The organism is Pseudomonas sp. PHC1, from assembly GCF_046487845.1.
In the GTDB taxonomy this organism is placed as follows: Bacteria; Pseudomonadota; Gammaproteobacteria; order Pseudomonadales; family Pseudomonadaceae; genus Aquipseudomonas; species Aquipseudomonas sputi.
The window spans coordinates 57,672-112,587 of the sequence record NZ_JBJXHJ010000022.1; the positions used below are offsets into that span (position 1 = coordinate 57,672).

Consider the following 54,916-nt stretch of genomic DNA (forward strand, 5'->3'; position numbering starts at 1 on the left):
TCTTCGTAGAAGATCTCGTAGAAGTCGCCCATGCGGTAGAACATCAGCTGGTCCGGGTGCTGATTTTTCAGGCGCCAGTACTGCTGCATCATCGGAGTGTGGGAGGACAGGTCGGAGACGGCTTTATTCATCGGATTGTCAGGCAACTCGTTCAAAGGTGTGGGGCAAAAGCGCGGCAGTGGCCGGGCTTTTCCGCGATGGGCGCAAGGTTACCATGGGCGCTCTGTGGTCCGCAGGCATCGCGGCCGGGTGACACCTATCTGGCGCAAAAACGTCGACTATGCACGATTTATGCAAATCAGCATTTGTCTTCGCGAAAAACTTCAAGCACTATGCGCGTTATGCAAAAACGCAACGTATCTACCGTCTTAAGAGCACTGCTCGACCAGCACGGGATCTCCCCCACGGAGCTCCACCGTCGCACCGGCGTGCCTCAATCCACGCTCTCGCGGATTCTCAGCGGGAAGATCGTCGATCCTTCGGATAAACACATCTCGAAGATCGCCGAGTACTTTGCCGTGAGCACCGATCAGTTGCGCGGGCGCGCGGATGTTGCGCCGGGCGCCAACGCCGGACGCGACGAGTTGCATTCCGAACTCAAGGACATAAGCCTGTGGGACGACGATACCCCCGTCGATGACGACGAGGTGTCGGTGCCCTTTCTTCGCGAGGTTGAATTGGCTGCTGGATCAGGAAGATTCGTCATCGAAGAGAGCGAGCGCTCGAGCCTGCGCTTCGGCAAGCGCAGTCTGCGCCATAACGGTGTGCAGTTCGATCAGGCCAAATGCGTGACAGTACGGGGCAACAGCATGTTGCCGGTGCTGCGCGACGGCGCCACGGTCGGCGTCAATGCCGGCAAATGCGGGATCGGCGACATCATTGATGGCGACCTTTATGCGATCAACCACAACGGTCAATTGCGGGTGAAACAGCTCTATCGCCTGCCTACCGGTATCCGTCTGCGCAGCTTCAACCGCGATGAGCATCCGGACGAGGACTACAGCTTCCAGGATATGCAGGAAGAGCAGATCGTCATCCTCGGTCACGTCTTCTGGTGGGGCATGTACGCCCGCTAAGCCAATCCTTTCAGACAAAACCCGCTTCGGCGGGTTTTTTTTCGCCTCTGGAAAACCGGCCAGCCCTTGAACGGCGGGGCTTCCATGCATCTGCGCAAATTTAACGCATAAATAAATGCATTTACGCATTGACTGTATATGCATCCATGCATATTCTTGCCACCAAGCCGCTCGACAAGGCGGCTGGCAACAACAGCTCTTTAGTTCCTCAAGAACAGGCAGCGATGAACCGGCCTCAACGGTTCAGAGGGTTGGCAACTGACCCGGGTGTGCAGCGTAAAGCACCAGAAGCAGTTATCCGGCGGGCAGGGACCGCGGTCGGAAAAACAATATGAATGGACTCGTACCGCGCCAGTAGCGCCGAAAAGTCAGCTTCCTTCACGCACACAGGATTGAAGGAAGGCGAAGGAGCGCATTACTGAAAAGCCCGGCGGATTGCCGGGCTTTTTGGAATGCCTGCCTCAAGAGAAAACGATTGAACCCCACACACACCACTCATCCATCACACCAGGAGGCGTGACATGACAAACGAGCAACAAGCGTTGGCGGACATGCCGATCTGGCTGGTCATCCTGCTCGCCCTGGTGGGCGGCGTATCCGGCGAAATGTGGCGCGCTGACAAGGAGGGCGCCCGCGGCTGGGCGTTGATCCGACGTCTGGCGTTGCGCTCAGGGGCCTGCGTCATCTGCGGAGTGTCGGCGATCATGCTGTTGTATGCCGCCGGTATGTCCATCTGGGCCGCGTGCGCGATCGGTTGCCTGACGGCCATGGCCGGTGCCGACGTGGCCATCGGTCTTTATGAACGCTGGGCCGCCAAGCGCATCGGTGTCTGCGAAGTTCCTCCGCGCGACCCGCAGTAACCCCTTCACTTTCCTGTCTCGCTGCACGCCGTGCGGCGGGACTTTGCGTGGACATCAGAAAAGGAGGTCAAGCATGCCCACACCGATCGAGCAGCCCTCACAGCTGTTCACGGCATTGGCCACAGCCTTGCGCAACAGCTCCGAGCTGAACGTGCAGGTCGGCACTCACGATGAGTTCACAACCCCCGGCGACAAGGCCTGGGTGCTGATCGACATCGAGCGAAATGCACCGGGAGAGCGCGCCGCCAATGGGCGCATTGCCCATGTGCTGACCCTGTCGCTGCAAGTCATTCCGGCGCTGTCCGCCACGGCGTTTGCTGCCTGCGACCTGATCGCCGCCTTGAAGAATCTGGTCACCGACAACCGCTGGGGCTTGCCCGGCGATCAATGCGATCTGCCGATGAACATCGATGGAATGCCGTCATTGCTCATCCGCGCCGATCAGCCGAACAAAGCCTGGACGTTGTCCTTCAACCAGACCCTCTATCTGGGCCCGACCTTGCTGGACGACCCGCTCGGCACGCCGAAATTCGCCCGCACCTGGGAAGTCAGCGACATCGACGACCCCGACCAATACACCACGCTGGAGGCCTGACCGATGTTCGACGCATTACTGCGTATGCAACTGGGCCCGATCATCGAGCGCCTGGCGGAAATGGAAGCGGAGATTGAAGACCTGCACCGTCGCGCCGAGAGTTATTGCCGCATAGGAATCTGTCAGGACGTCGATGCCGCGAGCAACACCTGCAGGGTCAGCCACGGTGGACTGCTCACCCCCGCCATCAAATTCTTCAACCCCAGCGCCGGCGCGCAGAGCGAGTCGCGGATCCCGACGGTGGGTGAGCAGTGTCTGCTGTTCAACTACGGCAGCGGTGAAAGCGGCGCCCAGAGCGTGGCGTTGTTCGGCCTGAACAGTGACCGTTTTCCACCGGCCTCCACCGTACCAACGCTGACGCGTCGTGTTCATCAGGACGGCAGCGAAAGCGGCTACGACGACGCCACGCACACCCTGCACTGGCAAAACGGTCCGGCAGCCTTCAGCGGCTCTCGCGAATCGCTTGAACTGAGCATCGGCCCGGCACGGCTGGCGATGACACCGCAAGCGATCAACCTGCAACTGGGCGCCGTCGGCCTGACCATCGACGCCTCGGGCGTGCACTTCAGCGGCCCGCTGGTGGATCACCAGGGCCGCGTCATCAGCCCCTGAATCAAGAGCTTCCCATGATCGGAATCGATAGAGACAGCGGGGCCACGGTCGACGACTGGCTGCAGTTTGTGCAGCGCGCGACCCGGGCCCTGACCACGCCGCTGGGCACCCGGCAAAAAAGGCCCCTTTATGGTTCGTTGATCCCCACATTGCTGGGGCAAAACCTGGGCGACGACATCCTGTTGCTCGCCCAGAGCCACGCAGCCCAGGCGTTCTACAACCCGCAAAACGGCATCAGCGATTTCCAGCCCGGCGTGATCGTGGCGAGCCGAAAGGGCGCGGGGTTGCTGCTGCGATTTGCCGGCACCTGGAAAAACCGCCAACAGACTTTCGAGGTCGTGACATGAGCATGTTGATCCCCGGCCAGAATCAGTTGGCCGAACCCTCCTTGATCAAGGTCGATGCCTTCGAGGATCTGCTCGCCGAGTTCAAGGCCTTCGTGGTCGAGTACGTCGGCGCCCGCTCGCCGCAGAGCGCGGAAAAACTCAAGACCAGCCTGGACAACGAAAGCGAACTGCTGACCCTGGCCCTCGAGGCTTTCTGTGTTCGACTGCAAACCCACGAACGCAAATACAACGCCCGGATCAAGCAGATGCTGGCGTGGTGGGCCACCGGCAGCAACCTCGATGCACGGCTGGCGGACATGGGCCTGGAGCGACAGTTGCTCGATCCGGGCGACCCGGCGGCATTCCCGCCGGTGCCGGCGATTTACGAGAGCGACGACGACGCCCGGCTGCGTTATTACCTGGCGCCCCATGCGCCGGCGGCGGGTTCGCGGATGCAGTATCGCCGCGAGGTGTTCACCCTTGGCGAACGGCCGACGGTGAAAGTCGAATCCACCGATGCGGGGGTTGTGAACGTCACTTACACCTTCGACCCGGACGGCCTCGCCGCGCAGGTCAAGGACGGTAACGGCCGCCGCACCGCGCCGGGTGAAGTGCAAGTCACCGTGCTTGCCCGAGAGGGCGACGGTACGCCATCCGTGACGTTGCTCGACGGCGTGCGCCGACACTTTGCCCGGCCCGATGTCTGTCCGGAAACGGACAAGGTCACGGTGCAGGCTGCCGAGATTCAGCGCTACAAGATCCGCGTCGTGGCCAAGATCAATTCCGGCCCGGATTCGGGCCTGACCAAGGTTGCCGCGCAGCAACACTTGCAGGCCTACGCCGACAGCTGCCATCGCCTGGAAGGCCGGGTCGATCCGAGCTGGATCGACTACACGCTGCACAGCGCCGGCGCCGTGCAATTGCAGATTCTTGAACCGCTGGAGCCTGTCGTGTGCTCGGCGTTTCAAGCGCCGTACTGCACGGCGGTCGAGGTCGAGGTGCAGACGCTATGACCGATCAGACACCGCGTCCGACCCTGCTGCCGGCCAACAGCTCGGCGCTGGAACGGGCACTCGATATCGGCTTCGGCGCATTGCTTGATCGCATCGCGCCGCCGTTTCCCGAATTGATGAACCCGGCCTCAACCCCCGTCGCCTTCCTGCCGTATCTCGCAGCGGATCGCGGCGTCGCCGAATGGAGCACCGACGCACCGGAAGCGGAAAAGCGCCTGACCGTTGAACTGGCCTGGCCCACCGCGCGCCAGGCCGGCACTCGCAAGGCGTTGGAGAACGCCGCCAAGGGTTTGCAGCTCAGGCCGGAAATCCGCGCCTGGTACGAGCAGACACCGCCCGGCGAGCCTTACAGCTTTTCCGTGCGGGCCTTCAGCGAACAACCCTACAGCGAAGAAATCGACGCCCGTCTCGACCGACGCCTGGCGGATGCCAAGAGCGAGCGGGACGTGCTGTCGGTGTCGGTCGGCCTCAGCGCCTTCGGCAATCACGTCATCGGCGCCGCGACCTTCTGCGGTGAGTTGACCACGGTTTATCCGGTGTTCATCGAAGGGCTCGAAACCTCGGGAGAGGCGTTCATGGGCGCAGGCATGTACACCGTCGAAACATCCACTATTTATCCTCAGGGGGCCTGAATGGCTGACTATTACACCCTGCTCACCAACGCAGGGATTGCCTACGAAACGGCGTGCAAGGCCGCGGGCTTGCCGATCAAGCTGACGCAGATTTCCGTCGGCGACGGCGGCGGCGCGGTCTACAACCCGGCCGCGACCGCCACCGCGCTCAAACGCGAAGTCTGGCGCGGTCCGCTCAACGCACTGTTCCAGGACGAGAAAAACCCGAGCTGGCTGCTCGCCGAAGTCACCATCCCGCCGGACGTCGGTGGCTGGTACGTGCGTGAAGCCGGGCTGTGGACCGACACCGGGATTCTCTACGCCATCGTCAAATACCCGGAGTCGTTCAAACCGGTATTGGCCACGTCGGGCTCGGGCAAAGAGTTCTACATCCGCTCGATTTTCGAGACCAGCAATGCCTCGCTGGTGACGCTGCTGATCGACGACACCGTGGTCAAGGCCACTCGCGCCTGGGTCATGAGCTACCTCGCCGAAGAACTCGGCAAACTCGATGGCAAACAATCGGTACGGGTTGCCGCCACCGCCAACGTGGTGTTGAACGGTGCGCAGCAGATCGACGGCGTGGCAGTGATCGCCGGCGACCGCGTGCTGCTGTCGAATCAGACCCTGGCCAAGGACAACGGCCTGTGGATCGTCGCCAACGGCGACTGGGTTCGGGCCAACGATGCCAACGTCAGCGCCAAGGTCACACCGGGCCTGACGGTGATGGTGGAAGAGGGCACGCTCAACGGCGATTCGCTGTGGCACCTGACCACCAACGCGCCGATCACCCTCGGCACGACTGCGCTGACGTTCAAGATGCTGGCAGGTCGTACCGGGATTGCCGCCGGGACTTACAAGAGTCTGAGCGTCGACGAATACGGCCGCGCGACGGCCGGCTCGAATCCCGACACGCTGGCCGGTTTTGGCATCAAGGACTCCTACACCAAAGCTGAAGTCGAAGCGTTGATTGCCAAGGCGTCGGCGTTGCCGGTGGGATCGATTGTTGCCTTCCCCGTTGACACACCGCCACCGGGTTTTCTGGAGCTGGACAACAGCGTCAAGAGCAGCGCGACTTACCCGGACTTGAGCGCCTATCTGGGCGGCAAGTTCAACAAGGGGGATGAGGGCGTCGGGAATTTCCGGTTGCCTGAGGCGCGTGGGGAGTTCTTGCGGGGTTGGGATCATGGGCGTGGCATCGATGGCGGTCGGGCAATCGGCAGTTCTCAGACTGACACGCTGCAGAACATCTACGGCACCTTTGATGGCTATCTCGATATCACCACCGTAAGTGGCGCGTTCACAATGGGCAACATGAGCCGGTCCTCATCGCCGCTCAACCAGAAAGACGCTTACCACAGTGTGATCCTTGATGCTTCAAAGGTGGCTCGTACTTCCACGGAAACCCGCCCCCGCAACATTGCCGTCATGTGGTGCATCAAGGCCTGGAACGCTCCGATCAATCAGGGAAACATTGACGTAGCGGCACTGGTCAAGGAAGTCTCCCGGCTCGGATCTGCCGTTCCGGTGGGTGCTGTCATGGCGTTCCCGACGGGTATCGTTCCGCCGGGCTTTCTGGAGCTGGATGGCAGTGTGCAGAGCATTGCAACCTATCCGGATCTGGCGGCGTACCTGAGTACAAAATTCAACAAGGGCGATGAAGGCACCGGCAGTTTCCGGTTGCCGGAGTCTCGCGGAGAATTCCTGCGGGGCTGGGATCATGGTCGCGGGATCGATATAGGCCGTGGGATTGGTAGCTGGCAGGCGGACGACAACAAGGCTCACGCCCACACCTACACCCGGGTTCCGGTTTTCGGCAATACCGGTGGCTCCAACGCCGCGGGTATCGCTGCCGACAATGGAACGCAAGCGGGCAATTCCAACTTTTCCAGCTACATGAACACGTCGGGAGGGAGCGAGGCTCGACCGCGTAACTTGGCGGTCATGTGGTGCATCAAGGCCTGGAACGCGCCGATCAATCAGGGAAACATCGACGTCGCCGCACTGGCCGATGAAGTCGCGCAGCTCAAATCCTCTGTACCGGTCGGAGCTGTCCTGTCGTTCCCAACGGGTGTCGTTCCTGCCGGTTATCTCGAACTGGATGGCAGCGTGCAGAGCATTGCGACCTATCCGGATCTGGCGGCTTATCTCGGTACAAAGTTCAACAAGGGGGACGAAGGTGCGGGCAACTTCCGCTTGCCGGAATCTCGCGGTGAGTTCCTGCGTGGCTGGGATCATGGACGTGGAATAGACGCCGGTCGTAATGTCGGCAGCTACCAGGCCGGTACGAAGATCCAGGGTGACAATGCCGAGGCGCCAGCCGTTCAGGGCATTGGCAACTCCGACGCGATCGATGCCGATCCGGCGCCTGATTTCAAAGGTGACATCTACTACACGTCCACCGGTGTCACTGCCCTCAATACCGGTTCGTACTGGAAAACCGTGCGCCCACGCAACCTCGCCGTGATGTGGTGCATCAAGGCCTGGAACGCACCGGTCAATCAGGGAAATATTGATGTCGCCGCGTTGGCAGCTGAAACCAGACTGGCTCGACTCAGCGGCGCAGAAGTTGGCGCCGCGCGTAATCTGAGAATGTCGCTGCCTGTCGCCGCTTCGGTTGCAACGCTGACCGCTGACCAACTGATTGTCGAGCAGCCGGGTGTTGGCCAGTACAGGTTGTCGAACGTCAACCTGTCCATCGACCTGACAACGGTTGGCGCTGGCGGAATGGACATTGGTTCTGCTCCTGCCAGTGGCAGCGTCGGCATCTATGTCATCTACAACCCTGACTCCAAAGTGGCGAAGATGCTGGCCGTCAACGCCACTTCGATTTCAATCCCTGAAGTCTACGGCGGTTCCAATATGCCAGTCGGTTACACAGCGAGTGCACTGGTCAGTATTTGGCAGACCTATGCGAGTCGACTGATGTCAGTCGGTACCCAACATCAGCGGTTGGTATCCATCGGTAAAACGTCAATTCTGTCCAACGGCGTGTCACAGACATGGACACCCCTTTCCCTGGCAGCTGTGGTTCCGAAGAACGCCAAGACCGTTGGTGGATATGTTCACTACATTGCGAATGCTGAAACGGGTGGAGGTGGTTATCTCGGGATCGCGTCGGATGCAACGGGTAGTGGAATGAAGACTATAGGAATTGGTGGGGTAGCCAGGCTGGGGGTTCTCAGCGCATTTTCCGATATGGCAATGACAACATCCCAGACGATTTACTACACCGTGGATACATCCGTACCGAGTGCAAACAGCATCTTCATCTCGCAATACAGTTTTTAAGGAGTTACCTATGTTGAGAGCTTACTCAAATGTGGGGACGGCCTTTCGTTGTGTCGCCCCGGACTGGCCGCTGGCTGACGGCGAGGTTCTTTTTGACCATGAACCTACCGAAAACGAACTGGAAGAGGCGTTTGGTCATGCCTACGGCACGTTGGTAAAAAGCCGTCGGTTGACCTGTATTGCCGAAGAGCGATTCCGTCGTGAAGGCTCGGGCATCTTGGTCGATGGCGTCGCTATCGATACTTCCCGAGACAGCCAATCGCTGATCGCCGGCATGGCAGTCTCAGCGATGCTGGATCCTGCCTATCACTGCAGTTACAAGGCTGTAACTGGTTTTGTCCAGCTGACCTCGGCGCAGATTCTCGGTATTGCAAAGGCTGTTCGCTTTCATGTTCAGGCTTGTTTTGACCGAGAGAAGGTGCTGACAGAAGCGGTGATTGCCGAAACCTATACCGATGAATTACTCAAGGATGGCTGGCCGGATTCCTCGCCAGGCACATCAGACACAACCCTTCAATAAAGCCCCGCATATCGGGGCTTCTTCTTGTCTGCCCTACAACATTCAACACCCGCCAAGCCCCTCCCTTTGAGGGGCTTTCCCGTTTATGGAGAAACGAAAAATGGCAACCCGCCAAACCTACACCGTGCTCGTTCCATTCCCCACCGGCGGTGGGCACTGGTCGAGCGTCGGCCAGGAACTCGATCTGCTCGATGTCGAGGCCAGTGCGCTGCACAGCGCCGGTCGACTGGAGCTGAAAACACCTACCACCAAGGCCGTGAAGGCCGCTGCCAAGAAGGCTGACTGACTATGGCTGAGGTTCTGAACTTCGAGCACAACGGCATTACCGTCAATGCCACCGAATCCCCGGAGGCCATGGGTGGCCTGGGTGACAACGTTATCGGTCTGGTCGGCACTGCGCCGAACGCCGATCCGCTGATTCCGCGTAACGCGCCGTTTCGCATCAACAGCTTCACCACTCATGCGTTGCTCGATCCGACCGGTTCGGAAGAGGGCACCCTGTACCACGCGGTTTACCAGATCCTCAAAGTGGTCAAGGTGCCGGTGTACGTAGTGATCGTCGAAGCGGGCGCGACCCCGGCCGATACCGTCAACGCCGTTATCGGCGGTGTTGAACCGGCCACCGGCCGCAAGCTCGGTCTGGCGGCACTGGGCAGCGTCCCGGAAGACCTGACCATCATCGGCGCGCCAGGCTTCACTGGCACCAAGGCGGTGGCCAGCGAGTTCGCCGCGTTCGGCAAGCGCATCAAGGCCCGTGTGGTGCTGGACGGCAAGGACGCCTCGGTCGCCGATCAGGTGTTGTACAGCCAGGAACTGGGTGGTGCGGATCTGGGTTTCGACCGTTGCCTGGTGGTGCACAACATGCCCGCCGTGTACTCGAAAGCAGCGAAGAAAAACGTCTTCCTCGCGCCCTCCAGTCTGGCGATTGCCGCGCTGGCCAAGGTCAAGCAATGGGAAAGCCCGGGCAACCAGGTGACCTACGCCGAAGACGTGTCGCGGGTCGTCGAGTACAACATCCTCGACACCTCCACCGAAGGCGATCTGCTCAACCGCTACGGCGTCAGCTACTACGCCCGCACCATCCTTGGCGGCTTCTCGCTGCTGGGCAACCGCTCGATCACCGGCAAGTTCATCAGCTACGTCGGTCTGGAAGACGCCATCAGCCGCAAGCTGGTGAAGGCCGGCCAGAAAGCCATGGCCAAGAACCTGACCAAGTCGTTCATGGATCAGGAAGTCAAACGCATCAACGACTGGCTGCAAACCCTGGTCGCCGACGAAACCATTCCCGGCGGCAGCGTATATCTGCACCCGGAACTCAACAGCGTCGAGAAGTACAAGAACGGCACCTGGTACGTGGTCATCGACTACGGCCGCTACGCGCCGAACGAACACATGGTTTATCAACTCAACGCCCGCGATGAAATCATCGAGCAGTTCCTGGAGGACGTTCTCTAATGTTTACCAACCGCGTAAGACAGGCCATCGCGGCCACCCTGCAAGGCCTGCCGTTGTCGGCGACCGTTGAGGAATTCACTCCGCCGAAGATCGACTTCGACATGGAAAACATGACGGGCGGGCGCTTCATCGTTGAGGAAATGGCCAAGAGCGCCAAGCCGCTGAATGCCACGCTCAAGCTGCAAGGCACCGGCGCTGAAGTGCTGCTGGCGATGGGCGTGAAACTGGGCGACGACATTCTGCTGAACGTGCGTGAAGCCGGTCAGGACCAGGACGGCAACACCTGGTTCACCTATCACACCATTGGCGGCAAGCTCAAAACCATGGGGGAGGAAGCAATCAAAATGGGTGGCAAAGCCCTGACGACTCTTGAGTTCTCCTGCCGCACCTACAACCGCCTGGAAAACGGCGTGCCGGTGATCGACATCGACGTGCGTACCCAGAAGTTCGTGCTCAACGGCGTCGACATCCTCGGTGATGCCCGTCGTGCGGTGCTGATGCCGTAAGCCTCGGCCAAAGGCAATCACAAAACCCTGTGGGAGCGGCGGTGCGACTTGCCCGCTCCCACAAGGGACTGCAACACCCCTCAAGAATCACCAAGGAATTCATACATGTCGTGGATGCCACCCAAGCATGACCTGCTGTCGCCGATCACCGGTGACGACGGCTCGCAGATTGAATCGATCCAGCTCAAGCCGCTGTTCTACGCCGCCCAGAAAGAAGCGCTGGAACGCGCCGGCGATGACGAAGACGACCAGTTCTTCGAGCTGGCGCTGCTGGCCACCGGCCTGTCGGTCAAGGAGCTCGACCAGCTCAAGCGTCCGGATTACGTGACCATCGCGCAGTACGTGCACGAGTTCTCGACCCGTCCGTCTTCGTACTTTCTCGATCAGGTCGAAGACGCGGAAAAATCCGACGATCCCGATCAGGTGCAACTGCTGCAACCGCTCGCCGTCACCGGCCGCACCGTGACCTCGCTGAGCCTGGAAATGCCGGCGCTGCGGGCCACCAAAGTGATGAAAAAACTGAAAACGGCCAAGGAACGCGCCGAGTTCATCACCGCCCATTGCACCGGCCTGATGATCCCCGATCTGGCCCTGATGACCGTGCCGGACTGGACGCAATTGCAGGTGCGCATCGACGATTTTTTAAACCAGCCGGCGGCCTTCTTTCAGAACGCGACATCGAAGTAATCCTCGATATCGTGCCGCTCATTTACCCGGTAAGTGAGGCGGAGATTCTGGAGTGGGACGCCGAAAAGGCGTTGCGCCGCTACGACATAGCGATCACTCGCCTTGGCGTGAAACAGGAGTAGAGCGGCATGGCAGATACAAAGTATGCGCCGATGCTCGCCAGCGAGATTGGAAGCATGGCGTTCGGCAACGCCAGACTGACCGGGGCATCGATAGCGCCCGACAGCCTCGGCACACCGCTGGTGGATTTGAGTCTGGCACTGGCTATGGCCAGTGCGGATATTCGTTTACTGACCCAGGAACAGATCAAGCTTCGGGAAGTGCTGGCCGCCCAACAGTCGTTATTCAAGGCTGGCACCGCAGCAGCTGCGACGAACGAGCCGAAGTCCAAACTCAAGGCAGAGGTGGAGCAGCGTTCACCGCTCAAGTTCATGCAGGCCTCAATGGCCAACCAAATGGCTCTGCTTGAACTCAATCAGATCGTGAAGCTGGACAAGGATCAACTTCGGGCGCTGTCACAAGACACCCAGAAGATGACCAGTGACAAGCAGGTCGCTCCGAGTGGGGCGACCGCTGTGGATCTGCTGAAAGTTCAACTGGCAGCGGCCAGGTCCGGTGTTGGCGAAGGTCTTGAAGGCAAGGCGAAAGCCGACGCTCTGACCGGATTTGCTCGCGACGCCGCCATCAACGCCGCGGCATTCGGTATTGATGTAAAAACGGCTGGCGAAATGATGCTGGCGTGGCAGTCGGCGATGAAACTTGATCGCACGCAAAGCCAGCGTCTGGCTGATGCCAGCAACTACCTGGGTCACAGCGGGCTGGACGCCAAAGCCGCTGACATCGGCTCCGTTGTTCAGAGCTCCGGCGAAAAAGCGATAGCCACGGGGCTCAAGCCTGAACAGATTGCTGCATTGGCCGCCGCTTTTCTCAACAGTGGTGCAGACAAGGCCAGTGCCGGCGCCGGGTTGAATGCGTTCACCACGGTACTGACCAAGGGCGAGGCTGCGACACAAGAGCAGCGCGCTGCCTGGGCAAAGTTAGGCGTGGAAGGCCTGACACCAGAGACCGTGGCCAGTGGAATGCGCACGGACGCCCCGGCGGTTATCAATAAGTTGCTGGATGCGCTCAAGGGCACATCGGACGAGAAAGAGCGGGAGTCGCTGACGAAGTCCCTCTTCGGCAACGATGATGCGATCGTTAAATTGCTGAAAAAACCAGAAGACGTGCAAAAGGCGTTTTCGTTGGTTCCCGGCCAGGATCCGAAGTCAGACTCGAAACCCGAATACATCGATTCTGTGGCCAGGACGTCTACGCAACTGGGTGAAACCTCGCAAGGACGATGGAATGCGCTCGATGCCAGTGCGACCCGATTGTCCACGGCCCTGGGTAGTTCACTGACCAATCTGGTTGATGGTCTGGTCGTCACGCTGGACGGTGTGGTCGGCGGGATAAGCAGCTTTGCCGAGGAGCAGCCAAAGGCCACAGCAGCCCTGCTCGCACTGGTAGGAGTGATCGCTGTTTCCAGGGGGGCGCAAATCAAGGTTGCGATGGCTTCGGCCTTGCGTAATGCAGCGACAAAACTTCTGATGACGGCGGGAGCGGGGCCCCTCATCGAAATCGTGGATCGCGCCGCCGGCGTTGGACCCGACGGCAAACCTGTTGCTGCCGGATCTACCGATAGCGCCTCCGCCAATTCGCCTGAGCAAAAGCCGAAAAAGCCGAAGAAGGGAGGGAAGGCAAAGGCCGGGGCGAAGGCGGAAATGAAGTTGGCTGCGAATGTGGATGCGTCGCCCCAGACATGGGGCAGTCGCTTTAAGGACGCGAACAGTGCAGCCAAAGGATTCACCAAGTCCAACGTGCTTTTGACACTGGTCACCGCGGTTCCCGACGTATTCAAAGGCATACAGGATGGCGACAACAAAGCGGTCGGCGGAGCAATAGGCTCGGCGGGCGGAAGCCTGGCGGGCGGCTATGCCGGCGCCGTGGCGGGCGCGATGATCGGTAGCTTCGTTCCCGTTATCGGCACCGCGATCGGTGGTTTGGTGGGCGGCATCATCGGCAGCACCGCGGGCAGCGTAGGTGGTTCGTGGCTGGGCGAAAAACTCGCCCCCGAATCAGAAAAGGACAAGCTCGCTCCGCCAGCTGAAGTCGCCAAGGACCTGTCCGCGGCGCAAATGCAAACACCAACGCCAACTCCGCAATTCACCTACGCACCTTCAGTGCAAGTCAGCGGCAGCGAACTGCTCAACTCCGAGAAGCTCGGCACGATGCTTTCGCAGGTGCTGGAGTCGCACTTCACGTCCCAATTTGTCCCAGGTGTGGCCGGCAATGCCCTCGCCACACGACGTGACGCAGCCCTGACCGATGGAGTCGCCACATGAAACAACAAATGGCACTGGGCAGTTTCATCTTCGGCCTGTCCCGCGGCTTTGCCTACAGCACATTGCTGCGCAAATCCGATGGCGGCTGGACGGAACTGCCGATTCTCACCAGCAAACCCAAGTCCAGTCAGATCGGACAGAAACCGGAAACCCTGAACATCACCGGCAAGTCGATGTACGCGGTGGCCATGGATCGGCTCGATGAGCTGCGGGCCCTGCAATCGCTTCGAGTCCCCCTGCCGCTGATCGATGGCGTCGGCCGCAACTGGGGTCTCTGGCGAATCAACAATGTTCAGGAAACCCAAAGCTGCGTCATCGATGACGGCACGGCGATGGTGGTCGACTGGGTTATCGAACTGGCGGAGTTCAACAATGCGTAAGGTACGAAGCCTGGCCGGTGACTCGGTGAATCTGTTGCTGTACCGCGAAACCGGTCGCAGTGATGACAGCGCCGAAGAAGCCCTGTGGACACTCAACCCGACCCTGGCCGAGCACGGCCCGATCCTGCCGGCAGGTGTCTGGGTGACGCTGCCGGAGCTCGACAGCAGACCGGCCGCAATCAAACCGGTTCTGGCCTGGGATTAAGGAGGCTGCATGGCACAGGGATTTACGCCGGCGATTGAAATCTACGGCGCCCACAAGGACCTGCTGAACCAGCGCCTGATCAGTTGGGAACACATCGATGCCGCTGGCATGGAGTCCGATCAACTGACGCTGGTGCTCGACCTGGAAGGCCTTGAAGGCTTGCCGACCCTGGGCGGAACCATCGGCTTGCGGGTCGGCTATCTGGAGACCGGGCTGGTCGAAAAGGGCCAGTTCAAAGTGACCCGACTGACACCCACGCTGTTCCCGCTGCGCCTGACGCTGGTCGCGACCGCCGCGCCTTTCAGCGGCAAGGACGACACCGGATTCAAGGAACGGCGCACGGCCAGTCATGGCCCTACAACCCTTGGCGGACTGTTTCGCGAGCTGGTCTCGAGACACGGATTCTCGCCGCGCGTGGATCCCGAACTGGCGCTGATCCGGATCGCCCATGTCGACCAGTCGAACGAAACCGACATGGGCTTCATCACACGCCTGGCGAAAAAGTACGACGCGGTGGCCAAGCCGTTCAACGACCTCTATGTATTGGCGAAACCGGCGCAACTGAAAAACCTGTCGGGCCAGGTGATACCGGACGTCAGGCTGTCGGTGACCCACAACAATCGGCCGGGTGATCACGCCTTCATCAGCGCCACGCTGGAAGAGACGGCCCGCACCCAGAACCAGGGTTGCAAAACCTCCTTTTGGGACAGTGCGCTCGGCAAGCTGCAGGAGGTGATCACCGGGTCCGAACCCTACAAGGTCATTCGCCAGAAACTGGCCAGCGAAGAAGAAGCCAAAGCCATCGGCGAGGCCGAAGTGCGCAAGATGCTGCGCGAGAAATACAAGCTGAAGGTCACCTGTCCGGGCGATCCGCTGCTGGCAGCCGAAGGTCTGCTGGTACTCGACGATACCTGGCCGGACTTCATGCGCGGTCGCTGGTCGATTGAAAAGGTCACGGCCAGCGGCAAGCGCGAGGAAAGCTATCGCTGCCTGATCGAAGCGACCGGCCGCGATCCCGAGGCAAAAGCCAAGGACTGATCCCCCGGTCTCATCGCCACACCTCGCTGTGGTCATTCATAAAACCTGGAACGCTCCCCATGAAGGTCTCCCCGATCCTCACGCAGCTGCGTGCGCAATGCCCAAGCCTTGCCGGCCATATCGCGACAGGTGTTGACCTGGCGCTACTGCAAGGCGACCCGAATCTGCCGATGCCCTCGGCCCATGTTTCACCGCTGGCCGACCTGGCCAGCACCAGCACCGCCCAGAACGCCGCCAGCCAACCGATTCGCGACCGCTTCGAAATCATCCTGGCACTGGATACCACGGACGCCACAAAAGCGCTGGATCTGTTGCACGACCTGCGCGCCGAACTGTGGCGGGCGCTGGTGGGGTTCAAACCCGATTCCAACTACAGCGCCATCGTTTACGACGGCGGCGAAACGGTCTCGATCACCAGCAGCCGCGCGTTCTATCGGCTGCGCTTTTTTGCCGAGTTCCAGCTGGGCCGCAATCTGCCAAGTCAGCCTGCGGAGAGTTGGCACGAGCGCGAACTGGACGGTTTGTCGTCCTTTACCGGGGCCACCGTGCGGGTCGATGCGATCGACCCGGCCGACCCCAACCTGAAACGCCCGGGCCCTGACGGGCGCGTGGAACTGACTTTCTCTGGAGACGTAACCCCATGAGCAACCGCATCACCGTAGTGCCGGCCCCTGGCCGTGCCGTGCCGGACCCGGAAGCCGGCGACCTGCTGCCACTGGAAGGCCGTGAAGTGCTGGACAGCGCCTGGTGGCGCCGGCGTCTGACCGACGGCGATATCACCCTCAAAACCGCAACAGCCAAACAAAAGGGAGCCAAATAATGGCGATCGGATTCAGCAACATTCCTGCGGACATTCGTGTACCGCTGTTCTATGCCGAAATGGACAACTCGGCCGCCAATAGCGCGTCCTCGTCCATGCGTCGCCTGATCGTGGCGCAGGTCAACGACAACATCGCCCCGAGCGAAGTCGGCAAACTGGTGCTGGTTTCCAGCGTGGCACTGGCCAAGAGCATTGGCGGCCAGGGTTCGATGCTCGCCTCGATGTACGAAACCTTCCGCAAGGCCGACCCGATCGGTGAGATCTGGTGCCTGCCGCTGCACAACGCCACCGGCGCCATCGCCAAAGGCGTGTTGACCCTGACCGGCACCGCGACTCAGGCCGGCGTGCTCAACCTGTATGTCGGCGGCGTTCGCGTCCAGGCCACTGTGGTCAACGGTGCCACTGCTGCTCAAGCGGCGATGGCTCTGGCTCAGAAAATCAACGCCACCGCCGATCTGCCGGTGAGCGCTGCGGCGGCCGAAGGCGTGGTCACGCTGAACGCCAAATGGACTGGCGAGAGCGGCAACGACATCAGCCTGCAATTCAATCGCCTGGGCAAGAGCAACGGCGAAGAAACCCCGGCCGGCCTGACCACCGCCATCACCGCCATGACCGGCGGCGTCGGTGTGCCTGATCAGGTAGAAGCGGTTGCCGCACTGGGTGACGAGCCGTTCGAATTCATCGCGCTGCCATGGTCTGATCTGGCCACCCTCAACACCTGGCAAGCGGTGATGGACGACAGCACCGGTCGCTGGTCGTGGGCCAAGCAACTGTTCGGTCACGTCTACAGCGCCAAGCGCGGCACCGTCGGCACGCTGGTGGCGGCCGGTCAGGCACGCAACGACCAGCACATGACCATTCAGGCACTGGAACCGGGCGTTCCACAACCGGTGTGGGTACAAGCTGCGGCACTGGCTGCGCGCACTGCGGTGTTCATCTCCGCCGACGCCAGCCGTCCGACTCAGAGCGGCAGCCTGCCGGGTGTCGATCCGGCTCCGGCCAGCGAGCGTTTCACCCTGACCGAGCGTCAGTCGCTGCTCAACTACGGCATCGCCACCGCGTACTACGAAGGCGGTTACGTGCGCATCCAGCGCTCGATCACCACCTACCAGAAGAACGCCTACGGCCAGGCTGACAACTCGTATCTGGACAGCGAAACCATGCACCAGTCGGCGTTCATCGTGCGTCGTCTGCAAAGCGTGATCACCAGCAAGTACGGTCGCCACAAACTGGCTTCCGACGGCACCCGTTTCGGCGCCGGCCAGCCGATCGTCACCCCGGCGACCATTCGCGGTGAGCTGATCGCCCAGTACGCCAAGCTCGAACTCGAAGGCCACGTGGAGAACGCCGAGCTGTTCGCCGAGCACCTGATCGTCGAGCGCGACGTGCAGGACCCGAGCCGCGTGAACGTGCTGTTCCCGCCGGATTACATCAACGGTCTGCGCGTGTTCGCACTGCTCAACCAGTTCCGCCTGCAGTACGACGACGCGGCCTGATCGCCCGTTTGAATCTGTGAATCCAGCCCACTTCGCGTGGGCTTTTTATTTGAAGGGAGTAACACCATGGGTCAACTGATTGCAGGCACCTGCTACGTCAAGGTCGACGGTGCACAACTGACTATCAATGGCGGCTGCGAAGCCCCGTTGATGGCCGTCAAACGCGAAACCGTCGTGCCGGGTTTCTACAAGGAAACCGACATCGCGCCGTCGTTCAAAGTGACCGCGCTGCACACCGCTGACTTTCCGCTGAAGAAGCTGATCGAAGGCACCGACATCACCGTCACCTGCGAATTCAGCAACGGCAAAGTCTATGTGCTGGCCGGTGCCTACCTGGTCGAAGAGCCAGTCTCCAAGGGCGATGACGCCACCATCGAACTGAAATTCGAAGGCATCAAGGGGACCTGGCAATGAGCGGCGCCGTGAAGCTTCAGGTTGCGATCGAAGCTCACGGCGAGCCCCTGACCGAACTCGTCCTGCGCCGTCCGACGGTGCAGGAAGTGCGAGCGATCAAGGCGCTGCCGTACAAGATCGACAAGAGCGAAGAGGTCAGCCTCGACATGGACGTGGCGGCCAAATACATCGCCGTGTGCGCCGGCATTCCGCCGTCGTCGGTCAACCAGCTGGATCTGGCTGACCTCAACGCATTGAGCTGGGCCGTTGCGAGTTTTTTCATGAGTGCGGCGTCGGAGCCATCACCGACCTGATTTCGGTCGCCTATGACCTGGCCTGGTTCTGGAAGGTTGACCCCGAACAGATGATGGCCAGGCCACTGGATGTGCTTCGCGAATCGCTGGAGCACGCGCAACGGATCAATGCGATGCAGCAGGTGCAGTGATGGCTAATACACAATTGAGCCTGATCCCGCAGAACTTCCCCGTCACGGTCAACATGCTCGTGGTGCTCAAGGGCGCCGAGAAAATGGAGGCCGAGATGAAGGGGCTGCGCGGCAAGGTCGCAGCATTCAAGAAAAGCATGGAAGACAGCGGCCTCGAGCCGCTGGACGTCGCCGGGTTCATCGCCGAAGGTGGCTTGCTCAAGCCGTTTCAGGACGGCATCAAGAAAGCCATCGAGGCGCAGGACGCGCTGGCGAAAAAAGCCCTGGCGAACAAACACCTGAAAGTCCCCAAGGTGGTCCACGGCGAAACCTCGGCCAACCTCGAGAAGTTCAACGAGGCGCTGGACAAGATTTCGCTGAATATCGGTCAGGCATTACTGCCGGCTGTCAACGGCATCGTCACGGCGCTGACGCCGGTGATCACCTCGATTGGCGAGTTCGTCGCGAACAACCCTTACCTCGTCGAAGGACTGGCGGCAGCGGCGGTGGCGTTCACGGTGGTGACGGTTGGTGCGATGGGGCTGGTCGCGGTGTTGGGGATCCTGACGTCACCGATCGGCCTGATTGCTGCGGCTATCGCTGCGGCGGTGGCGTTGATCGTGATTGGCGCGCGCCTGATTACCGATAACTGGGCGTCGATCAGCGGATTCTTCAGCAAGACCTGGCAATCGGTCAGCGATGCGACCCATCGCGGTATAGACAAGGTTCAAAAAGGCTGGGACGAGATGGCCACGGGCGCGAAGCTGAAATTCGACTCGATGCAAGCCTCTGCCAAACAGAAGTGGGAAGAAATGAAGGCTGACGCCGTTGCCGGTGCCAGTCGTCTTGCAGAGGGCGCGACCGCGCGCCTGAATGCGTTCGGGGCGATGATGGGCGAGCTGTGGGATTCGGCTGGCGCTGTCGTCAAGGATTACTGGAACGACGCCGTCGCCGGTAGCGTCGCCGGCCTGGAAGCACTGAAGGCCAATCTGTACACCTCGCCCAAGGCGAAACTGGCCGAGGTCTGGGGTGCGACGGCAACGGTATTCGGTGAGTTCTGGGACAGCGCGGCAGCAAAAGCCGCGACCGGCATGGAAGCGCTAAGGGCCAATCTGTACACCTCGCCGAAGGCGAAACTGGCCGAAGTCTGGGATTCGACGCAAACGGTGTTCAGCGGGTTCTGGAACCGTGCAGCAACCAGCGCTACCACCGGTTGGGCCACGCTCAAGGCAACGTTCGACGGCTCGCTGGCCGACAGATTTTCCGGCGTGTGGGGTTCGGCTCTGGGGATGTTCTCCGGTGTGCTGGACAACATGAGAGCAACCGCTTCAGCCGGTTGGGAACAACTGAAGTCGACGTTCTCCTGGTCGCCGTTCAGCCTGATTCAAAGTAACTGGCAACCGCTGGGCGAGGTGTTTTCTGCGCTCTGGGATGTGCTGCGGGCGAGTGCGCTGATGCTGAAAAGCGAGTTCCAGAACCTGTTCAACTTCTCGCCGATGGAATCGGCGATGGCGCAGTGGGACGGTTTGAAAGGCTACTTTTCCGGTTTGTGGGCATCGTTGACCACAGAGGCACTATCGGTCGCGAACGCCTTCGGCACTCTGTTCAGCCAATCGCCGATGGAGTCGATCAAGCAAGCCTGGGAGCCGATCCTCGGCTGGTTCAGCGAACTGTGGGCAAAACTGCAAAGTGTCGTCGCACCCATCCGGGAATTGCTCAATGGCAATCTTTCCGGCGTTGTGGCGACGATTACCGGACAGTCCCCGGCGGCTGCTTCCGCCTCGTCGGCAATGACCAGTTCTTTGCCGCAATCCTCCGGCGCCCTGATCCAGCAAAGCGCCGCCAACAACCGCACGCAACTCGAAGGCGGCCTGACGGTGCGCTTCGAAAATGCGCCGGCGGGGCTGCGCACCGATCAACCGCAAACCAATCAACCGGGGCTGGCGCTCAGTTCGCGCATCGGCTATCGCTCGCTGTCCATGGGAGGTTCCAATGAACTGGCGTGACCGTTTGTTGCCGGCATCCTTTCGCGGTGTCGGGTTCTGGATCGACCAGGCGAAAACCCCGGTCGGTCGCAAGGGGCAGTTGCACGAGTATCCGCAACGCGACCTGCCGTTTTTCGAGGACCTTGGTCAGCAGGCCAAGACCCACGACCTGACGGCGTTCATCATCGGTGCCGATTGCCTGGCGCAGCGCGACAAGCTGCTCCAGGCGCTGGAACAGGGCAGCGGCGAACTGGTGCATCCGTGGCTGGGGCGCTTGCAGGTCAAGGTCGGCGAGTGCGACATGACCCATACCCGCCAGGACGGCGGGATGGTGACGTTCACCCTGAAGTTCTACCCCGACCGGCCGCTGCCGTTTCCGACGGCGACGGTCAGCACGCAGAAAGTGCTGCTGGCCAAGGCCGACGGTTTGCTCGGCTCGGCGGTGGCGCGCTTCGAACAGGCGATGACCCTGATCAAGGCGGCGCGGATCGGCATCGCCAATCTGCGCAACAGCCTCACCGGCGTGTACGACGTGATCAAGGAACAGCTCAAACCGCTGATCGCGCAGTACAAGCAAATCACCGAGCTGGTCAGGGCCGTGAAGGAACTGCCCAAGGAAGTGGCAGCGGAGTTCAAGGGCTTGCTCGGCGATATCAAAGAGCTGAAGGCGTTCGCGAAGGAGGGCTACCGTGGCGTGATTGCCGACGTGTCCCAACAACTCGAAGCCATCCGCAAGGCCGATGCACCGAAAATCACCACCGGCAAGGACACCACGGCTGCGGCGCAGGCTCTGGCCAATCTGGTGCAGGACACGCTGATCGTCAAAGTGGCGCAATGGGTGGCTTCGATGCCAGTGGCGTCGAAGCCGGTGAAATTGAACTCGACACCTTCGCTGGATCAGCAATCGAAGCAGCCGGTCAGTCGTCAGGAAGTGCCGGTCACGGATGATCTGCAAACGCTGCAAAAAGCGTTGAACGAAGTGCTGCAAATGGCTCAGGACAAGGCCGATCCCGCGCACTACCAGGCCATCGCCGATGTGAAGGAAGCGCTGATCGCGCACCTCAAGGCTGTGGCTTCGTCCGGTGTGCGGCTGGTCAGCAAAACCTTCCAGGAAACCTTTCCGGCGGTGGTCGTGGCCTACAAGCAGTTTGGCGATGCCACCCGTGTGACTGAGGTCATTCAGCGCAACGGGCTGTCTCATCCGGGGTATTCACCCAACGAAGTGAAAGTCTCCGGGGAGTGAGCCATGAACGAGACTGACAACCGCGTCACGCTGACCGTCAACAACATGGAATACGGCGGCTGGAAAAGCGTGCAGATCACCGCGGACCTGGAGCGTCAGTTCCGCACCTTCAAACTCGATATCACCTGGCAATGGCCGGGGCAGACCGTGGATCAGCGGATCAAGGCCGGCGACCCGTGCGAGGTGCGGATCGGCAAGGATCTGGTGCTCACCGGTTATGTGTTCAAGGCCCCGATCAGCTATGACGGGCGGCAGATCAGCCTGAGCATCGAAGGCAGTTCCAGGACCCAGGATCTGGTCGATTGTGCGGCGCGAAACATCCCCGGCCAATGGCAGGAACAGTCGCTGTTGAACATCGTCCAGGCCCTGGCCGGGGAGTACTCGCAGTTTGTGGTCAACGAGATTCCCGAGACTGCACGCTTGAGCAAACACACCATCGTCCCGGGTGAAACGGTGTTTCAGTCGATCGACCGTTTGCTCTCGCTGTACCGGGTGTTTTCCACCGATGACGCCGAGGGCCGGCTGGTGCTGGCCAAACCGGGCAGCGGCGGCCGAGCCAGCGATGCGCTGGAGCTGGGCAAGAACATTCTCTCGGCCAATGCGCCGATGGATTACAGCCAGGTGTTCTCCGAATACAAGGTGATCGGCCAGCAAAAGGGCAACGACAAGAAGAGCGGGGCGGCAGCCAGCGAAGTGGAATCGACGGCGACCGACCTGAGCTTCAAACGCCGGCGCACCACGATCATCAATGAAGGCTCGCAACTGACGTTCGAACTGGCCCAGCAACGGGCCCAGTGGGAAAGCGCCACGCGCATGGGCCGGGCGCTGACCACCACGTATCAGGTGCAGGGCTGGCGCCAGTCCAACGGCGATCTGTGGCGTCACAACACGTTGGTGCGGGTCAAGGATCCGGTGCTCGGCTTCGATGAAGACATGCTGATTTCCAAGGTGACGTACTCGCTGTCGGCGCAGGGCTCGGTGACCACCCTGCAAGTGGCGCCGCCGCATACCTTCGACGCCAACCCATCGCCGGCGAAAAAAACCTGAGCCCGACACCGCCCTCCAAGGAAACCCTATGAGCCTACTGACACGCCTGCTGGCGCGCGGCACTGTCGTGCTCGCCAGTTCGGCCTCCAAGCTGCAATCGCTGCAAATGCGCCTCACCGCCGGTGAAGTGAACGACGACATGGAGCACTTCGAACCCTACGGCTTCACCAGCCACCCGCTGGCCGGTGCCGAAGGCGTCGTCACGTTTCTCGGCGGCGACCGTTCCCACGCCATCGCCCTGGTGGTCGCCGACCGCCGTTACCGCCTGCAATCGCTGGCCGCCGGCGAGGTGGCGATCTACACCGACGAGGGCGACAAAATCCACTTCAAGCGCGGCCGGATCATCGACATCGAAACCGCCACGCTCAACATCCGCGCCAGCACCGCGGTGAACTTCGACACGCCGGTGATCAACCAGACCGGCAAGATTGTCTCCACCGGCGATCAGCTGGCCGGTGGCATCAGTCAGATCAAGCACGTGCACGTTGGCGTGCAGGCCGGCAATGGTCAGACCGGCGTGCCGGCGGGAGGTCAGTGATGCTGTTCAGTCAGAACCTCCACGCTGCGCTCACCCGTGCGGTGTTGATCAGCCTGTTCACCTGGCGCCGAGCGGCCGACGACGATGCCCTCGACGACGAGGAGCGTTTCGGTTGGTGGGGTGACACCTTTCCGACCGTGGCCGACGACCGCATCGGCTCGCGATTGTGGCTGTTGCGCCGGGTCAAGCTGACCCGCCAGACCCAGATGGACGCCGAGTTCTATGCCCGCGAAGCCTTGCAATGGCTGATCGACGACGGCCACTGCAGCGCCATCGACATCATCAGCGAACGCCTCGACGCCCAGCGCCTGAACCTGCGCACGGTCCTGACCCTGGCCGACGGCGAACGCCTGGACATCAACCCCGAAAACAGTTGGCAGGTGATCTATGCCGTTTGAAACCCCTTCGCTGCCGGTGCTGATCAAGCGCACCCAAAGCGACCTGGCCGGCGATTCGCTGCGCCAGTCTGATGCGCAAGTCCTGGCCCGCACACTCGGCGGCGCCGCTTACGGTCTGTACGGCTACCTCGACTGGATTGCCGAGCAGATCCTGCCCGACACCGCCGATGAATCGACCCTGGAACGCATCGCCGCACTGCGCCTGAATCAGCCGCGCAAACCGGCGCAGGTCGCCACCGGCACGGTCAGCTTCAACGCCACGGCGGGTGCGGTGCTCGATGCCGATACGTTGCTGCAGGCGAGTGACGGTCGCACCTTCAAAGTCACCGCCACCCGCACCACCGTCAATGGCGTCAACAGCACCAGCATCGCCGCGCTGGAGGCCGGCAGCCTGGGCAACGCCGAAGCCGGGCTGGCGTTGACGCCGGTGCAGCCGATCGCCGGCGTGGTCGGCAATAGTTTCGTGGTGCTGGCGCCGGGGCTCAATGGCGGCGTGGCGCGGGAAAGCCTGGAGTCGTTGCGCTCGCGGGTGATCCGTTCCTATCGCGTCATCCCCCACGGCGGTTCGGCCAGCGACTATGAAACCTGGGCGCTGGAAGTGCCGGGCGTGACGCGGGCCTGGTGCCGTGGCGGCTTCCTCGGGCCGGGCACCGTCGGCGTGTACATCATGCGCGACGACGATCCGCAACCGGTGCCGAATGCCGATCAACTGGCCGAAGTGCAGGCCTACATCGAGCCATTGCGCCCGGTGACCGCCGAAGTGCATGTACGCCCGCCGGTGCAGAAACCGGTGACCTATCAGCTGAAGCTGACCCCCGACACCACCGCCGTGCGCGCCGCCGTCGAAACCCAGCTGCGCGACTTGCACAATCGTGAAGCCGATCTGGGCGAGGATCTGTTGATCAGCCATATCCGCGAAGCGATCAGCAGCGCGGCGGGCGAGACCGATCACGTCCTGTCAGCCCCGGTGGCGAATGTGCCCGCGGGTGACAGCGAACTGCTCACCTTCGGGGGTTGCGTATGGCTGCCATAAGAACCGCCGCGCAATACCAGGCGCAATTGCGCGCCTTGCTGCCTTCGGGACCTGCGTGGGATCCGGAGCGCGTGCCGGAACTCGAGGAAGTGCTGCAAGGCGTCGCCGTCGAACTGGCGCGCCTCGACGCCCGCGCCGCCGACCTGCTCAACGAAATGGACCCGGCCGGCGTCAGCGAACTGGTGCCGGACTGGGAACAGGTGATGAATCTGCCCGACCCGTGCCTCGGCGCCACGCCGCTGTTCGACGACCGTCGCCTCGCTGTGCGCCGGCGCTTGCTCGCAGTTGGCAGCCAGGCCGTCGGCTACTACCTGGACATCGCCAAAAGCCAGGGTTACCCCAACGCCACCATCACCGAACTCGAAGCCCCGCGCATGGGCCGCTCGCGTTTCGGCGCGGCGCACTGGGGCACCTGGGAAGCGCAGTTCATGTGGACGCTCAACACCGGCGGGCGGCTGTTGCTCGGCCGGCGGTATGGCGCGAGCTACTGGGGCGAGCGCTTTGGCGTGAATCCGGGCTCGGCGCTCGAATGCCTGATTCATCGGGCGGCGCCGGCGCATACCAAGGTGCATATCAACTATGACTAGGGAATAACGCAATGGATTATCCGAAGAGTGTCCCCAGCGCCGGTCTGGTGAACGGGAAATTTATCGATGAAAACCCGTTGACCGGCAAACCGGGATCGCTGATTCCGGCAGATTGGGGCAATGGCGTGACCGATGAGATCGTCAACGTGATCAGCGCTGCGGGTCTTACGCCGAATGAAAGTGACAACACCCAACTGAAAGCGGCGATTTCGACGCTTGTCGAAAAGAACAGAAATGAATCTTTTGCCAGTAAGGAAGAAGCCGAGTCGGGTGCCAGCAGCAATCGGCTGATGTCGCCGCTGCGAGTGTTTCAGGCGATTGAAAAGAAACTGGTGCAAGCGACGGAAACGCTTTTTGGCTGGGCGCGCATCGCTTCCCAGGCGCAGGTCAATGCCGTCGCGGATGACGCCACGATTGTGACGCCGAAAAAGCTGGGTCTGGGCGTGGCCTACAGCTTTGGCGAAAACGGCTATGTCGTTTTACCGAGCTGGCTGGGTGGCTTCACGATCCAGTGGGTGCTCATCACGGTCAGCGTCGATAAGACCTATGTATCCAAGCCCTGGCCGCTGGCGTTCAGGAACCAATGTCGCGGGGCATGGGCAAGCTACTCGCACAGCGGAAACGCCCCCTTTTTTGATATCACCACACCTCCGCTGGTGACCTACTTCGACGCAAGCCAGGTTCAGATACTGAGTAATTCCGGCGGTTCGGGTTATGTCAGTGTCCTGAGTGTGGGGAACTGACATGAAACGTTTCTACAGCCGTACTACCGGCAATACCTACCTGGCGGGTTATCACACAAGCCTGCCTGACGATGCCGTCGAAATTGACGATGAACGCTACGAGGCGGTGATCGCCAATCCGGCAGCGGGCATGGATCGATCCCACGATAAGCATGGCTTGCCGATTCTGGTGGAGTTCGCTCCGGTTTCGGATGAACAGGCTGCCAGGGACGCCAAGGACTGGCGCGACAAAGAGTTCGAACGCGTGGTCTGGCTGCGCGACCGGCATCGGGATGAAGTGGAGTTGATGAAAGCCACGACACTTTCTGATGCCGACTATCAGACCCTGCTCGTCTATCTGCAGGCCCTGCGCAAATGGCCGCAGGCCAAGAAGTTTCCCTCCAAACGTTCTCGACCAAAGAAACCGGCATGGATGGCTCTCGAATGAACGCATACAGCGCTCTCGAAACTTGCAATCACTGCTTCAGGTAAAGGATTGAACAATGGACTATCCAAAAAGCGTCCCCAGCGTCGGCCTGGTCGATGGCTGCTTCGTCGATGAGAACCCGGTGGCGGGAACGCCCGGTTCGTTGATTCCAGCGGTGTGGGGCAACAGCGTTACACAAGAGATTCTCAACGTGATTACCGGCGCCGGGCTGGCAGCCGCCGAGGCCGATACCGGTCAGCTGCTCAAAGCCATTCAATCGATTGTCGGCAATGCCAGTCCGATGCGTTCGGTGGTAACACGGCTGACTGCATCCAAGGCGCTGACTGACCCGGAGCTGGGCCTGGTGCTGATCGATGGCGGATCCAGTGCCGTGACGGTGACGTTGCCGCCGGCAAACGCGGCGCTGGGTGTACGCGATGTGATTGTTCGGCGCATGGATAACAGCGGCAACCGATTGATCGTTCAGGCGTCGGGTTCCGACCGCATTCGTTTTCACACGCATCTTTCACCCAGCGGTTATCCGTTTCTGGTGTTGATGGGCGGCGGGGACTGGTGGCAGTTGCGCAGCGATGCCGTGGGTAACTGGTGGCCAGTCGGCCGGTTTGACAACACTCCACTCGGCCGACCGTTTTTCGAGACAACCATCTTGCTCAGTCCCGGTGGTTACGGTGCGCTCAACGGGACGGTCATGAAACGTGCCGAGTGGCCCTGGTTGTGGGACCACGCCCAGCTTTCCGGAATGTTGGGCACCGAGGCCGCGCGCGCGGGCAACGAAGGTAAATGGACGTCGGGTGACGGTGCCGCAACCTTCCGAGGCCCTGAAGGGCGCGGCGAGTTTCTGCGAGTGCTGGACGAGGGGCGGGGCGTGGATACGGCACGTGCGATGGGTTCTTTTCAGGTGGGCTCGACGCATTCGTATGCCATGGGCGCCAATGGTGCCGGAGCGGTCGGCGCGTGGTGGTCGGACAGCCTGACGAGTTTCGGTGCCGATACTCGTGAAGAACCGCAATACGTGTCCGGGCTGTACAACGGTGGCCCGGTCTTCCCTGCCGGTACGAGTTATCAGCGGGATGCCGCCAACGCCCTGCTGCTGGCGTTCAAGTCCCGTCCTCGCAACATCGCCTATCCCGGCCGTATCAAGCTCATCTGAGGTGCCTATGTTCAATTATCTGTTTGACGGCTCGGGTGTCTTGTCCGGACCTGTCGAGTTTTTTGTGACCCCGGGCATCGGTATTCAACTGCCCGGCAATGCGGTGGAGTTGTCCTTTGAGTTGCCCGCGCCAGAAGCCGGTCGTACCTGGGCCTTGATCAACGGTGTACCGCGAGAGGTGATTGACCGGCGCGGTCCGGTTTTCCGCAAGGACGGCGGCGGGCAGCAGATCTGGAGTGAGTTGGGGGAGTTGCCCGATACCCTCACAACGCAGCCCTGGCCGGGGGAATTTCATGTGTGGCGCGGCGACGCCTGGCAACTGGATGAGCAGGCCCGACTGCTCAGCATCAGCCAGCAGATGCTGGAACAGCGCGACACGCTGCTGCGCGACGCCGTCCTGCGCATCGCCCCCCTGCAATACGCCGAGGACATCGGCGACGCCAGCCACGAAGAGCAACTGCAATTGCTCGAGTGGAAGCTCTACAGCGTGGAGCTGAACCGCATCGAAAAACAGGCCGGCTTCCCCGGCGAAGTCACATGGCCGGCAGTGCCCGGCGCAACCGTAACCAACTGACTGCAGCACAGGGAACCGTGCAATGGATTATCCAAACAGTATTCCCGGCGTCGGCCTGGTCAATGGTGGTTTTGTCGATGAAAACCCGGTTGCCGGCACGCCCGGGTCGTTGATCCCCGCCGCCTGGGGCAACAGTGTCACGCAAGAAATTCTCAACGCCATCAAGGCCGCCGGACTGACGCCGGACGAGAGCAAGACCAATCAGTTGGCAACGGCCATTGGCGCTCTCGTCGACTTCACCAAATTGAAGAACACCCCGACCACGCTGGCGGGCTACGGCATCACCGATGCCGTGGGACGGTTGCTGGCGGTCAGGCAGATCGACGCGGTCGGGATCACGGTTTACAAGCCGAACCCGAGGGCGAAACGGATTCGCGTTCGACTGGTCGGGGCGGGTGGATCGGGGGGCGGGTGTGCCCCCATCCCGGCCACTTATCAAGGTATCGGCGGCGGTGGTGGGGCGGGCGCATACGGGGAAAGTCTGTATGACGTCACGCCGGAAATGCTGGCCGGTGTTCCGGTCACCCTGGGCGCCGGCGGTGCCCCGCGTAACGCGACTGGCCAAGCGGGCGGCGGCGCTTCTTTCGGATCCTACCTGAGTGTTTCGGGCGGCATGGGCGGGCAGACCATTACAGTCTTGACGTCCGCAACGGCGTCCGGATTTGTACAAGGCGGCGCGGGTGGGCAAGTCGTGACGGGCGGCAACCTCTGCAGCGCTCGCGGTATCCCCGGCACCTATGCGATGTACAACGCCAATTGGGGTGTGCTCTGCGGGGGCGGAGGCCCCAGCCTGTTTGATGGTGGTGCACCGCTGATAGGTGTGAACAGCAATGGTACGCCCGGTGTTCGCGGCTCGGGAGGCAGCGGTTCCTGCTCGACCAATGCTTCTGCATCTGTCGTGAGCGGCGTCGGCGGCAACGCCTTCTGTGAAATCTGGGAGTACGAGTAATGGCCCGTTATGCACGTATTGAAAACGGTGTCGCGGTTGAAGTGATCGACACCGGTGACTACGCGATCGAGCAACTGTTTGCGCCTGCGTTTGTCGCGGCGATGGTGCAGGTGCCCGAGGGTGTGAGCGTCGAAATCGGCGCGCCAATGGCCGAGGTGGCTCGCGCTATCGAGCCCTTGCACGAACCACAAAGTCCGGTTGTCGCCAAGGCCACTGTGGTCGAGGACAAGGACCGTCTGGCAGCAGAGCGCACTTGGCGCCAGTCCGCACTCGCAGCCACCGAATGGCAAGTCACCCGCCACCGCGACGAGCAGGAACTGGGACGCGGAACAACGCTCAAGGCCCAGCAATATCTGGAGTTGCTGGAGTATCGCCAGGCATTGCGCGACTGGCCTGGTGCCGGCGCATATCCGTCACCCGTTTCAAGGCCGTCAGCGCCGCAGTGGTTGGCCAGCGCGATTGGCTGAAGCCATCACGCTACCCATGTTTTCAGATAAGGAGATAAGCCTTGGACTATCCCAAGAGTGTACCCAGCGTCGGGCTGGTCAATGGACAGTTTGCCGATGAGGACCCGATCGCCGGAAAGCCCGGTTCGTTGATTCCGGCTGCGTGGGGCAATGGCGTCACGCAGGAAATTCTCGGTGTTGTTCAAGCGGCGGGCATGACGCCGGATGAGGCATCCAATAATCAGTTGCTCGGTGCATTGCGCAGCTCCCGATTGTTTTCGACTCCGCCGCAGTTCGATACCGGAAAAGCAGTGGCCACGCCCGAGTTCGTGCAGCGGGCGCTGGGTAACCATGCCGGTGCCCGGAGCCTGATCGACACGACACAGCTCACGGCAGCAGATGTGGGGTGTGCATTCGGATTGGGTGGAAACACGGATTACACCGTGACACTGCCGGAGGTTTCCAGTGTCCCCGATGGTGCCACTCTCAGTTTTCATAGCCTCAGCTATTCAGTCATCACTATCGCCAGCAAGACCGGAACACAAATCTGTCCGCAGGGGGCTCATTTGAGTTCGATCACGATCAATGGCGGTGAAAGCGCGCAGTTCGTGAAGGGCTATGGCATTTGGACGGTCCATGGCACTGCGAGCCTGAAATATTCAAACGGCTTTACCTTGCAGCTAGCCAGCCCCGGTTATCAAAAGCTGCCCAGCGGTTTGATTCTGCAATGGGTTGTGGGTGGATCCGACGCCAACGGCATCATGAGCCTGTCATTGCCGGTCAAATTTCAGACGGCGATCGTCAGTGGAGTGGCGTATGAGGGGAATCCATCCGGCTGGAGCGCTGGCAACACGACTGTCTGGGCGTTTGATCCGACCCTCTCAACAACGTCGGTCGCGGTGGCTCGGGTCAGGAATGTCGACGGCACAAGTGTGAGGCCGGCACCGGGCATCATGGGCCGCATTCTGGTTTGGGGGCGATAACGATGAAGATCTATTTCTATGCACAGACACTCGGATTCGATCGGGTAGAAAGCCCTTCTCCGGCGTTGCCCGAAGGCGCGGTGGAAATCACTCACGCCCAGTACGCTGAACTGTTTGCCGGGCAGGCCATTGGCAAAATCATCAGCGCCACTGCCAGTGGGCAACCCGTACTGACCGATCCGGTCATCTCCCCTGAAGCCGCAATCTCTCACGAGCGCGCTTGGCGCAATGCAGTACTTCGCGACACCCAATGGCTGGTGTTTCGTGACGCCGAAGAACTGGAAGTCGGCGAGGGTACAACCCTGCGCGCCGACGAATTCAAACAACTGCTCGCCTATCGACAGGCCCTGCGCGACTGGCCCAATGATCCGGAGTTTCCGGATGCGCTCGCCCGTCCGGTAGAGCCCGACTGGCTTGAAGGCTTGCTGCGGTCGAACGGCTGAGCCGTTGACCCGATCAAAGAGGAATTAACGTGGATTATCCGAAAAGCGTTCCCGGCATCGGGCTGGTGAACGGCAAGTTTGTTAACGAAGACGTTGTTGGTGGGTTGCCGGGATCGTTGATCCCCGCGACCTGGGGCAACGGCGTTACCGATGAGCTGCTGAATGTCGTCAAGTCTGCGGGCCTTGAGCCGAGCGAAAGCGATGCGACGCAGTTGCTGCTGGCAATCAAAAAGATAAGCCAGACCGGTGAAGATAAACACGCAGCGGATATCGGCGCTGCCAATCTCTACATGGCCAACTACGTGCCGGCCATCACGACGTTGAAGGACGGTCTGGCGCTGCGTTTCACCGCAGGCAATGCCAATACCGGGGCGAGCACATTTGCGCCGAATGGGTTTCTGCCCAAACCGCTTTTGAGTCTGGCGCAGAGTGCGTTGCGCCCAGCGGAGATTGTCGCAGGCAGTGTTTGCTCTGTGGTTTACAGCGCTTTGCTGGACAGTTGGCTGCTGGTTTACGCCAGTGGCGGCAACGCCAACAGCGGTCGATTGCTGGGGATCAAGACGTTCACCTCGTCGGGAATTTATGTACCGACGACCGGGATGAAAAATGTGCTGGTCAAGGTGCTGGGTGGCGGCGGCAGTGGTGGAATAGCCGCGACCAACGGCAGCTAGGTTTCACTTGCCGGTGGCGGTGCTTCCGGAAGCTATGCCGAAGCATGGATTTCTTCAGCCGTCATAGGTGCGAACCAAGTCATTACCGTGGGTGCAAAAGGTGCAGCCGGAGCTGTTGCAGCAAGTGCCGGCCCAGGTGGGACCAGCTCCTTCGGCTCCTTGGTGTCTGCACCGGGCGGCGGCGGATCTCCCTCTCTCGGAGTCATCAATGTCACCGATTTTGGCTTGTTCGTCGGTGGCTTTCCGAGCACGAGCGCTACCGGCGGCAATATTGTTAGCAGTTCGGGTGCGGCCGGCAGTCCGGGGATCAACGTCACTGGCTCAATTCTGGCCGGGCATGGCGGGAACTCTCCGTTGGGTGGCGGTGGTTCTGGTAGCAGCGTGGCCCTGAGTCTTGCAGCACCAGGAACCGGCTACGGGGCAGGCGCCGGCGGCATTGCCAACGCCCTCAACCAACCGGGCAGACCCGGCGGTTCTGGCGCCCCCGGCGTAGTGATCATTTACGAGTACGCCTGATGAAAACCTACGCACGCGTTGCTGAAAACACGGTGGTCGAGCTGTTCTCGACCGCTGGAAACATAGTCGAGATGTTTCATCCGGATTTGCTCTGGGTTGACATCACCGACGTCACGCCCGCGCCACAACTCTACTGGTCGGCAAACTTCGGCACCCTTGGCTGGGTGTTTTCGTCGCCGGAAGAAAGTGCTGCGCAAGGAACCCTGAAAACCCTGGCAAAGAAATGGCTGGCAGGTCTTGGCCTCCAGTCATGATTCAATCGCAGCACATCCAGGGAGGATCACGCATTATGCAAATAACTGAAAAAAACTTAATCGACATCATGCCCAACGCCCGCTCCCAAGCGGGCGTTTTTGTTTCTGCACTCAACACAGCCATGGCGCGCCATCGCATCGACACGCCTAAACGCATTGCCGCGTTTCTCGCCCAGATCGGGCACGAATCGGGACAATTGCAGTACGTGCGTGAACTGGGCAACAACCAATACCTGAGCAAGTACGACACCGGTACGCTGGCCTTGCGATTGGGTAACACGCCCGAGGCCGATGGCGACGGGCAAAAGTATCGCGGACGCGGGCTGATCCAGATCACCGGGCGCAGCAATTATCGCCAGTGCAGCCTCGGGCTGTTTGGCGATGAGCGCCTGCTGGCGTTGCCGGAGTTGCTGGAACAACCGCAATGGGCGGCCGAATCCGCCGCATGGTTCTGGGAACAGAACGGCCTGAATGATCTCGCTGACCGTGATGAGTTCAACAGCATCACCCGACGGATCAACGGCGGGTTGAACGGCTTGCAGGATCGCCTGGAACTCTGGGGGCGGGCGAGGGCGGTGCTATGCCTGCCTTCGGTCTGAGCCTCTGGCGGCTGATCGGCCTCTTGCTGTTGGCCGCAGGTTCGGCGGCGCTGGCCTGGCAGTTCCAGGACTGGCGCTACGGTCGTCAACTGGCCGAGCAGGCGCAGCTGCACGCCGAATCCCTCAATCAACTGACCCTGACGGCCGCCACCGCGCAACAGGCCGAGCAGGACAAGCGCCAGGCCCTGGAGCAACGGCTCGCGGCCAGCGAACAAACCCATTATCGAGCACTGAACGATGCCCAACGTGATCAGGATCGCTTGCGCGATCGTCTTGCCACTGCTGATCTGCGCCTGTCAGTCCTCATCGACGCCGGCGACGCTGCCCAAGGCTGCGGTGTGCCCGCCGCCTCCGGCGCCGGCGGCGTGGATCATGCAGCCGTACGCGCCCGACTTGACCCGGCGCATGCTCGACGAATTGTCGCCATCACCGGCGAAGGCGACCGCGGACTGATTGCCTTGCAAGCCTGTCAGGCCTATATCAGAGCGCTGGCGCCCGAACATTTTGAATGAGTCTGTGTATTGAAAGCGCAACCGGCTCGTGTACGGTGGTACCCATTCCATCCGATCCGGAGCGCGCCGTGAAAGAAATCACTCAACTGGCGGCCGAACTTGGCCGACGTCTGCAATTGCTCAATGCCCACGTCACCACCGCCGAGTCCTGTACCGGTGGCGGGATTGCCGAGGCGATCACGCGCATTCCGGGGAGTTCGGCGTGGTTCGAAGCGGGTTACGTGACGTACTCCAATCGCCAGAAAACCCAGCAGCTGAATGTGCCGACGGAGCTGTTCGGCACCGTTGGGGCGGTCAGTCGCGAGGTGGTCGAGGCCATGGTGCGCGGCGCCCAGGAGAAAAGCCTGGCGCGCTTCGCCGTGGCGGTCAGCGGTGTGGCCGGGCCGGACGGCGGTTCGCCGAACAAACCGGTGGGCACCGTATGGCTGGCCTGGGGCGTAGGCGACGCGGTTTCCAGTGAGGTTCAGCATTTCGCCGGTAACCGCGACGACGTTCGCCGACAAACGGTGAAGGCCGCGCTAGAGGGCTTGCTGCGACTAGCGGCACGAGAAATCGAAAATCAGGGGTAGGCGATCCGTGAACGCTGTGGAATAATACTGGCTACTTATACAGGTGTTGGCCGTCAGGCCTTATTGATTACGTGAGGACTTTAATGGACGACAACAAGAAGAAAGCCTTGGCTGCGGCCCTGGGTCAGATCGAACGTCAATTCGGCAAGGGTGCCGTAATGCGTATGGGCGATCAGGACCGTCAGGCGATCCCGGCCATTTCCACCGGCTCTCTTGGGCTGGACATCGCACTCGGCATCGGCGGCCTGCCAAAAGGCCGTATCGTTGAAATCTATGGTCCTGAATCTTCTGGTAAAACCACGCTGACGCTGTCCGTGATCGCCCAGGCTCAAAAAGCCGGCGCGACCTGCGCCTTCGTCGACGCGGAACACGCCCTCGACCCTGAGTACGCCGGCAAACTGGGCGTCAACGTCGACGACCTGCTGGTTTCCCAGCCGGACACCGGCGAACAGGCCCTGGAAATCACCGACATGCTGGTGCGCTCCAACGCCGTTGACGTGATCATCGTCGACTCCGTGGCCGCCCTGGTGCCGAAGGCTGAAATCGAAGGCGAAATGGGTGACATGCACGTGGGCCTGCAAGCCCGCCTGATGTCCCAGGCGCTGCGTAAGATCACCGGTAACATCAAGAACGCCAACTGCCTGGTCATCTTCATCAACCAGATCCGCATGAAGATCGGCGTGATGTTCGGTAGCCCTGAAACCACCACCGGTGGTAACGCGCTGAAGTTCTACGCCTCGGTTCGTCTCGACATCCGCCGTACCGGCGCGGTGAAGGAAGGCGACGAAGTGGTCGGTAGCGAAACCCGTGTCAAGGTCGTGAAAAACAAGGTCGCTTCGCCGTTCCGTCAGGCCGAGTTCCAGATTCTCTACGGCAAGGGCATCTACCTGAACGGCGAGATGATCGACTTGGGCGTGCTGCACGGTTTCGTCGAGAAGTCCGGCGCCTGGTATGCCTACGAAGGCACCAAGATCGGTCAGGGCAAGGCCAACTCGGCCAAGTTCCTGGCGGACAACCCGGAAGTGGCGGCCAAGCTCGAGAAGCAACTGCGTGACAAACTGCTGTCGCCAGCCGTGATTGCGGACTCCAAGGCTTCTGCGGTCAAAGAGACCGAAGACGACCTGGCTGACGCTGATATCTGATTGCACCGATGACAACCGCCGTACTCGATACCCTCGTCGCGGTGCGGCGAACCGCCATGGACCTGCTCGCACGCCGCGAGCATGGTCGAGTCGAGCTGACGCGCAAATTGCGTCAGCGTGGCGCTCCTCCCGAGATGATCGAAACAGCCCTCGACCGATTGACGGAAGAAGGGCTGCTTTCCGAAGCCCGTTATCTTGAAAGCTTTGTTTCCTATCGCGCCCGCTCCGGTTACGGCCCACTGCGGATTCGCGAAGAACTGAGCCAACGCGGTTTGCAACGCGCCGATATCGAACTCGCCTTGCGCGAGAGTGGAATCAACTGGCAGGAGCAGCTAACAGATACGTGGCAACGAAAGTTCTCCGGACAGCTTCCCGGCGATGCCAAGGAACGCGCCAGACAAGGTCGATTCCTGGCCTACCGGGGATTCTCGATGGAGATGATCAACCGCTTGTTCAGCGGCAGAGGGATGGACGATTAATTTGCTCAGTTTCAATTAAAAAAACGGCCCGCTATTTCGATAGCGGGCCGTTTTTTTTGGCCTTCACGTTACCTTCAACGGTTCGCGGGTGCGTTGCGCAGTCTGGGGTTTTGAGTGGGCCCAGTTTTCCGGCTGGTTGATGTAGTCCACCAGTTCCCGCAGACGCCCGTGGTTTCGGGCATTGAACGCGAATGCCAAGCGAGTGAGGTGGCTGAATTGAGCCTCGTCGTGCTCTTCGCCGCTGTAGGCGTGTTGATGGAACTGGTCGCTCAGGCACAGATCGGCAAACGCTTCCTGCATATGGTCGAGGGCGTGATCGCTCAGTTTGTGGTTCATGCGTATGACAAACTGGCGCTTGAGCCATCGACTGGAGTGGAAGTTGCCGTAGAACTGATTGATCTGCTCCACCGCCTCTTCAACGTTGTAGACCAGGCGCACCAGCTTCAGGTCGGTCGGCAGTATGTAGCGATTTTCCTCCAGTTGCTGGCGGATGAAGTCCAGCGCGCCTTGCCAGAACGTCCCGCCCGGTGCGTCCAGCAGAACCACCGGCACCAACGGACTTTTGCCGGTCTGGATCAGCGTGAGCACTTCCAGTGCTTCGTCCAGGGTGCCAAACCCGCCGGGGCACAACACCAGCGCATCGGCTTCCTTGACGAAGAACAGCTTGCGGGTGAAGAAGAAATGGAACGGCAGCAGGTTATTGGTGCCGTCCACGGTGGGATTGGCATGTTGTTCGAAGGGCAGGGTGATGTTGAACCCCAGGCTGTGATCGCGGCCGGCACCTTCATGGGCGGCGGCCATGATTCCGCCGCCGGCACCGGTGATGACCATCATGTTCGAGCGGGCCAGCGAGGCCCCGAGTTCCCGAGCCATGGCGTAAAGGGGATGTTCGACCGGTGTGCGGGCCGAACCGAACACCGTGACCTTGCGTCGTCCCTTGAACTGTTCAAGTGTACGAAAGGCCTCCTCCAGTTCTCGCAGGGCTTGCAGGGTGATCTTGGCGTTCCAGCGGTTGTGGTCTTCCTGGGCCATGCGCAGCACGGTCAGGATCATGTCGCGGTAGATGGGGGTGTTCGGGCTGTCGGGTGACACCAGGTTGAGTTGTTCTTCGACCTTGCTGATGAGGTCGTGGCCGCTTTCCTGAAAATGACGGCTGAGCAGGTCATTCGGTTGGTAAGGCATGCAACTTCTCCTTCTGCACAGAGCTTTCGGCCCTGACGTGCGGCGTCAGTGCCGCGCTGCAAGAAAACAAACAGCCGGCAGCTCCTTTCCTGCCGTTGGAAAATGAACGGGAATACCTTGAATCTAGACCCTCAAAGCATTTTTCGCTCATTGAGCATTGCGCCGCAAAGTCTTTGCTGGCAACTGTTTATTGTCGGTTTGCGAAGTGTTTTCACCGCTCGTCCGATGCGGCGTCGAGGGCTGAATGCTCTGATTTACTAAGTTAAAGGCGCCGTACGACAACTTTGCGTCAACGACCGTACGCAAGGTGCACGCTATTCAAGGATTTGCGGGTGGCAAGGAGGCAGGACACATGACCAGAGTCATTCTGGAGCTCGATACGCAGCTGTATCGATTGTTGAAAGCATCAGCCGAGGCCAATCATGTGAGTCTCGAAGAGGAGTGCTGCCGACGCCTGGCGGGAGGGGAGCGCCGCTCGCGTTACTTGCAGGCCTTGCTGGCCGAACTGCGCGCCGAGGATGAACAGCGGCGCGCCACGTCACGATGATTACTTCTTCTTCGCTGGAGCCGCTTTCGGGCAATCCGACTCCTGGTAGCTGGCGGAGCCGATCGCCTTGTTGCTTTTCACTTCGGTGAAGTCGTAGCGCATGATCGCCCCCTTGGCCATCAGCTTGCGGTACGACGGGTTGTTGCAGACCGAGGCGCCCAACTGGAAATACACGGCTTTGGGATCGGCGCGCATTTTGTCGGCGTGGCTTTTTTGCACGCTCAGGTGGTTGACCAGCGTGGTGCCTTCGACGGTGTAGCCCTGATCAAGAATGTCTTCGTTGATCGCCCGTGGCGTGCCGACGCTGCTCTGTGCGGCGACATTGCGCAGCTCTCGGTTCAGATTCTGCTCACTCAGGGATGCAGCCTGAGCGCTGAAGGACGAAGCCAGCAGAATGGCAGCGGTGGGAACGATAAGGCGCAGCATGAAACTCTCCTGGTTCAGTGACTGGTGGTTCGACCAGCCACGTGACTGTGCGTTCAGTGGCGGCGAATTATAGGGGAGCCGGTCGGGAGGGTACAGGCTTGTGCCCGTCGCTCTGGTAAACTGCCGCACCTTATTGCCCTGCCGAGTGTCGTTCGTGTCGAGTTTCCCTGTCTGCCGGTGCCGCCTGCGATGAATCATGCCCCCAACGCCGTGGCCCGCCTGCGCGATCAGCGCGAGGACGAAGGCATCAAACCGATCCAGGCCCGTGGTTTTCGCTCCCCACGTTGCCGCGATTGCCGGGTGATCATCAGCCATTGCCTGTGCGCCTGGCGGCCAACAGTCGATGCGCGCTCGGGCGTTTGCCTGATCATGACCGGCAAGGAAGTGTTCAAGCCCAGCAATACCGGCTGGTTGATCGCCGACATCGTGCGCGACAACCATGCCTTCATCTGGTCGCGGACCGAGCCCGACGAGCAACTGCTGGCGCTGTTGAACGACCCGCAATGGCAGCCCTATCTGGTGTTCCCCGGCGAGTACGTCGAACCTTCGCGGGTGACCCACACCGTGGATCTTGATAGCCGCAAGCGTCCGCTGTTCATCCTGCTGGACGCGACGTGGACCGAAGCCCGGAAGATTTTCCGCAAGAGTCCGTATTTCGACCGTTTGCCGATCCTGAGCCTGTTGCCCGACAAACTCTCGCGCTATCGCCTGCGCCGTTCGACCCGCAGCGAGCACCTGTGCACCGCCGAAGTGGCGGCGCTGTGTCTGGAACTGGCCGGCGACTCGGACGCGGCGTCGGCGCTGGATGCCTATTTCGATGTGTTCAGCCAGCATTACCTGGGGGCCAAGCAGCAACTGGACGTCAACGTGTCGACGCCGGCTCATGCCGAATTGCTGCCCTATATCCGAAACGCGGCGCCAGTATCGGCCTGATCCTGGCCCATACTGCTAAAGCAGTGGCCGTGCGGCTTGACCACCCCGGCCGGGCTGGTCATGCTTGGCGCCGATTGGGGTGCGGCCAAGGTTTGAAACGCCGTTTTTGTTTGTGATTGGCGTTGAACGTGCCCCTGTGGATGCCGCTGCCGGGCGGTATCTGGATTTGCTTTGGCAAGGCCCGAATGCGCGGGCCTGCCATCAAAAACAGGATCATTTGAAAAATGGCCACATACGACATCCTGATTGCCGATGACCACCCTCTTTTTCGTAGTGCTCTGCATCAAGCGGTGACGATGGGCCTTGGCCCGGATGTACGCATGGTAGAGGTGGCGAGCATCGCCGAACTGGAAGCCCGCCTGACCGAAAAGGCTGACTGGGATCTGGTGCTGCTGGACCTGAACATGCCGGGCGCTTTCGGGTTTTCCGGGCTGGTGATGCTGCGCGGCCAATACCCGCAGATTCCGGTGGTGATGGTTTCGGCCCAGGAAGAAGCCTCGGTGATGGTCAAGTCCCGGGAGTTCGGCGCCAGTGGTTTCATTCCCAAGTCCAGCGACCTGAGCGTGATTCAGGAAGCAGTGCGCAAAGTGCTGGATGGCGACGTGTTCTGGCCGCCTCAGGCGTTCGAAGCGGTCAGCGTCTCGGATGAAGCCAAGGCCGCCAGCGATGGCCTCGCCAGCCTGACTCCACAGCAGTTCCGGGTGTTGACCATGGTCTGCGAAGGTTTGCTGAACAAGCAGATCGCCTACGAGCTGAGTGTGTCCGAGGCGACCATCAAGGCCCACGTCACGGCGATTTTTCGCAAGCTGAACGTGCGGACCCGGACCCAGGCAGCTTTACTGCTGCAACAACTTGAGTCAATTCCGAGCCAGTAAGCACTGGCGTCTTCACGCTTTTTTGACTTTCGTTGATCTAGCTTCCCCACTTCCTTTCGGTCGGTTATCTACTCTATGTCACCTTTCAAGGGCCAGACGGGCCTGAAACGCATCCTCAACGCTTCCGGTTACTCGTTGGACGGTCTGCGCGCCGCCTTCACCGGCGAAGCAGCGTTCCGCCAACTGGTGCTGCTCAACGTGGTGCTGATTCCGCTGACGTTTTTCCTCAATGTCAGCCGGGTCGAGCAGGCGCTGTTGATCGCTGTATGCCTGCTGGCGCTGATCGTCGAGCTGTTGAATTCGGCGGTGGAGGCGGCCATCGACCGCATCTCGCTGGAATTGCACCCGCTGTCCAAAAACGCCAAGGACATGGGCAGTGCCGCACAATTCGTGGCACTGAGCATGATCGCCCTGGTGTGGGCGGTGATTCTGCTTTAAGCGATGCTTGGCAGAACGATCTCGTCGCTGCGCTGGACCCCGGCGGTGAAGGCGCGGCACAGATCGAGAAATTCACGCATGGCCGAGGTCTGGTACTTCTGTTTGTGCCAGATGAAATAGAACTGCCGCGCCAGATCCAGATCCGGCGTCTCCACCGGCACCAGGCTGCCGCGACGGAAGGCGTCACGCAACGCCAGACGCGAAATACAGCCGATCCCCAGACCTGATTCCACCGCGCGCTTGATCGCTTCGGTGTGTTCCAGCTCGAGCCGGATGTTCAGCGCGCTGCGGTGATGACGCATCGCCTGATCGAAGGTCAGGCGCGTCCCCGAACCCTGTTCCCGCAAAATCCACGCTTCATGGGTCAGTTCCTCCATGGTCGCGCTGCCGCGCTTGGCCAAGGGATGCTGCGGGGCACAGAACACCACCAGTTCATCCTCGACCCAGCTCTGCACTTCGATGTCCGGGTGGCTGCAATCACCTTCGATTAGACCCAGATCAATTTCGTAATGCGCCACTTGTTGCACGATATTGGCAGTGTTCTGCACATGCAGCTTCACTTGGCTTTCCGGGTGGCGCTGCATGAAACCGCCGATCAGCAGCGTGGCCAGGTAATTGCCGATGGTCAGGGTTGCACCCACCGACAGCGAACCGAAACCGGACTTGCCGTTGAGCAAGTCTTCGATTTCCTTGGCCTGATCGAGCATGGCCACCGCTTGCGGCAACAATTGTTTGCCGAGGGCGTTGAGGCTCAGGCGTTTGCCGGCGCGATCGAACAGCTGGCAACTGGACTGGCGCTCCAGTTCGGTGATGGAAGTGCTGGCGGCCGATTGGGACAGGTTGAGCAGACCCGCAGCACGGGACACGCTTTCCTGCTGGGCGACGGCGACAAAGACTTGCAGTTGACGGAGAGTAAATCGCATATCGATATAACCGATAACCCTTATCTTAATAATCCAGTTAACAGATATTGTCGGCGCTATTAGAATGCGATGCAATTGCGCACCGTCGGCATTCTTCAACACGAGCCGGGCAGGCGCAGATCAATCTCCAGGAGTCCCACGTACATGAGCAACATGAACCACGAGCGTGTCCTCAGTGTTCATCACTGGAACGACACTCTGTTCAGCTTCAAGTGCACCCGCGATCCGGGCCTGCGCTTCGAGAACGGTCAGTTCGTGATGATCGGCCTGCAACAGCCAAACGGCCGCCCGCTTATGCGCGCTTACTCGATCGCCAGCCCGAACTGGGAAGAGCATCTCGAGTTCTTCAGCATCAAGGTGCCGGACGGTCCGCTGACCTCCCAGCTGCAGCACCTGAAGGAAGGCGACGAGATCATCATCTCGAAAAAACCGACCGGTACCCTGGTGCTGGACGACCTGAACCCGGGCAAGCATCTGTACCTGCTGAGCACCGGCACCGGTCTGGCGCCGTTCATGAGCGTGATCCAGGACCCGGAAACCTACGAGCGCTTCGAGAAAGTGATCCTGGTTCACGGTGTCCGTTACGTCAACGAAGTCGCCTACCGCGAATTCATCACCGAGCACCTGCCGCAGAACGAGTTCTTCGGCGAAGCGCTGCGTGACAAGTTGATCTACTACCCGACCGTGACCCGCGAACCGTTCGAGAATCAGGGCCGTCTGACCGACCTGATGCGCAGCGGCAAGCTGTTCAGCGACATCGGCCTGCCTCCGATCAACCCGCAGGACGACCGCGCGATGATCTGCGGCAGCCCGAGCATGCTTGACGAGACCAGCGAAGTGCTCGACAGCTTCGGCCTGAAGATTTCGGCGCGGATGCGCGAGCCGGGTGATTACCTGATCGAGCGTGCATTCGTCGAGAAGTAATCCCGACGATGCTGACAGAAAAGCCCGCGTTGCCTGAGAAGGCAGCGCGGGCTTTTTCGTTTTCGCGATTCAGTCGGCGGCGGGAATCACTTCCAGGACGCGGATCTGTTCGGGCGTCGGGTAGTGCCAGCGCACGTCCAGATCCCAGAACTGCGCACCGTATTCGCGCTCTGGCGCGGGCGTCTGATAGGCCGGGCGCGGATCCTGGGCCAGGCACTGCTCGATCAGCTCGATCAGCGGCTCGGCCAGGCGCTGAGCATGCGTGAGCGCCTGTTGCAGCGCAGTGTCCGTCCACTGCACGTCGATCAGGTGCGGTGCGGCACTGGCGATGCTGTTGGAGGCGTCAGTGATGATGTCGGCGTAGGGCACGTAGGGTTTGATGTCGAGAATCGGCGTGCCATCCAGCAGGTCGATACCGGAGATGAACAGGCGATTGGCCTCGACCTTGTCCAGCTTCACCACCGACTGGCCGATGCCGTTCGGCCGATGGGTGGCGCGAGTGGCGAACACGCCCATGGACTTGTTGCCACCGAGGCGCGGAGGGCGAACTTTGAGGCGCGGCTTGTCTTCCAGCGCCTGATGGAACAGGAACAGCAGCCAGACATGACTGACCTGCTCAAGCCCCTGAACCGCGTCGCCCTGATCGAACGGCGCCACCAGCTCCAGCACGCCACGGGCGGCGGGGGCCAGTTGCGGCTGACGCGGAATGGCGAACTTCTCCTTGAAGCAGGAACGGACGAAGCCGATGGGGGAGACGCTGTAAGTCATGGTTTGCATTCGAAGCGGAACAGGGCGGGCATGATAACCCGTCCGGCCGCGTCGCCGACCTAAAGACTGAACCCGCCATCCAGCGGAATGATATTCCCGGTCATGTAAGCCCCGGCAGTACTCGCCAGGCTGATCGCCAGCGCCGCCATCTCTTCCTCGCGGCCCCAGCGTTTCATCGGGATCAGCGCGGTGTCTTCGGCCAGCGCCTGCTGATCACTGCCGATGTGCTGGGTCATTTTGCTCGGGAAACGTCCAGGCGCGATGACGTTGACGTTGATGTGCTGGCTCACCAGTTCCCGGGCGAGAATCCGCGATAGTTGATGCAGGGCAGCCTTGCTCGGTCCATAGGCATAGGCCTGTTCGCCGAAGGACGAGATCCCCGCCACCGAACCGATGTTGATGATCCGCGCCGGATTGGCCGCCGATCCGGACTTGCGCAACAGTGGCAGAAACTGCTGGATGCAACTGAACACCGAGGTCACGTTGAGCTGCATGACCTTCTCCCAGCCCTTGACCGGGTAGCTCTCCAGCGGCGCGCCCCAGGTGGTGCCGGCGTTGTTCACCAGAATGTCCAGATGGGTGATCTGTTCGCCCATTCGTGCAGCCAGCTCTTTCACGCCTTCTTCGGTCGCCAGGTTCGCCGCCACGCCCAGACAAGTGCCCAGAGCACTGAGTTCTTCAGCGGTTTGATGACAGGCTTCAGCGTCCCGGGAGCAGACGTACACGCGGGCGCCGGCCTCGACAAAGGCCTTGGCGATCATTTTGCCGATACCACGGGTGCCGCCGGTCACCAGGGCGGTGCGGCCTTGCAGGGAGAAATACGGGTGCATGGCGAATCCTGAGGGCTAGGGTTCAGTACACCCTAGTCGCCGGCCGCGAAAAGCGGAGCCACTATTTTTCGAAGGAATGGAGGGGCATGCATGAACACGGCGACCGAAGTCGCCGTGTTCAAGTGGATCAACCGCGAACGCGCAGGGTCAGGCCCTTGAGGAAATTGCGCAGCAACTGATCGCCGCACGGGCGGTAGTTGGTGTGGCCGACCTTGCGAAACAGCGCGCTCAGTTCAGGCTTGGAGACCGGGAAGTCGGCAGCCTTGAGGATCGCGTGCATGTCGTCCTCCTTCAGTTCGAAGGCCACGCGCAGCTTTTTCAGGATGATGTTGTTGGTCACCGGCACTTCGATCGGCAGCGGCGGACGGCTTTCGTCCTTGCCGCGCTTGAAGATCACCAGACCGTCGAGGAAGTGCGCGATGACTTCGTCCGGGCAGCGCACGAAGCCTTCTTCGTCTTCTTCTTTCTTGTCGAGGTACGTCACGACATCCGCCAGCGTGACGTCCAGGCCACCGAGTTTGATGATCTCGACCACTTTCTTGTCGCTGATGTCGAGCATGTAGCGCACGCTGCGCAGAACGTCGTTGTGAACCATGTGTGCAATCCTGATTTTTTCGCTGTGGGCACCGAGCGGGCGCGGCGCCGGAAATATTGGGTGGCTTGCGAGCCTTAGAATTTCTCTTTGCCGGACAGGTAGCGCCATTGGCCGACCGGCACCTTGCCGATGGACACACCGCCGATGCGGATGCGGCGAATGCCGATGACCTTCAGGCCGACCGCTTCGCAGAACTGGGCGATGATCCCCGGCTGCGGGTTCTTCATGGCGAAGCGCAGGCGGTTTTCGTTCTGCCAGCTGGCTTTGACCGGCGGCAGCTCCTTGCCCTTGTGAGTGAGGCCGTGCTGCAGGCGGTTAAGGCCGTGGGCAACCATGTCGCCTTCGACTTCGACCACGTATTCCTGCTCGATCTTGGCCGCATCGGCGGTGAGCTTGCGCAGCACCTTCCAGTCCTGGGTGAACACCAGCAGGCCGCTGGCCTTGGGTTGCAGGTCGGCGCTGGCGGTCAGGCGCAGAAAGTGCCCGCGCAGCGGACGCTTGCCGTAGCGGTGCTCTTCGCTGAGGGTGTCGGCGTTCAGCGACTGCATGGCGCTGTCGACATCCATGCCCGCCGGCACGTTCAGCAAGAGGGTCACCGGCTCCGGCGCGGTGGCCTTGGCGTCCTTGTCGAGCTCGACCTTCTGGTCGCCGACCTTGAACTGCGGCTCGTCGATGACTTCGCCGTCCACGGTGACCCAGCCGCCCTCGATGAACAGCTCGGCCTCCCGGCGGGAGCAACCGACCAGCTCGATGAGGCGTTTGGAGAGGCGAATCGGGTCAGTCATGACAGGGGCCGTAACAAAAAAGGGGTGGGCATTGTACCTGCCTGGGGCCGGTTAAGCCCGATTGCATTTGCGCCGTGTGGCTTTTAGCCGCGTACCGCGCGCTGCTCCGGTTGTTTCAGACGCATGTGCAGCAACGGATACGGCTGGCCCATACCATCGACTTCCGAGCGGCCGATCACCTCAAACCCTTGCTTGAAGTAAAACCCCAGTGCCTGCGGGTTCTGTTCGTTGACGTCCAGTTCGTCGGCGTTCAGGTGTTCCATCGCGTACTTCAGCAGTTTCTTGCCAAGGCCCTGGCCGCGATGGGCCGGGTCGATGAACAGCATTTCGATCTTGCCCGCCGCGACCCCGGCAAACCCGGTGATGCGCTGATGGCTGTCCCGGGTGCAGATCAGCATCACTGCATCGAGGTAGCGGGTCAGCACCAGATTCTTCAACAGCTCGATGTAGGATTCCGGCAAAAAATCATGAGTCGCACGGACCGAGGCCTCCCAGACCCGGGTCAGTTCCTGATAATCGCTGAGTTTCGGCGTGTGGATGACCGAGTGGTGACGCATGCCAGATAGCCTCTTTGTCATGGATGTGGGAGTCCTTCCCACCACAAACTCTAGCCGTAAAAAAGCCCCGCATCTCGTAAAAGAGAGCGGGGCTTTCTGTATTTTTTGCGCTTAGATCTGTTCGGCCCAGAGGTCGTATTCGTCGGCGTCGGTCACCTTGCACCAGACCTTGTCGCCCGGCTTGAGGTTGCTGCCGTTGTCGATGAACACGTTGCCGTCGATTTCCGGGGCATCGAAGAAGCAGCGGCCGACTGCGCCTTGCTCGTCGACTTCGTCCACCAGCACTTCGATTTCGCGGCCGATGCGCATTTGCAGGCGGGCCGAGCTGATGGCCTGCTGGTGCGCCATGAAGCGTTCCCAGCGATCCTGCTTGACGTCGTCCGGAACGATGTCGAGGTTCAGGTCATTGGCCGGTGCGCCTTCGACCGGCGAGTACTGGAAGCAGCCGACGCGGTCGAGCTGGGCTTCGGTCAGCCAGTCCAGCAGGTACTGGAAGTCTTCTTCGGTTTCGCCGGGGAAGCCGACGATGAAGGTCGAACGGATGATCAGGTCCGGGCAGATCTCGCGCCAGTTCTTGATCCGCGCCAGGGTCTTGTCTTCGAACGCCGGGCGTTTCATCGCCTTCAGGACTTTCGGGCTGGCGTGCTGGAACGGGATGTCCAGGTACGGCAGGATCTTGCCGGCAGCCATCAGCGGGATCAGTTCATCGACGTGCGGGTACGGGTAAACGTAGTGCAGACGCACCCAGACGCCGAGGGTGCTCAGCGCTTCGCACAGTTCGGTCATGCGGGTTTTCACCGGCGCGCCGTTCCAGAAACCGGTGCGGTACTTGACGTCAACGCCGTAGGCGCTGGTGTCCTGGGAGATCACCAGCAGTTCTTTGACGCCGGATTTGACCAGGCGCTGGGCTTCGTCGAGCACGTCGCCGACCGGGCGGCTGACCAGTTTGCCGCGCATCGACGGGATGATGCAGAAGCTGCAGCTGTGGTTGCAGCCTTCGGAAATCTTCAGGTACGCGTAGTGGCGCGGGGTCAGCTTGATGCCTTGCGGCGGCACCAGGTCGATCAGCGGGTTGTGGTCCTGTTTCGGTGGCACGACTTCGTGCACCGCGTTGACCACTTGCTCGTACTGCTGCGGACCGGTGACGGCCAGCACGCTCGGGTGCACGTCACGGATATTGCCTTCTTCCACGCCCATGCAGCCGGTCACGATGACCTTGCCGTTTTCCTTGATCGCTTCGCCGATGACTTCCAGCGATTCGGCCTTGGCCGAGTCGATGAAGCCACAGGTGTTGACCACGACCACGTCGGCGTCCTGATAGGTGGACACCACGTCATAGCCTTCCATGCGCAGCTGGGTCAGGATGCGCTCGGAGTCGACCAGTGCTTTCGGGCAACCCAGAGAAACGAAGCCAACCTTTGGATTGGCCGGCGCAGGAGTGGTGGACATGTCTAACCTCGGTGTTTTGTGACGTCGCTTTCCTGATGCGAAAAGCCGACGGACGGGCGCTTAGGCTGCGCCTCTGATCAAAAAGTGCGCAATTCTAGCGGCGAGCAGCGCACTTGACCAGCTTTATGCAGGGAAATACGACGAGTGCTGCGCTATGCTTCGCGCCGTTGAGCTTTACCCATTTTTTACAGTCAACAAAACGACTGTAACAACAGGTAAAACAGCGCATGCTGCATCAAAAAGCTTAGTGCTTCGTTCAAAGAAGCCGGTCTGGGAATCAGGAGTGTTGGATGGGTCAGGCAAGTAGTCACGCGGCGGGCGCCGAAGGTTCGGCCACCAAGCCGCTGAGCATGCTGGTCGCGGCGGTCGGGGTAGTTTACGGCGACATCGGCACGAGCCCGTTGTACACCCTCAAAGAAGTGTTTTCCGGCGGTTACGGCGTACCGGTGAACCACGACGGGGTGCTGGGCATTCTGTCGCTGATTTTCTGGTCGCTGATCTGGGTCGTTTCAATCAAGTACATGATGTTCGTGTTGCGCGCCGACAACCAGGGCGAAGGCGGGATCATGGCGCTCACCGCGCTGGCCCGTCGGGCAGCCGCGGGACGCAAGCGGTTACGCACGTTGCTGGTGGTCTGCGGATTGATCGGCGCGGCGCTGTTCTATGGCGACAGCATGATTACCCCGGCGATTTCCGTGCTCTCGGCCATTGAAGGGCTGGGGCTGGCGTTCGAGGGTATTGATCATTGGGTCGTGCCGATTTCATTGGTGGTGCTGGTGGGACTGTTTCTGATCCAGAAACACGGTACGGCGCGGATCGGCATTCTGTTCGGGCCGATCATGGTCACCTGGTTTCTGGTCCTCGGGGGCCTCGGAATCTACGGCATCAGCCATTCCCCGGAAGTGCTGAAGGCGCTGAACCCGATCTGGGCCGTGCACTTTTTCATGGTGCATACCGGCATGGGCGTGGCCATTCTCGGCGCCGTGGTGCTGGCGCTGACCGGTGCCGAAGCGCTCTATGCCGACATGGGCCACTTCGGCCGCAAGCCGATTGCCCGGGCGTGGTTCCTGCTGGTGCTGCCAGCGCTGGTGCTGAACTACTTCGGTCAGGGCGCCTTGCTGCTGGAGAACCCGGAAGCGGCGCGCAACCCGTTCTACCTGCTGGCGCCGAGCTGGGCACTGATCCCGCTGGTCGGTCTGTCGACCCTGGCCACGGTCATTGCGTCCCAGGCGGTGATTTCCGGCGCGTTCTCCCTGACCCGTCAGGCCATCCAGCTCGGTTACATCCCGCGCATGTACATCCAGCACACCTCCAGCGATGAGCAGGGCCAGATCTATATTGGTGCGGTGAACTGGTCGCTGATGGTCGGTGTGGTCCTGCTGGTGCTGGGCTTCGAATCCTCCGGCGCCTTGGCTTCTGCTTATGGTGTGGCGGTGACTGGCACGATGCTGATGACCACGATTCTGGTGTCGGCGGTCATGTTGCTGCTGTGGAAATGGCCACCGATTCTGGCGGTGCCGGTGCTGCTCGGCTTCCTGTTGGTGGACGGTCTGTACTTCGCCGCCAACGTGCCGAAGATCGTCCAGGGTGGCGCCTTCCCGGTGATCGCCGGTATCGCGCTGTTCGTGCTGATGACCACCTGGAAGCGCGGCAAGCAACTGCTGGTCGAGCGCCTCGACGAGGGCGCGCTGCCGCTGCCGATCTTCATCAGCAGCATCCGCGTCCAGCCACCGCACCGCGTGCAGGGCACCGCCGTGTTCCTCACCGCCCGCTCCGACGCCGTGCCGCACGCGCTGTTGCACAACCTGCTGCACAACCAGGTGCTGCATGAACAAGTGGTGCTGCTGACCGTGGTCTACGAAGACATCCCGCGCGTCCCGCCCTCCCGACGCTTCGAAGTCGAAGCCCACGGCGAAGGCTTCTTCCGGGTGATCCTGCACTTCGGCTTCACCGACGAGCCGGACGTGCCGCAGGCGCTGAAGCTGTGCCATCTGGACGGCCTGGACTTCAGCCCGATGCGCACCACCTACTTCCTCAGCCGCGAAACGGTCATCGCTTCGAAACTCGAAGGCATGGCCCGTTGGCGTGAAGCGCTGTTTGCATTCATGTTGAAGAATGCCAACGGGAACTTGCGGTTCTTCAATCTGCCGCTGAACCGGGTGATTGAGTTGGGGACGCAGGTGGAGATGTAGGCCTCGTCGCAACTGAAAAGCCCCCGTCAGCTTTGCGGCTGGCGGGGGCTTTTTCGTTTTTGCGCCGTTACATGCTTTCTGGCAGCTCTGCCTCAGATTCGGTCTTCGTTCGCGCAGGTCGCGGCATCAGGGCCTTCATCACGTCGTCGACCAAGGCCTTGCCGATTATCGTCAGGTAATGCGCGGCCCAGGCGTGACGGTCGCTTTCTTTGTCGTAGGCGGCATCCTCGGCGAAGGATTTGGCGAGGAACAACAGGTCTGAAGCCTGGGACAGTGCTTCGATGATGGGGACGCCGGAGCGAACGTTGAGTAACGCCTGATCCGAGCTGTAGAGGAAAGAGGTGAAGCCGATGGTTGTGAGTTCTGCGGGGGACGGCGATTTCGTTTCGGTCATGGTGTTACTCCTTGGTTCGAGGAGCTGCAACTTCCGTTACCACACGAAAGGGAGGCAGCTGTACGCAGGGTGGTAAACCGGGAACCAAGGAAACCGGCACGCCCGAAGGCGTCCCACGCACAGCTGCCATAACTCGAAATCACAGACATGAAAGTGCCTGTGATTGAGATGAGGGCGCTGTTGCGCTGGTTTGTCCGGGTTACCACACCCGATCGCTGAAAGGGTCAGCGACGTCCAGAGAGTATCCCGTCGAAAAACAGCGCAATAGGGCGGCAAAGTGCCCAAACACGAGATTAGGAGTTTGCCTACAAGGTATGCGGACGTCATCTGATATTGCGACACCAGACGTAAACGAAACTAAACGTCGATGGCGGTTTTGCGCGGCTTTGGTGCGGCAGATGAATGTGGAGTTGACGACTCGAAAAGGCCAATGAAGCAGGTGTCCACGTTTTATGGAATGTGGACACCTGGCGTTTTCAGTTTCATGGAGAGTCAAGCATTGAATGAAAAAGCCCCCGCAACTGCGAAGTTGCGGGGGCTTTTTTGGGGGCGCTTCAGATCACTCTTCCGCCACCTGCGCCGAGTTCTGGCGCTTCTCGATCAGATCCACCAGACGCTTGGCCAGCGCCGGGTAGTTCTCGTCGAAGTGGTGGCCGCCAGGCAGTTTCACCGCTTCGCCCACCGCGGTCTTGTCGGTGCAGCCGCTTTCGTCGGCTTCTTCTTCACCGTAGATGCACACGACCTTGGCCGGTGGCAGCTTGGCCATTTCCGGGCCGGTCGCGGCTTCTTTGCCGGCGTTGCCGAGCCAGCCTTCGACTTCGATTTCGAAGCTGCCGGTGCGGGCGAAGGCCAGCAGGATGATTGCGTCGACGCGCTGCTGCTCGGTTTCCGGCAGGCGGTTGTAGATCGCCGGCAGGACGTCGGCGCCGAACGAGTAGCCGGTCAGGATGAAGCGCTTGGTGCCCCATTTCTGGCGGTAGTGCTGCATCAGTTCGGTCAGGTCGAGGGCGCTCTGTTCCGGGCTCTTGTGCTGCCAGTAGTAGCGCAGGGTGTCGATGCCGACCACCGGGTAGCCGATCTTGGCCATTTCACCGGCCACGTCGCGGTCCAGATCGCGCCAGCCGCCGTCACCGGACAGGAACAGGGTCACGGTGTCCTTGGCCTGACCGGCCGGGACTTCCACCACCGGGATCTGCAAGCCGCCGTTGGCCTTGTCGCCGCCGACGAGGAGCTTGCGCAGTTCGTTGTTCAGCACTTGCGGCAGGTTGATGTCGTAGTCGCTGATGCTGGTTTCGGCGTTCGGTTGGTCGCGCACGAAACCGGCGCTGGTGTCGTCCGGGTTGTCGTTCCAGGCCACCAGCCAGTGGCCGTGGGCGGCGGCTTTCGGCAGCAGGTGGGTGCAGCCGGGTTTTTCCAGGGCCAGGTCGACCGATACGGCTTGAGCCTTGTCGTCTTTCTGCTCGGACAACCAGCGCCACGCCAGCACGGCGCCGGGGCCGATGCCGCTGACCAGCGTCGCCGGGCCGTTCAGTTCGCGCAGGCCGGCTTGCAGGGCGCGGCTTTGCAGCAGGCAGTCCTTGGGCAGGATCACCTGGACGATCTGCGCCGAGGCGCTGCGGCTCAGGGTGCTCAGTTGCTTGTCGCTGAGTTTCTGGTCGTCGTTGACCGCCACCAGCACCTGAGCCTTGGGCTTGGTGCCGGGGATCACCCGGGTCATGGCAGCGCCGTCGGCCGGGGTGAGCTGTTCGAGGGTCGGTTCCGGTGCCGGGCGTTTGAGGTACCAGAAACCGCCGCCGGCAATCGCGGCCAGCACCAGCAGTGCGACCAGGATGTACTTCAGGGAGCGTTGAATCATCAGCGTTTCACCAATCCAGTCAAGCCGCCCGCGATCAGGGCAGCAGTGTCGGCCAGCGCCACCAGCGGATCGAGTCCGGCGGGCACGGCCATATAACGGGGTTCCCAGTCAGGCTGGAACTTGTCTTTGAAGCGGCGCAAGCCTTGGAAGTTGTACAGCTGCTCACCACGGCGGAAAACCATCGAGCCCAGACGCTGGGTCAGCGGTGCCCCGCGCCGGGGTTGCAACCCCGACAGCGGCACCATGCCCAGGCTGAAGCGCGCGTATCCGTGACTCTTATAGTGTTGAATCAGACCGACCATCATGAATTCCATGGTCAGCTTGGGGGCGTCCGGGTGCGCGCGCATCAGGTCGAGACTGGCCAGGTCATGGCTGTAGGTCTCGAGCAGGTTGGCGAACGCCACCGGGCGGCCTTCGAAGCGAATCACCGCGATGCGGAAATGCTTCAGGTAATCGTCGCTGAAACGGCCGAGGGAGAAGCCTTTCTCGCGCACGTTCTTGCCGGTCAGCCAGGCATCGGAAATCACCTTGAGCTCATCCATCGGCGCCTGGCCCGGCTCATGGATTTCCAGCGACAGACCGTCGCGGGTGCCCCGGTTCCAGGTGTAGCGCAGGTCCTTCATCTCCTTGCCCTTGGCGTCCAGGTCAAAGCGATGCAGATCGACCCGGGCTTCCTCGCCGAGCTTGATCGCGGTCAGGCCGATGTCCATGTAGTACGGCAGGTTTTCCGCACGTACCTGATAGAACACCGGGCGGGCGTGATGGATGTCGCACAGGTCGCGGAACTGCCAGATCATCTCGGCCCGCTGCTGGCCAGGGCCGATCGGGTCGTACAGGGCCACCAGACTGCGGCCGCGGCGGGCGTACATCAGGAAGGCTTCGTCGTTGGGATGAAACAGCAGCGCCTTGTCGCCGGTCAGGGCCAGGCCGCCGTCCGGTTGCGAGGAGGCCATCAGGATCTTCGAGGCGCGTTCCAGCTCATCGGGTGTCGGCAGGTGGATCACCGGGCGGGCGGTGCGCAGCAGCCAGGTCAGGGCGATCACCAGCAGCAGCACGGCGGCGCCGAGCAGCGAGCGCAGGCCGCGCGGGGCGTCGGCATCGAGAGTGAACTGCCACCACAGTTGATGGCTGTACGGAACGTCCTGATAAGCGAACAGCAAAAGCCAGGTCGAAGCACCGAGTACGCACAGGCTGGCCACCAGATACAGCGGCGAGAACGGCAGTTCGGTCAGACGGCTCGGGCGGTAGAACGAGCGACGGAACACCCCCAGCAGCGCGGCGGTGAGGGTCATCAGGGTCGCTTCTTCCCAGTCGAAACCCTTGAGCAGCGAGAGCAGGGCGCCCACCAGCAACAGAATGGTGGTCAGCATCCACGCCGCCGACAGCCGGCGACGCAGGCCTTGAGCGAGCATCAGGCACAGCACGCCGATCAGGCTGGCGCCGAAGTGCGAGGCGTCGACCAGGCGGTGAGGAATCAGAAAGCCGATGTGTTCCAGGCGGGTGTCGATCTCTGGCGTCGCGCCGGAAAACAGCAGCACCACGCCGGACAGGAACACCAGCACCGCGAGAATCGGCGCCGCCAGACCAGAGGCTGCACGCATCGTCTGCGACTGAAACAGGCGCTGGCCTTCGTTGAGCAGCAACAGTACGCAGGCCACCAGGAACGGCAGCACCACATAGATCAGGCGATAAAGAAGCAGGGCAGCGGCCAGAGGCGCAGCACCGAGCTTGTCGGCGAAGGCCGCGAGCAGAATCGCTTCGAAGACACCCACGCCACCCGGAACGTGACTGAGTACACCCGCAGCCAGCGCCAGCAGATAGACCAGCAGGAATGCACCGAAGGGCGGCGCTTCCGGCAGCAGCAGATAAAGGACGGTCGCAGCGGCGGCGACGTCGAGGGCGGTGATGACCAGTTGCAGGAACGTCAGGCGGCGACCCGGCAGGCGCAGGGTGCGGCGACCGGCTCGAACCAGCAGGTTGTCGGGGTACGGCTGTTCCGGCAGGCGACGGCGATAGATGCCGATGGCCAGGATTGCGCCGAGCAACAGCACCACACCGGCAATCGTCCCCAATAAGGTCTCGGACAGTCCCAGTGCCTGTGACGCGGCCGGCAGGTTGCTCAGGGTCGCAAGGGCAGCCAGTGGCGGCAGGGCGCAGCCCAGCGACAGGCTGGCGAACAGGGTCATGTGCGCGACTTCGGAAGCACCCAGGCCATGCCGTGCATATAAACGGTAACGCACCGAACCGCCGGACAACATCGACAGGCCGATCGCGTTGCCTATGGCAAATGCGGTGAAGCCGCCCAGAGCCAGGGTTTTCGGTGCCAGCGTCACGCAGGCATAACGACTGGCCGACCATTCATAGCCGAGCAGAATGATGAAGCCGACGATCGTCGCACCGAAGGCGCCGAGCAGGGCCGGCTTCGGTACCTCGAGAATCGAGTCGTGCAAGGCGTCGAGATCGAGTTCGCTGAGCAGATGGCGACAGGCAATCAGCGCGATGGTGAACAGCAGCAAAGTGACCGCCAGACCGATCGGTTGCCGGTATTTGCTGATCCGATCCAGCAGGCGCAGACGCTCAGGCTTGATCGGTGGGTTTGCTGTGACGGTGTCTTGTGAATCAGACGAGTTGGCGCGCATCAATCACCTCTTGGATTGTGCGCGACAGGATGGAGGTATCCAGCCAAGTTACCAATCCCTGTAGAAAAAAATAATCACAAAATACTACGCCTCTCACCGGGTATCGGCGAGGGCAGCTCCTGGATTGCAGACGCCTTGCACGCGATTCAAGCATAGTCGCAACTCGGCGGGTCTGAAGATCCTGAACGGTTCACTGCACAGTGACAGATCATTGTTGCGAAAGGACTTTTTCCACAGATACAAAAAAGGCCACTCTTTCGAGTAGCCTTTTTTGATGTTTGGTTGCGGGAGCCGGATTTGAACCGACGACCTTCGGGTTATGAGCCCGACGAGCTACCAGACTGCTCCATCCCGCGTCTGTGTGGCGGCATTCTACAGAGGAACGCCGGTGTGTCAACCTTCAATGTGGATAAAATCTCTTCAGCTTCAATTGGTTAGCGCAGGCGGACGGTGCTTTCATGGGCTGCAGGTCAGGCGGGACAAGGCTTTCAGCTCTATTGAGGATTGGTTTCCGATTGAGAAAATAAATTCAAAGGCCGTTTCCTACAAACTGAAAAGAACATTCATACCACTGGTGCTATATACAGGTGTCAGTGAGATACTGCCGGTCCGGCTCGCCATGTTTCC

61 protein-coding genes, 1 tRNA gene and 2 pseudogenes (1 of these 64 running past the window's edge) are annotated in these 54,916 nt (G+C 61.0%); 50 read left to right on the top strand and 14 right to left on the bottom strand.

The window, feature by feature from the left end:
• Window positions 1–131: the start of a DNA mismatch repair protein MutS gene (mutS, locus tag ACKJSM_RS23115; protein WP_339485567.1), read on the bottom strand. Its footprint begins 2,452 nt before the window's first position; only the first 131 of its 2,583 coding nucleotides appear in the window; its start codon is at window positions 129–131; its stop codon lies off the left edge, out of view.
• A gap of 210 nt (window positions 132–341) precedes the next feature.
• On the opposite strand from mutS, the gene ACKJSM_RS23120 reads away from it, so the two are divergent.
• From ACKJSM_RS23120 to recX, 44 genes and pseudogenes are all read left to right on the top strand, one after another.
• Window positions 342–1,076 (top strand): helix-turn-helix transcriptional regulator, encoded by a 735-nt coding sequence (locus ACKJSM_RS23120; RefSeq protein ID WP_236178350.1) that lies wholly within the window; start codon window positions 342–344, stop codon window positions 1,074–1,076.
• A gap of 521 nt (window positions 1,077–1,597) precedes the next feature.
• A complete protein-coding gene (locus ACKJSM_RS23125; protein WP_410238967.1) occupies window positions 1,598–1,936 on the top strand; it encodes a phage holin family protein in 339 nt (112 codons plus the stop codon).
• A 73-nt stretch (window positions 1,937–2,009) separates the two neighbouring features.
• Entirely contained in the window at window positions 2,010–2,531 is a 522-nt protein-coding gene (locus ACKJSM_RS23130; RefSeq protein WP_410238968.1) for a hypothetical protein, read from the top strand.
• Between the two features lie 3 nt (window positions 2,532–2,534).
• Entirely contained in the window at window positions 2,535–3,143 is a 609-nt protein-coding gene (locus tag ACKJSM_RS23135; protein ID WP_410238969.1) for a phage baseplate assembly protein V, read from the top strand.
• Between the two features lie 14 nt (window positions 3,144–3,157).
• Entirely contained in the window at window positions 3,158–3,490 is a 333-nt protein-coding gene (locus ACKJSM_RS23140; RefSeq protein ID WP_236178354.1) for a phage baseplate protein, read from the top strand.
• Complete coding sequence (locus tag ACKJSM_RS23145; RefSeq protein WP_410238970.1) at window positions 3,487–4,482, top strand: baseplate J/gp47 family protein; 996 nt, start codon at window positions 3,487–3,489, stop codon at window positions 4,480–4,482. Before ACKJSM_RS23140 ends, ACKJSM_RS23145 begins: the two co-directional genes overlap by 4 nt.
• The gene (locus tag ACKJSM_RS23150) at window positions 4,479–5,114 is read left to right on the top strand and encodes a phage tail protein I (RefSeq protein ID WP_410238971.1); all 636 of its coding nucleotides are present in this window, start codon (window positions 4,479–4,481) and stop codon (window positions 5,112–5,114) included. Before ACKJSM_RS23145 ends, ACKJSM_RS23150 begins: the two co-directional genes overlap by 4 nt.
• Entirely contained in the window at window positions 5,115–8,384 is a 3,270-nt protein-coding gene (locus ACKJSM_RS23155) for a tail fiber protein (protein WP_410238972.1), read from the top strand.
• Between the two features lie 10 nt (window positions 8,385–8,394).
• Window positions 8,395–8,904 carry a DUF4376 domain-containing protein gene (locus ACKJSM_RS23160; RefSeq protein ID WP_410238973.1) on the top strand — a complete coding sequence of 170 codons (510 nt, stop codon included), beginning with the start codon at window positions 8,395–8,397 and terminating at the stop codon, window positions 8,902–8,904.
• 100 nt (window positions 8,905–9,004) lie between these two features.
• Window positions 9,005–9,190, top strand: coding sequence for a hypothetical protein (locus ACKJSM_RS23165; RefSeq protein ID WP_039771239.1), 186 nt, complete (start codon window positions 9,005–9,007; stop codon window positions 9,188–9,190).
• Between the two features lie 2 nt (window positions 9,191–9,192).
• Window positions 9,193–10,359: a phage tail protein gene (locus tag ACKJSM_RS23170; protein WP_410238974.1), complete on the top strand. Its 1,167-nt coding sequence runs from the start codon at window positions 9,193–9,195 to the stop codon at window positions 10,357–10,359.
• Window positions 10,359–10,865, top strand: a complete 507-nt coding sequence (locus ACKJSM_RS23175) for a phage major tail tube protein (RefSeq protein WP_410238975.1) — start codon at window positions 10,359–10,361, stop codon at window positions 10,863–10,865. Before ACKJSM_RS23170 ends, ACKJSM_RS23175 begins: the two co-directional genes overlap by 1 nt.
• Window positions 10,866–10,970: 105 nt before the next feature.
• A complete protein-coding gene (locus ACKJSM_RS23180) occupies window positions 10,971–11,552 on the top strand; it encodes a phage tail assembly protein (RefSeq protein WP_236178361.1) in 582 nt (193 codons plus the stop codon).
• Between the two features lie 128 nt (window positions 11,553–11,680).
• Complete coding sequence (locus tag ACKJSM_RS23185) at window positions 11,681–13,933, top strand: phage tail tape measure protein (RefSeq protein WP_410238976.1); 2,253 nt, start codon at window positions 11,681–11,683, stop codon at window positions 13,931–13,933.
• Window positions 13,930–14,313, top strand: coding sequence for a phage tail protein (locus ACKJSM_RS23190; protein ID WP_410238977.1), 384 nt, complete (start codon window positions 13,930–13,932; stop codon window positions 14,311–14,313). The genes ACKJSM_RS23185 and ACKJSM_RS23190 overlap by 4 nt, the downstream gene beginning before the upstream one ends.
• Entirely contained in the window at window positions 14,306–14,518 is a 213-nt protein-coding gene (locus ACKJSM_RS23195) for a tail protein X (protein ID WP_410238978.1), read from the top strand. The genes ACKJSM_RS23190 and ACKJSM_RS23195 overlap by 8 nt, the downstream gene beginning before the upstream one ends.
• 9 nt (window positions 14,519–14,527) lie before the next feature.
• On the top strand, window positions 14,528–15,556 hold the full coding sequence (locus ACKJSM_RS23200) for a phage late control D family protein (RefSeq protein WP_410238979.1): 1,029 nt from the start codon (window positions 14,528–14,530) through the stop codon (window positions 15,554–15,556).
• Between the two features lie 59 nt (window positions 15,557–15,615).
• Window positions 15,616–16,200 carry a hypothetical protein gene (locus ACKJSM_RS23205; protein ID WP_410238980.1) on the top strand — a complete coding sequence of 195 codons (585 nt, stop codon included), beginning with the start codon at window positions 15,616–15,618 and terminating at the stop codon, window positions 16,198–16,200.
• Window positions 16,197–16,376, top strand: coding sequence for a DUF2635 domain-containing protein (locus ACKJSM_RS23210; RefSeq protein ID WP_236178367.1), 180 nt, complete (start codon window positions 16,197–16,199; stop codon window positions 16,374–16,376). The genes ACKJSM_RS23205 and ACKJSM_RS23210 overlap by 4 nt, the downstream gene beginning before the upstream one ends.
• Window positions 16,376–17,872 carry a phage tail sheath subtilisin-like domain-containing protein gene (locus tag ACKJSM_RS23215; RefSeq protein ID WP_410238981.1) on the top strand — a complete coding sequence of 499 codons (1,497 nt, stop codon included), beginning with the start codon at window positions 16,376–16,378 and terminating at the stop codon, window positions 17,870–17,872. The genes ACKJSM_RS23210 and ACKJSM_RS23215 overlap by 1 nt, the downstream gene beginning before the upstream one ends.
• Before the next feature lie 66 nt (window positions 17,873–17,938).
• Window positions 17,939–18,286, top strand: a complete 348-nt coding sequence (locus ACKJSM_RS23220; RefSeq protein ID WP_007908779.1) for a phage tail tube protein — start codon at window positions 17,939–17,941, stop codon at window positions 18,284–18,286.
• Window positions 18,283–18,579 (top strand): phage tail assembly protein, encoded by a 297-nt coding sequence (locus ACKJSM_RS23225; protein WP_003222226.1) that lies wholly within the window; start codon window positions 18,283–18,285, stop codon window positions 18,577–18,579. The genes ACKJSM_RS23220 and ACKJSM_RS23225 overlap by 4 nt, the downstream gene beginning before the upstream one ends.
• A gap of 130 nt (window positions 18,580–18,709) precedes the next feature.
• Entirely contained in the window at window positions 18,710–20,695 is a 1,986-nt protein-coding gene (locus ACKJSM_RS23230) for a hypothetical protein (protein WP_410238982.1), read from the top strand.
• Complete coding sequence (locus ACKJSM_RS23235) at window positions 20,682–21,917, top strand: DNA circularization protein (protein WP_236178369.1); 1,236 nt, start codon at window positions 20,682–20,684, stop codon at window positions 21,915–21,917. The genes ACKJSM_RS23230 and ACKJSM_RS23235 overlap by 14 nt, the downstream gene beginning before the upstream one ends.
• A 3-nt stretch (window positions 21,918–21,920) precedes the next feature.
• Window positions 21,921–22,964: a phage baseplate assembly protein gene (locus tag ACKJSM_RS23240; RefSeq protein WP_410238983.1), complete on the top strand. Its 1,044-nt coding sequence runs from the start codon at window positions 21,921–21,923 to the stop codon at window positions 22,962–22,964.
• A gap of 28 nt (window positions 22,965–22,992) precedes the next feature.
• Window positions 22,993–23,502, top strand: a complete 510-nt coding sequence (locus tag ACKJSM_RS23245; RefSeq protein ID WP_410238984.1) for a phage baseplate assembly protein V — start codon at window positions 22,993–22,995, stop codon at window positions 23,500–23,502.
• Complete coding sequence (locus ACKJSM_RS23250) at window positions 23,502–23,900, top strand: phage GP46 family protein (protein ID WP_236178372.1); 399 nt, start codon at window positions 23,502–23,504, stop codon at window positions 23,898–23,900. Before ACKJSM_RS23245 ends, ACKJSM_RS23250 begins: the two co-directional genes overlap by 1 nt.
• Window positions 23,890–24,933 (top strand): baseplate J/gp47 family protein, encoded by a 1,044-nt coding sequence (locus ACKJSM_RS23255; RefSeq protein WP_410238985.1) that lies wholly within the window; start codon window positions 23,890–23,892, stop codon window positions 24,931–24,933. The genes ACKJSM_RS23250 and ACKJSM_RS23255 overlap by 11 nt, the downstream gene beginning before the upstream one ends.
• A complete protein-coding gene (locus ACKJSM_RS23260; RefSeq protein WP_192563736.1) occupies window positions 24,921–25,520 on the top strand; it encodes a YmfQ family protein in 600 nt (199 codons plus the stop codon). The genes ACKJSM_RS23255 and ACKJSM_RS23260 overlap by 13 nt, the downstream gene beginning before the upstream one ends.
• 11 nt (window positions 25,521–25,531) lie before the next feature.
• Window positions 25,532–25,768: pseudogene (locus tag ACKJSM_RS23265) on the top strand (hypothetical protein); the annotation flags it as partial.
• 496 nt (window positions 25,769–26,264) lie between these two features.
• The gene (locus ACKJSM_RS23270; RefSeq protein WP_410238986.1) at window positions 26,265–26,690 is read left to right on the top strand and encodes a phage tail protein; all 426 of its coding nucleotides are present in this window, start codon (window positions 26,265–26,267) and stop codon (window positions 26,688–26,690) included.
• A 55-nt stretch (window positions 26,691–26,745) separates the two neighbouring features.
• A complete protein-coding gene (locus tag ACKJSM_RS23275; protein WP_410238987.1) occupies window positions 26,746–27,840 on the top strand; it encodes a phage tail protein in 1,095 nt (364 codons plus the stop codon).
• A gap of 7 nt (window positions 27,841–27,847) precedes the next feature.
• Window positions 27,848–28,414, top strand: a complete 567-nt coding sequence (locus ACKJSM_RS23280; protein WP_410238988.1) for a tail fiber assembly protein — start codon at window positions 27,848–27,850, stop codon at window positions 28,412–28,414.
• A gap of 22 nt (window positions 28,415–28,436) precedes the next feature.
• Entirely contained in the window at window positions 28,437–29,363 is a 927-nt protein-coding gene (locus tag ACKJSM_RS23285) for a hypothetical protein (protein WP_410238989.1), read from the top strand.
• Complete coding sequence (locus tag ACKJSM_RS23290) at window positions 29,363–29,830, top strand: phage tail assembly chaperone (protein ID WP_410238990.1); 468 nt, start codon at window positions 29,363–29,365, stop codon at window positions 29,828–29,830. The genes ACKJSM_RS23285 and ACKJSM_RS23290 overlap by 1 nt, the downstream gene beginning before the upstream one ends.
• Before the next feature lie 41 nt (window positions 29,831–29,871).
• Entirely contained in the window at window positions 29,872–30,792 is a 921-nt protein-coding gene (locus ACKJSM_RS23295) for a phage tail protein (protein WP_410238991.1), read from the top strand.
• Between the two features lie 2 nt (window positions 30,793–30,794).
• Window positions 30,795–31,235, top strand: a complete 441-nt coding sequence (locus tag ACKJSM_RS23300) for a phage tail assembly chaperone (protein ID WP_410238992.1) — start codon at window positions 30,795–30,797, stop codon at window positions 31,233–31,235.
• A gap of 29 nt (window positions 31,236–31,264) precedes the next feature.
• A pseudogene (locus ACKJSM_RS23305) lies at window positions 31,265–32,422 on the top strand (hypothetical protein).
• Window positions 32,422–32,676, top strand: a complete 255-nt coding sequence (locus tag ACKJSM_RS23310; RefSeq protein WP_410238993.1) for a hypothetical protein — start codon at window positions 32,422–32,424, stop codon at window positions 32,674–32,676. Before ACKJSM_RS23305 ends, ACKJSM_RS23310 begins: the two are co-directional and overlap by 1 nt.
• A gap of 35 nt (window positions 32,677–32,711) precedes the next feature.
• Window positions 32,712–33,275, top strand: a complete 564-nt coding sequence (locus ACKJSM_RS23315) for a glycoside hydrolase family 19 protein (RefSeq protein WP_236178383.1) — start codon at window positions 32,712–32,714, stop codon at window positions 33,273–33,275.
• Window positions 33,257–33,787 carry a lysis system i-spanin subunit Rz gene (locus ACKJSM_RS23320; RefSeq protein WP_410238994.1) on the top strand — a complete coding sequence of 177 codons (531 nt, stop codon included), beginning with the start codon at window positions 33,257–33,259 and terminating at the stop codon, window positions 33,785–33,787. The genes ACKJSM_RS23315 and ACKJSM_RS23320 overlap by 19 nt, the downstream gene beginning before the upstream one ends.
• Window positions 33,788–33,855: 68 nt before the next feature.
• Window positions 33,856–34,356 carry a CinA family protein gene (locus ACKJSM_RS23325; RefSeq protein ID WP_236178385.1) on the top strand — a complete coding sequence of 167 codons (501 nt, stop codon included), beginning with the start codon at window positions 33,856–33,858 and terminating at the stop codon, window positions 34,354–34,356.
• A gap of 83 nt (window positions 34,357–34,439) precedes the next feature.
• Window positions 34,440–35,498, top strand: a complete 1,059-nt coding sequence (recA, locus tag ACKJSM_RS23330; RefSeq protein WP_003222269.1) for a recombinase RecA — start codon at window positions 34,440–34,442, stop codon at window positions 35,496–35,498.
• Window positions 35,499–35,506: 8 nt separating this feature from the next.
• The gene (gene recX, locus ACKJSM_RS23335; protein WP_039771298.1) at window positions 35,507–35,977 is read left to right on the top strand and encodes a recombination regulator RecX; all 471 of its coding nucleotides are present in this window, start codon (window positions 35,507–35,509) and stop codon (window positions 35,975–35,977) included.
• A 63-nt stretch (window positions 35,978–36,040) separates the two neighbouring features.
• Here recX and ACKJSM_RS23340 read toward each other — a convergent pair whose 3' ends face one another.
• On the bottom strand, window positions 36,041–37,159 hold the full coding sequence (locus tag ACKJSM_RS23340) for a TIGR00730 family Rossman fold protein (RefSeq protein ID WP_410238995.1): 1,119 nt from the start codon (window positions 37,157–37,159) through the stop codon (window positions 36,041–36,043).
• Window positions 37,160–37,511: 352 nt separating this feature from the next.
• On the opposite strand from ACKJSM_RS23340, the gene ACKJSM_RS23345 reads away from it, so the two are divergent.
• Window positions 37,512–37,706, top strand: a complete 195-nt coding sequence (locus ACKJSM_RS23345) for a hypothetical protein (RefSeq protein ID WP_236178387.1) — start codon at window positions 37,512–37,514, stop codon at window positions 37,704–37,706.
• Here the strand turns inward: ACKJSM_RS23345 and ACKJSM_RS23350 are convergent, their stop codons facing one another.
• Complete coding sequence (locus ACKJSM_RS23350; protein ID WP_064593873.1) at window positions 37,707–38,132, bottom strand: PA3611 family quorum-sensing-regulated virulence factor; 426 nt, start codon at window positions 38,130–38,132, stop codon at window positions 37,707–37,709.
• 189 nt (window positions 38,133–38,321) lie between these two features.
• Here ACKJSM_RS23350 and ACKJSM_RS23355 point away from each other — a divergent pair, with 189 nt between their 5' ends.
• The 3 genes from ACKJSM_RS23355 (at window position 38,322) to ACKJSM_RS23365 (ending at window position 40,378) form a co-directional block, all read left to right on the top strand.
• Window positions 38,322–39,065: a tRNA-uridine aminocarboxypropyltransferase gene (locus ACKJSM_RS23355; RefSeq protein WP_410238996.1), complete on the top strand. Its 744-nt coding sequence runs from the start codon at window positions 38,322–38,324 to the stop codon at window positions 39,063–39,065.
• A gap of 224 nt (window positions 39,066–39,289) precedes the next feature.
• A complete protein-coding gene (gene erdR, locus ACKJSM_RS23360; RefSeq protein ID WP_085647827.1) occupies window positions 39,290–39,940 on the top strand; it encodes a response regulator transcription factor ErdR in 651 nt (216 codons plus the stop codon).
• A gap of 75 nt (window positions 39,941–40,015) precedes the next feature.
• The gene (locus ACKJSM_RS23365; RefSeq protein ID WP_003222276.1) at window positions 40,016–40,378 is read left to right on the top strand and encodes a diacylglycerol kinase; all 363 of its coding nucleotides are present in this window, start codon (window positions 40,016–40,018) and stop codon (window positions 40,376–40,378) included.
• Here the strand turns inward: ACKJSM_RS23365 and ACKJSM_RS23370 are convergent.
• Window positions 40,375–41,301, bottom strand: coding sequence for a LysR family transcriptional regulator (locus ACKJSM_RS23370; RefSeq protein WP_007954941.1), 927 nt, complete (start codon window positions 41,299–41,301; stop codon window positions 40,375–40,377). The genes ACKJSM_RS23365 and ACKJSM_RS23370 overlap by 4 nt on opposite strands.
• Before the next feature lie 144 nt (window positions 41,302–41,445).
• Here ACKJSM_RS23370 and fpr point away from each other — a divergent pair, with 144 nt between their 5' ends.
• On the top strand, window positions 41,446–42,225 hold the full coding sequence (gene fpr / locus ACKJSM_RS23375) for a ferredoxin-NADP reductase (protein WP_003222277.1): 780 nt from the start codon (window positions 41,446–41,448) through the stop codon (window positions 42,223–42,225).
• A gap of 69 nt (window positions 42,226–42,294) precedes the next feature.
• On the opposite strand, the gene tsaA is transcribed toward fpr, so the two are convergent.
• The 6 genes from tsaA to rimO all read right to left on the bottom strand — a co-directional run bounded on the left by tsaA (window position 42,295) and on the right by rimO (window position 47,209).
• Window positions 42,295–42,993, bottom strand: a complete 699-nt coding sequence (tsaA, locus tag ACKJSM_RS23380; protein ID WP_410238997.1) for a tRNA (N6-threonylcarbamoyladenosine(37)-N6)-methyltransferase TrmO — start codon at window positions 42,991–42,993, stop codon at window positions 42,295–42,297.
• A 59-nt stretch (window positions 42,994–43,052) separates the two neighbouring features.
• Window positions 43,053–43,823: an SDR family oxidoreductase gene (locus ACKJSM_RS23385; protein WP_236178390.1), complete on the bottom strand. Its 771-nt coding sequence runs from the start codon at window positions 43,821–43,823 to the stop codon at window positions 43,053–43,055.
• A 127-nt stretch (window positions 43,824–43,950) separates the two neighbouring features.
• The gene (locus tag ACKJSM_RS23390; protein ID WP_064379066.1) at window positions 43,951–44,418 is read right to left on the bottom strand and encodes a DUF1456 family protein; all 468 of its coding nucleotides are present in this window, start codon (window positions 44,416–44,418) and stop codon (window positions 43,951–43,953) included.
• A gap of 74 nt (window positions 44,419–44,492) precedes the next feature.
• Window positions 44,493–45,203: an rRNA pseudouridine synthase gene (locus tag ACKJSM_RS23395; protein WP_236178391.1), complete on the bottom strand. Its 711-nt coding sequence runs from the start codon at window positions 45,201–45,203 to the stop codon at window positions 44,493–44,495.
• An 83-nt stretch (window positions 45,204–45,286) separates the two neighbouring features.
• Complete coding sequence (locus ACKJSM_RS23400; RefSeq protein WP_041475157.1) at window positions 45,287–45,760, bottom strand: GNAT family N-acetyltransferase; 474 nt, start codon at window positions 45,758–45,760, stop codon at window positions 45,287–45,289.
• A 111-nt stretch (window positions 45,761–45,871) separates the two neighbouring features.
• Entirely contained in the window at window positions 45,872–47,209 is a 1,338-nt protein-coding gene (gene rimO / locus ACKJSM_RS23405) for a 30S ribosomal protein S12 methylthiotransferase RimO (RefSeq protein ID WP_236178392.1), read from the bottom strand.
• A 350-nt stretch (window positions 47,210–47,559) separates the two neighbouring features.
• Here rimO and ACKJSM_RS23410 point away from each other — a divergent pair, with 350 nt between their 5' ends.
• Window positions 47,560–49,401, top strand: coding sequence for a potassium transporter Kup (locus tag ACKJSM_RS23410; protein ID WP_373874292.1), 1,842 nt, complete (start codon window positions 47,560–47,562; stop codon window positions 49,399–49,401).
• A gap of 67 nt (window positions 49,402–49,468) precedes the next feature.
• On the opposite strand, the gene ACKJSM_RS23415 is transcribed toward ACKJSM_RS23410, so the two are convergent.
• The 4 genes from ACKJSM_RS23415 to ACKJSM_RS23430 form a co-directional block, all read right to left on the bottom strand.
• A complete protein-coding gene (locus tag ACKJSM_RS23415) occupies window positions 49,469–49,795 on the bottom strand; it encodes a DUF3077 domain-containing protein (protein ID WP_236178394.1) in 327 nt (108 codons plus the stop codon).
• 559 nt (window positions 49,796–50,354) lie between these two features.
• Entirely contained in the window at window positions 50,355–51,650 is a 1,296-nt protein-coding gene (locus tag ACKJSM_RS23420) for a virulence factor family protein (protein ID WP_236178395.1), read from the bottom strand.
• Complete coding sequence (gene mprF, locus ACKJSM_RS23425; RefSeq protein WP_339485515.1) at window positions 51,650–54,289, bottom strand: bifunctional lysylphosphatidylglycerol flippase/synthetase MprF; 2,640 nt, start codon at window positions 54,287–54,289, stop codon at window positions 51,650–51,652. The genes ACKJSM_RS23420 and mprF overlap by 1 nt, the downstream gene beginning before the upstream one ends.
• Before the next feature lie 279 nt (window positions 54,290–54,568).
• Window positions 54,569–54,645 (bottom strand) — tRNA-Met (locus ACKJSM_RS23430).
• Window positions 54,646–54,916 lie beyond the last annotated feature (271 nt).

Bases quoted from the DNA above. Each gene is read 5' to 3' on its own strand.
- ACKJSM_RS23120 (WP_236178350.1), top strand. From the start codon at position 342: ATGCAAAAACGCAACGTATCTACCGTCTTAAGAGCACTGCTCGACCAG.
- ACKJSM_RS23125 (WP_410238967.1), top strand. From the start codon at position 1,598: ATGACAAACGAGCAACAAGCGTTGGCGGACATGCCGATCTGGCTGGTC.
- ACKJSM_RS23130 (WP_410238968.1), top strand. From the start codon at position 2,010: ATGCCCACACCGATCGAGCAGCCCTCACAGCTGTTCACGGCATTGGCC.
- ACKJSM_RS23135 (WP_410238969.1), top strand. From the start codon at position 2,535: ATGTTCGACGCATTACTGCGTATGCAACTGGGCCCGATCATCGAGCGC.
- ACKJSM_RS23140 (WP_236178354.1), top strand. From the start codon at position 3,158: ATGATCGGAATCGATAGAGACAGCGGGGCCACGGTCGACGACTGGCTG.
- ACKJSM_RS23145 (WP_410238970.1), top strand. From the start codon at position 3,487: ATGAGCATGTTGATCCCCGGCCAGAATCAGTTGGCCGAACCCTCCTTG.
- ACKJSM_RS23150 (WP_410238971.1), top strand. From the start codon at position 4,479: ATGACCGATCAGACACCGCGTCCGACCCTGCTGCCGGCCAACAGCTCG.
- ACKJSM_RS23155 (WP_410238972.1), top strand. From the start codon at position 5,115: ATGGCTGACTATTACACCCTGCTCACCAACGCAGGGATTGCCTACGAA.
- ACKJSM_RS23160 (WP_410238973.1), top strand. From the start codon at position 8,395: ATGTTGAGAGCTTACTCAAATGTGGGGACGGCCTTTCGTTGTGTCGCC.
- ACKJSM_RS23165 (WP_039771239.1), top strand. From the start codon at position 9,005: ATGGCAACCCGCCAAACCTACACCGTGCTCGTTCCATTCCCCACCGGC.
- ACKJSM_RS23170 (WP_410238974.1), top strand. From the start codon at position 9,193: ATGGCTGAGGTTCTGAACTTCGAGCACAACGGCATTACCGTCAATGCC.
- ACKJSM_RS23175 (WP_410238975.1), top strand. From the start codon at position 10,359: ATGTTTACCAACCGCGTAAGACAGGCCATCGCGGCCACCCTGCAAGGC.
- ACKJSM_RS23180 (WP_236178361.1), top strand. From the start codon at position 10,971: ATGTCGTGGATGCCACCCAAGCATGACCTGCTGTCGCCGATCACCGGT.
- ACKJSM_RS23185 (WP_410238976.1), top strand. From the start codon at position 11,681: ATGGCAGATACAAAGTATGCGCCGATGCTCGCCAGCGAGATTGGAAGC.
- ACKJSM_RS23190 (WP_410238977.1), top strand. From the start codon at position 13,930: ATGAAACAACAAATGGCACTGGGCAGTTTCATCTTCGGCCTGTCCCGC.
- ACKJSM_RS23195 (WP_410238978.1), top strand. From the start codon at position 14,306: ATGCGTAAGGTACGAAGCCTGGCCGGTGACTCGGTGAATCTGTTGCTG.
- ACKJSM_RS23200 (WP_410238979.1), top strand. From the start codon at position 14,528: ATGGCACAGGGATTTACGCCGGCGATTGAAATCTACGGCGCCCACAAG.
- ACKJSM_RS23205 (WP_410238980.1), top strand. From the start codon at position 15,616: ATGAAGGTCTCCCCGATCCTCACGCAGCTGCGTGCGCAATGCCCAAGC.
- ACKJSM_RS23210 (WP_236178367.1), top strand. From the start codon at position 16,197: ATGAGCAACCGCATCACCGTAGTGCCGGCCCCTGGCCGTGCCGTGCCG.
- ACKJSM_RS23215 (WP_410238981.1), top strand. From the start codon at position 16,376: ATGGCGATCGGATTCAGCAACATTCCTGCGGACATTCGTGTACCGCTG.
- ACKJSM_RS23220 (WP_007908779.1), top strand. From the start codon at position 17,939: ATGGGTCAACTGATTGCAGGCACCTGCTACGTCAAGGTCGACGGTGCA.
- ACKJSM_RS23225 (WP_003222226.1), top strand. From the start codon at position 18,283: ATGAGCGGCGCCGTGAAGCTTCAGGTTGCGATCGAAGCTCACGGCGAG.
- ACKJSM_RS23230 (WP_410238982.1), top strand. From the start codon at position 18,710: ATGGCTAATACACAATTGAGCCTGATCCCGCAGAACTTCCCCGTCACG.
- ACKJSM_RS23235 (WP_236178369.1), top strand. From the start codon at position 20,682: ATGAACTGGCGTGACCGTTTGTTGCCGGCATCCTTTCGCGGTGTCGGG.
- ACKJSM_RS23240 (WP_410238983.1), top strand. From the start codon at position 21,921: ATGAACGAGACTGACAACCGCGTCACGCTGACCGTCAACAACATGGAA.
- ACKJSM_RS23245 (WP_410238984.1), top strand. From the start codon at position 22,993: ATGAGCCTACTGACACGCCTGCTGGCGCGCGGCACTGTCGTGCTCGCC.
- ACKJSM_RS23250 (WP_236178372.1), top strand. From the start codon at position 23,502: ATGCTGTTCAGTCAGAACCTCCACGCTGCGCTCACCCGTGCGGTGTTG.
- ACKJSM_RS23255 (WP_410238985.1), top strand. From the start codon at position 23,890: ATGCCGTTTGAAACCCCTTCGCTGCCGGTGCTGATCAAGCGCACCCAA.
- ACKJSM_RS23260 (WP_192563736.1), top strand. From the start codon at position 24,921: ATGGCTGCCATAAGAACCGCCGCGCAATACCAGGCGCAATTGCGCGCC.
- ACKJSM_RS23270 (WP_410238986.1), top strand. From the start codon at position 26,265: ATGAAACGTTTCTACAGCCGTACTACCGGCAATACCTACCTGGCGGGT.
- ACKJSM_RS23275 (WP_410238987.1), top strand. From the start codon at position 26,746: ATGGACTATCCAAAAAGCGTCCCCAGCGTCGGCCTGGTCGATGGCTGC.
- ACKJSM_RS23280 (WP_410238988.1), top strand. From the start codon at position 27,848: ATGTTCAATTATCTGTTTGACGGCTCGGGTGTCTTGTCCGGACCTGTC.
- ACKJSM_RS23285 (WP_410238989.1), top strand. From the start codon at position 28,437: ATGGATTATCCAAACAGTATTCCCGGCGTCGGCCTGGTCAATGGTGGT.
- ACKJSM_RS23290 (WP_410238990.1), top strand. From the start codon at position 29,363: ATGGCCCGTTATGCACGTATTGAAAACGGTGTCGCGGTTGAAGTGATC.
- ACKJSM_RS23300 (WP_410238992.1), top strand. From the start codon at position 30,795: ATGAAGATCTATTTCTATGCACAGACACTCGGATTCGATCGGGTAGAA.
- ACKJSM_RS23310 (WP_410238993.1), top strand. From the start codon at position 32,422: ATGAAAACCTACGCACGCGTTGCTGAAAACACGGTGGTCGAGCTGTTC.
- ACKJSM_RS23315 (WP_236178383.1), top strand. From the start codon at position 32,712: ATGCAAATAACTGAAAAAAACTTAATCGACATCATGCCCAACGCCCGC.
- ACKJSM_RS23320 (WP_410238994.1), top strand. From the start codon at position 33,257: ATGCCTGCCTTCGGTCTGAGCCTCTGGCGGCTGATCGGCCTCTTGCTG.
- recA (WP_003222269.1), top strand. From the start codon at position 34,440: ATGGACGACAACAAGAAGAAAGCCTTGGCTGCGGCCCTGGGTCAGATC.
- recX (WP_039771298.1), top strand. From the start codon at position 35,507: ATGACAACCGCCGTACTCGATACCCTCGTCGCGGTGCGGCGAACCGCC.
- ACKJSM_RS23340 (WP_410238995.1), bottom strand. From the start codon at position 37,159: ATGCCTTACCAACCGAATGACCTGCTCAGCCGTCATTTTCAGGAAAGC.
- ACKJSM_RS23345 (WP_236178387.1), top strand. From the start codon at position 37,512: ATGACCAGAGTCATTCTGGAGCTCGATACGCAGCTGTATCGATTGTTG.
- ACKJSM_RS23350 (WP_064593873.1), bottom strand. From the start codon at position 38,132: ATGCTGCGCCTTATCGTTCCCACCGCTGCCATTCTGCTGGCTTCGTCC.
- ACKJSM_RS23355 (WP_410238996.1), top strand. From the start codon at position 38,322: ATGAATCATGCCCCCAACGCCGTGGCCCGCCTGCGCGATCAGCGCGAG.
- erdR (WP_085647827.1), top strand. From the start codon at position 39,290: ATGGCCACATACGACATCCTGATTGCCGATGACCACCCTCTTTTTCGT.
- ACKJSM_RS23365 (WP_003222276.1), top strand. From the start codon at position 40,016: ATGTCACCTTTCAAGGGCCAGACGGGCCTGAAACGCATCCTCAACGCT.
- ACKJSM_RS23370 (WP_007954941.1), bottom strand. From the start codon at position 41,301: ATGCGATTTACTCTCCGTCAACTGCAAGTCTTTGTCGCCGTCGCCCAG.
- fpr (WP_003222277.1), top strand. From the start codon at position 41,446: ATGAGCAACATGAACCACGAGCGTGTCCTCAGTGTTCATCACTGGAAC.
- tsaA (WP_410238997.1), bottom strand. From the start codon at position 42,993: ATGACTTACAGCGTCTCCCCCATCGGCTTCGTCCGTTCCTGCTTCAAG.
- ACKJSM_RS23385 (WP_236178390.1), bottom strand. From the start codon at position 43,823: ATGCACCCGTATTTCTCCCTGCAAGGCCGCACCGCCCTGGTGACCGGC.
- ACKJSM_RS23390 (WP_064379066.1), bottom strand. From the start codon at position 44,418: ATGGTTCACAACGACGTTCTGCGCAGCGTGCGCTACATGCTCGACATC.
- ACKJSM_RS23395 (WP_236178391.1), bottom strand. From the start codon at position 45,203: ATGACTGACCCGATTCGCCTCTCCAAACGCCTCATCGAGCTGGTCGGT.
- ACKJSM_RS23400 (WP_041475157.1), bottom strand. From the start codon at position 45,760: ATGCGTCACCACTCGGTCATCCACACGCCGAAACTCAGCGATTATCAG.
- rimO (WP_236178392.1), bottom strand. From the start codon at position 47,209: ATGTCCACCACTCCTGCGCCGGCCAATCCAAAGGTTGGCTTCGTTTCT.
- ACKJSM_RS23410 (WP_373874292.1), top strand. From the start codon at position 47,560: ATGCTGGTCGCGGCGGTCGGGGTAGTTTACGGCGACATCGGCACGAGC.
- ACKJSM_RS23415 (WP_236178394.1), bottom strand. From the start codon at position 49,795: ATGACCGAAACGAAATCGCCGTCCCCCGCAGAACTCACAACCATCGGC.
- ACKJSM_RS23420 (WP_236178395.1), bottom strand. From the start codon at position 51,650: ATGATTCAACGCTCCCTGAAGTACATCCTGGTCGCACTGCTGGTGCTG.
- mprF (WP_339485515.1), bottom strand. From the start codon at position 54,289: ATGCGCGCCAACTCGTCTGATTCACAAGACACCGTCACAGCAAACCCA.